This window comes from Psychrobacter sp. PSP (genome assembly GCF_024085615.1).
Lineage (GTDB): Bacteria > Pseudomonadota > Gammaproteobacteria > Pseudomonadales > Moraxellaceae > Psychrobacter > Psychrobacter pacificensis.
Map to the genome: position 1 here is coordinate 346,030 of NZ_JABLTF010000015.1, position 57,671 is coordinate 403,700.

Annotated in this window: 56 protein-coding genes and 1 pseudogene (2 of these 57 only partly in view); 27 read left to right on the top strand and 30 right to left on the bottom strand. The window is 44.1% G+C overall.

What is annotated here, in order from left to right; translation table 11 throughout:
- The 6 genes from HL061_RS05510 to HL061_RS05535 all read left to right on the top strand — a co-directional run.
- Positions 1-93, top strand: partial view of a roadblock/LC7 domain-containing protein gene (locus HL061_RS05510; RefSeq protein ID WP_071002172.1) — the end only. The gene continues 270 nt to the left of window position 1, outside the view; 93 of the gene's 363 nt are visible here — the last part of the coding sequence; its start codon lies beyond the left edge, outside the window; the stop codon is at positions 91-93.
- An 83-nt stretch (positions 94-176) separates the two neighbouring features.
- Positions 177-671 carry a PAS domain-containing protein gene (locus tag HL061_RS05515; RefSeq protein ID WP_071002173.1) on the top strand — a complete coding sequence of 165 codons (495 nt, stop codon included), beginning with the start codon at positions 177-179 and terminating at the stop codon, positions 669-671.
- Positions 672-674: 3 nt separating this feature from the next.
- The gene (locus HL061_RS05520; RefSeq protein WP_212564261.1) at positions 675-1,424 is read left to right on the top strand and encodes a PhnD/SsuA/transferrin family substrate-binding protein; all 750 of its coding nucleotides are present in this window, start codon (positions 675-677) and stop codon (positions 1,422-1,424) included.
- A gap of 99 nt (positions 1,425-1,523) precedes the next feature.
- Positions 1,524-2,153 (top strand): hypothetical protein, encoded by a 630-nt coding sequence (locus HL061_RS05525; RefSeq protein ID WP_212564260.1) that lies wholly within the window; start codon positions 1,524-1,526, stop codon positions 2,151-2,153.
- A 67-nt stretch (positions 2,154-2,220) separates the two neighbouring features.
- Positions 2,221-2,835: a hypothetical protein gene (locus HL061_RS05530; protein WP_186473855.1), complete on the top strand. Its 615-nt coding sequence runs from the start codon at positions 2,221-2,223 to the stop codon at positions 2,833-2,835.
- A 373-nt stretch (positions 2,836-3,208) separates the two neighbouring features.
- Positions 3,209-3,838, top strand: coding sequence for a histidine kinase (locus HL061_RS05535; RefSeq protein ID WP_212564259.1), 630 nt, complete (start codon positions 3,209-3,211; stop codon positions 3,836-3,838).
- A 53-nt stretch (positions 3,839-3,891) separates the two neighbouring features.
- Here the strand turns inward: HL061_RS05535 and HL061_RS05540 are convergent, their stop codons facing one another.
- The 8 genes from HL061_RS05540 to HL061_RS05575 all read right to left on the bottom strand — a co-directional run bounded on the left by HL061_RS05540 (position 3,892) and on the right by HL061_RS05575 (position 11,732).
- Positions 3,892-4,461 carry a GNAT family N-acetyltransferase gene (locus HL061_RS05540; protein ID WP_071002177.1) on the bottom strand — a complete coding sequence of 190 codons (570 nt, stop codon included), beginning with the start codon at positions 4,459-4,461 and terminating at the stop codon, positions 3,892-3,894.
- 16 nt (positions 4,462-4,477) lie between these two features.
- Positions 4,478-5,188 carry a nucleotidyltransferase family protein gene (locus tag HL061_RS05545; RefSeq protein WP_071002178.1) on the bottom strand — a complete coding sequence of 237 codons (711 nt, stop codon included), beginning with the start codon at positions 5,186-5,188 and terminating at the stop codon, positions 4,478-4,480.
- Entirely contained in the window at positions 5,185-6,477 is a 1,293-nt protein-coding gene (locus tag HL061_RS05550; protein WP_071002179.1) for an XdhC/CoxI family protein, read from the bottom strand. Before HL061_RS05550 ends, HL061_RS05545 begins: the two co-directional genes overlap by 4 nt.
- A gap of 124 nt (positions 6,478-6,601) precedes the next feature.
- Positions 6,602-9,025, bottom strand: a complete 2,424-nt coding sequence (locus HL061_RS05555; protein WP_252962606.1) for a xanthine dehydrogenase family protein molybdopterin-binding subunit — start codon at positions 9,023-9,025, stop codon at positions 6,602-6,604.
- A gap of 2 nt (positions 9,026-9,027) precedes the next feature.
- Positions 9,028-10,020, bottom strand: a complete 993-nt coding sequence (locus HL061_RS05560; RefSeq protein WP_240365993.1) for a xanthine dehydrogenase family protein subunit M — start codon at positions 10,018-10,020, stop codon at positions 9,028-9,030.
- Positions 10,017-10,673 (bottom strand): 2Fe-2S iron-sulfur cluster-binding protein, encoded by a 657-nt coding sequence (locus HL061_RS05565; RefSeq protein ID WP_252962607.1) that lies wholly within the window; start codon positions 10,671-10,673, stop codon positions 10,017-10,019. Before HL061_RS05565 ends, HL061_RS05560 begins: the two co-directional genes overlap by 4 nt.
- A 507-nt stretch (positions 10,674-11,180) precedes the next feature.
- Positions 11,181-11,324: a hypothetical protein gene (locus tag HL061_RS05570; protein WP_252962608.1), complete on the bottom strand. Its 144-nt coding sequence runs from the start codon at positions 11,322-11,324 to the stop codon at positions 11,181-11,183.
- A 57-nt stretch (positions 11,325-11,381) separates the two neighbouring features.
- Positions 11,382-11,732, bottom strand: a complete 351-nt coding sequence (locus HL061_RS05575) for a nitroreductase family protein (protein ID WP_335725903.1) — start codon at positions 11,730-11,732, stop codon at positions 11,382-11,384.
- Between the two features lie 460 nt (positions 11,733-12,192).
- Here HL061_RS05575 and HL061_RS05580 point away from each other — a divergent pair, with 460 nt between their 5' ends.
- On the top strand, positions 12,193-12,846 hold the full coding sequence (locus HL061_RS05580; RefSeq protein ID WP_071002183.1) for a DsbA family oxidoreductase: 654 nt from the start codon (positions 12,193-12,195) through the stop codon (positions 12,844-12,846).
- A 118-nt stretch (positions 12,847-12,964) separates the two neighbouring features.
- On the opposite strand, the gene HL061_RS05585 is transcribed toward HL061_RS05580, so the two are convergent.
- A complete protein-coding gene (locus HL061_RS05585) occupies positions 12,965-14,089 on the bottom strand; it encodes an S-(hydroxymethyl)glutathione dehydrogenase/class III alcohol dehydrogenase (RefSeq protein WP_071002184.1) in 1,125 nt (374 codons plus the stop codon).
- Between the two features lie 296 nt (positions 14,090-14,385).
- Between HL061_RS05585 and HL061_RS05590 the strand changes: the two genes are divergently transcribed.
- Both HL061_RS05590 and HL061_RS05595 read left to right on the top strand, forming a co-directional pair.
- Entirely contained in the window at positions 14,386-15,252 is an 867-nt protein-coding gene (locus HL061_RS05590) for a LysR family transcriptional regulator (protein ID WP_071002185.1), read from the top strand.
- Between the two features lie 110 nt (positions 15,253-15,362).
- Positions 15,363-15,560, top strand: a complete 198-nt coding sequence (locus HL061_RS05595; protein WP_227517188.1) for a DUF302 domain-containing protein — start codon at positions 15,363-15,365, stop codon at positions 15,558-15,560.
- 91 nt (positions 15,561-15,651) lie between these two features.
- Here HL061_RS05595 and HL061_RS05600 read toward each other — a convergent pair whose 3' ends face one another.
- The 8 genes from HL061_RS05600 to epmB all read right to left on the bottom strand — a co-directional run bounded on the left by HL061_RS05600 (position 15,652) and on the right by epmB (position 26,618).
- Positions 15,652-15,939 (bottom strand): DUF4031 domain-containing protein, encoded by a 288-nt coding sequence (locus tag HL061_RS05600; RefSeq protein WP_071002186.1) that lies wholly within the window; start codon positions 15,937-15,939, stop codon positions 15,652-15,654.
- Between the two features lie 111 nt (positions 15,940-16,050).
- Positions 16,051-18,282 carry a DUF3488 and transglutaminase-like domain-containing protein gene (locus tag HL061_RS05605; RefSeq protein ID WP_252962609.1) on the bottom strand — a complete coding sequence of 744 codons (2,232 nt, stop codon included), beginning with the start codon at positions 18,280-18,282 and terminating at the stop codon, positions 16,051-16,053.
- On the bottom strand, positions 18,279-19,250 hold the full coding sequence (locus HL061_RS05610; RefSeq protein ID WP_227517189.1) for a DUF58 domain-containing protein: 972 nt from the start codon (positions 19,248-19,250) through the stop codon (positions 18,279-18,281). The genes HL061_RS05605 and HL061_RS05610 overlap by 4 nt, the downstream gene beginning before the upstream one ends.
- Before the next feature lie 171 nt (positions 19,251-19,421).
- A complete protein-coding gene (locus HL061_RS05615) occupies positions 19,422-20,450 on the bottom strand; it encodes a MoxR family ATPase (RefSeq protein ID WP_071002189.1) in 1,029 nt (342 codons plus the stop codon).
- 48 nt (positions 20,451-20,498) lie between these two features.
- Complete coding sequence (locus HL061_RS05620; protein WP_252962610.1) at positions 20,499-20,957, bottom strand: c-type cytochrome; 459 nt, start codon at positions 20,955-20,957, stop codon at positions 20,499-20,501.
- A gap of 58 nt (positions 20,958-21,015) precedes the next feature.
- Positions 21,016-23,103 carry a GGDEF domain-containing phosphodiesterase gene (locus tag HL061_RS05625; RefSeq protein ID WP_252962611.1) on the bottom strand — a complete coding sequence of 696 codons (2,088 nt, stop codon included), beginning with the start codon at positions 23,101-23,103 and terminating at the stop codon, positions 21,016-21,018.
- Between the two features lie 476 nt (positions 23,104-23,579).
- Positions 23,580-25,319 carry a hypothetical protein gene (locus tag HL061_RS05630; RefSeq protein WP_071002192.1) on the bottom strand — a complete coding sequence of 580 codons (1,740 nt, stop codon included), beginning with the start codon at positions 25,317-25,319 and terminating at the stop codon, positions 23,580-23,582.
- Positions 25,320-25,610: 291 nt separating this feature from the next.
- A complete protein-coding gene (gene epmB / locus HL061_RS05635) occupies positions 25,611-26,618 on the bottom strand; it encodes an EF-P beta-lysylation protein EpmB (RefSeq protein ID WP_071002193.1) in 1,008 nt (335 codons plus the stop codon).
- A 162-nt stretch (positions 26,619-26,780) separates the two neighbouring features.
- Here epmB and efp point away from each other — a divergent pair, with 162 nt between their 5' ends.
- On the top strand, positions 26,781-27,353 hold the full coding sequence (efp, locus tag HL061_RS05640) for an elongation factor P (protein ID WP_058025610.1): 573 nt from the start codon (positions 26,781-26,783) through the stop codon (positions 27,351-27,353).
- 218 nt (positions 27,354-27,571) lie between these two features.
- Here efp and HL061_RS05645 read toward each other — a convergent pair whose 3' ends face one another.
- The 13 genes from HL061_RS05645 to HL061_RS05705 all read right to left on the bottom strand — a co-directional run bounded on the left by HL061_RS05645 (position 27,572) and on the right by HL061_RS05705 (position 42,619).
- Complete coding sequence (locus HL061_RS05645; RefSeq protein WP_227517190.1) at positions 27,572-29,350, bottom strand: GAF domain-containing hybrid sensor histidine kinase/response regulator; 1,779 nt, start codon at positions 29,348-29,350, stop codon at positions 27,572-27,574.
- 21 nt (positions 29,351-29,371) lie between these two features.
- On the bottom strand, positions 29,372-30,253 hold the full coding sequence (locus HL061_RS05650) for a tRNA threonylcarbamoyladenosine dehydratase (protein WP_071002195.1): 882 nt from the start codon (positions 30,251-30,253) through the stop codon (positions 29,372-29,374).
- A 69-nt stretch (positions 30,254-30,322) separates the two neighbouring features.
- Positions 30,323-31,309: a TatD family hydrolase gene (locus tag HL061_RS05655; protein ID WP_071002196.1), complete on the bottom strand. Its 987-nt coding sequence runs from the start codon at positions 31,307-31,309 to the stop codon at positions 30,323-30,325.
- 512 nt (positions 31,310-31,821) lie between these two features.
- Positions 31,822-34,080, bottom strand: a complete 2,259-nt coding sequence (gspD, locus tag HL061_RS05660; protein WP_252962612.1) for a type II secretion system secretin GspD — start codon at positions 34,078-34,080, stop codon at positions 31,822-31,824.
- A gap of 78 nt (positions 34,081-34,158) precedes the next feature.
- Positions 34,159-35,055: a type II secretion system protein N gene (locus HL061_RS05665; protein ID WP_071002198.1), complete on the bottom strand. Its 897-nt coding sequence runs from the start codon at positions 35,053-35,055 to the stop codon at positions 34,159-34,161.
- The gene (gspN, locus tag HL061_RS05670; protein ID WP_083328865.1) at positions 35,056-35,892 is read right to left on the bottom strand and encodes a type II secretion system protein N; all 837 of its coding nucleotides are present in this window, start codon (positions 35,890-35,892) and stop codon (positions 35,056-35,058) included.
- 242 nt (positions 35,893-36,134) lie between these two features.
- Complete coding sequence (locus tag HL061_RS05675) at positions 36,135-36,458, bottom strand: H-NS histone family protein (RefSeq protein WP_071002199.1); 324 nt, start codon at positions 36,456-36,458, stop codon at positions 36,135-36,137.
- A 454-nt stretch (positions 36,459-36,912) separates the two neighbouring features.
- On the bottom strand, positions 36,913-37,350 hold the full coding sequence (locus HL061_RS05680; RefSeq protein ID WP_071002200.1) for a BLUF domain-containing protein: 438 nt from the start codon (positions 37,348-37,350) through the stop codon (positions 36,913-36,915).
- A 57-nt stretch (positions 37,351-37,407) separates the two neighbouring features.
- Positions 37,408-37,926, bottom strand: coding sequence for a BLUF domain-containing protein (locus HL061_RS05685; RefSeq protein WP_071002201.1), 519 nt, complete (start codon positions 37,924-37,926; stop codon positions 37,408-37,410).
- Between the two features lie 75 nt (positions 37,927-38,001).
- Positions 38,002-38,676: a hypothetical protein gene (locus tag HL061_RS05690; RefSeq protein WP_071002202.1), complete on the bottom strand. Its 675-nt coding sequence runs from the start codon at positions 38,674-38,676 to the stop codon at positions 38,002-38,004.
- Between the two features lie 315 nt (positions 38,677-38,991).
- Positions 38,992-39,918 (bottom strand): IS30 family transposase, encoded by a 927-nt coding sequence (locus HL061_RS05695; protein WP_025643743.1) that lies wholly within the window; start codon positions 39,916-39,918, stop codon positions 38,992-38,994.
- 635 nt (positions 39,919-40,553) lie between these two features.
- Entirely contained in the window at positions 40,554-41,168 is a 615-nt protein-coding gene (ssb, locus tag HL061_RS05700; protein ID WP_071002203.1) for a single-stranded DNA-binding protein, read from the bottom strand.
- An 86-nt stretch (positions 41,169-41,254) separates the two neighbouring features.
- Positions 41,255-42,619 (bottom strand): MFS transporter, encoded by a 1,365-nt coding sequence (locus HL061_RS05705; protein WP_071002204.1) that lies wholly within the window; start codon positions 42,617-42,619, stop codon positions 41,255-41,257.
- Between the two features lie 671 nt (positions 42,620-43,290).
- Between HL061_RS05705 and uvrA the strand changes: the two genes are divergently transcribed.
- The 17 genes and pseudogenes from uvrA to HL061_RS05790 all read left to right on the top strand — a co-directional run.
- A complete protein-coding gene (uvrA, locus tag HL061_RS05710) occupies positions 43,291-46,203 on the top strand; it encodes an excinuclease ABC subunit UvrA (RefSeq protein ID WP_071002205.1) in 2,913 nt (970 codons plus the stop codon).
- Positions 46,204-46,379: 176 nt separating this feature from the next.
- A complete protein-coding gene (locus tag HL061_RS05715; RefSeq protein WP_071002206.1) occupies positions 46,380-46,592 on the top strand; it encodes a hypothetical protein in 213 nt (70 codons plus the stop codon).
- Between the two features lie 109 nt (positions 46,593-46,701).
- A pseudogene (locus tag HL061_RS05720) lies at positions 46,702-46,809 on the top strand (IS5/IS1182 family transposase); the annotation flags it as partial.
- Positions 46,775-47,281, top strand: coding sequence for a hypothetical protein (locus HL061_RS05725; protein ID WP_071002209.1), 507 nt, complete (start codon positions 46,775-46,777; stop codon positions 47,279-47,281). The pseudogene HL061_RS05720 and the gene HL061_RS05725, both read left to right, overlap by 35 nt.
- A 222-nt stretch (positions 47,282-47,503) precedes the next feature.
- Positions 47,504-47,794, top strand: coding sequence for an AlpA family phage regulatory protein (locus HL061_RS05730; protein ID WP_227517191.1), 291 nt, complete (start codon positions 47,504-47,506; stop codon positions 47,792-47,794).
- 4 nt (positions 47,795-47,798) lie between these two features.
- Positions 47,799-48,086, top strand: a complete 288-nt coding sequence (locus HL061_RS05735) for a helix-turn-helix domain-containing protein (protein ID WP_197496749.1) — start codon at positions 47,799-47,801, stop codon at positions 48,084-48,086.
- Positions 48,087-48,362 carry a hypothetical protein gene (locus HL061_RS05740; RefSeq protein WP_071002211.1) on the top strand — a complete coding sequence of 92 codons (276 nt, stop codon included), beginning with the start codon at positions 48,087-48,089 and terminating at the stop codon, positions 48,360-48,362.
- The gene (locus HL061_RS05745) at positions 48,355-48,888 is read left to right on the top strand and encodes a hypothetical protein (protein WP_071002212.1); all 534 of its coding nucleotides are present in this window, start codon (positions 48,355-48,357) and stop codon (positions 48,886-48,888) included. Before HL061_RS05740 ends, HL061_RS05745 begins: the two co-directional genes overlap by 8 nt.
- A complete protein-coding gene (locus HL061_RS05750) occupies positions 48,881-49,270 on the top strand; it encodes a hypothetical protein (RefSeq protein WP_071002213.1) in 390 nt (129 codons plus the stop codon). The genes HL061_RS05745 and HL061_RS05750 overlap by 8 nt, the downstream gene beginning before the upstream one ends.
- 106 nt (positions 49,271-49,376) lie before the next feature.
- Complete coding sequence (locus HL061_RS05755) at positions 49,377-51,917, top strand: DUF927 domain-containing protein (RefSeq protein ID WP_071002214.1); 2,541 nt, start codon at positions 49,377-49,379, stop codon at positions 51,915-51,917.
- A 264-nt stretch (positions 51,918-52,181) separates the two neighbouring features.
- Positions 52,182-52,481, top strand: coding sequence for a helix-turn-helix domain-containing protein (locus tag HL061_RS05760; RefSeq protein WP_071002215.1), 300 nt, complete (start codon positions 52,182-52,184; stop codon positions 52,479-52,481).
- A gap of 97 nt (positions 52,482-52,578) precedes the next feature.
- Positions 52,579-55,809 (top strand): type ISP restriction/modification enzyme, encoded by a 3,231-nt coding sequence (locus tag HL061_RS05765; protein ID WP_252962613.1) that lies wholly within the window; start codon positions 52,579-52,581, stop codon positions 55,807-55,809.
- 160 nt (positions 55,810-55,969) lie between these two features.
- Positions 55,970-56,293 (top strand): type II toxin-antitoxin system RelE/ParE family toxin, encoded by a 324-nt coding sequence (locus tag HL061_RS05770; protein ID WP_212563837.1) that lies wholly within the window; start codon positions 55,970-55,972, stop codon positions 56,291-56,293.
- Positions 56,290-56,595 carry an addiction module antidote protein gene (locus HL061_RS05775; RefSeq protein WP_201592207.1) on the top strand — a complete coding sequence of 102 codons (306 nt, stop codon included), beginning with the start codon at positions 56,290-56,292 and terminating at the stop codon, positions 56,593-56,595. Before HL061_RS05770 ends, HL061_RS05775 begins: the two co-directional genes overlap by 4 nt.
- A 34-nt stretch (positions 56,596-56,629) precedes the next feature.
- Positions 56,630-56,848, top strand: coding sequence for a hypothetical protein (locus HL061_RS05780; RefSeq protein WP_212563838.1), 219 nt, complete (start codon positions 56,630-56,632; stop codon positions 56,846-56,848).
- Between the two features lie 205 nt (positions 56,849-57,053).
- Complete coding sequence (locus HL061_RS05785) at positions 57,054-57,320, top strand: hypothetical protein (RefSeq protein ID WP_252962614.1); 267 nt, start codon at positions 57,054-57,056, stop codon at positions 57,318-57,320.
- Positions 57,321-57,462: 142 nt separating this feature from the next.
- Positions 57,463-57,671 carry the 5' portion of a DUF1853 family protein gene (locus HL061_RS05790; RefSeq protein WP_186475042.1) on the top strand. Its footprint extends 760 nt past the window's final position, so the window shows 209 of its 969 coding nt (coding positions 1-209); its start codon is at positions 57,463-57,465; the stop codon falls past the right edge of the window.

Below are 57,671 nucleotides of genomic sequence, written 5' to 3' on the forward strand. Positions count from 1 at the left end.
GTACTCACTATCATGGCAAAACCCAATGCCAAGCTTGGTTTGATATTCTTGGACATCAAGCGCGCCTCAGAAGCCCTAGCAAAACTCATTTGATTGGTGGCTTTGGCTTTTTGACGAGTGCCCTATGTACTCGATTTTACTCATTATAAATATAACGACCAACGAAGGAGATGACCATGGGTTCTCCAATCCCTGATGCACACAAGCCTGACCTGCCTGCTGAGCAAATCACCCTGACCTATCATGATGGCACCTCTCGAACTGTCTATGATACAGGTGTAGAGCGTCCCTACCCAGATGGTAAGCTCATTGTCTCGCGTACCGATTTAGACGGTATTATCACTCACGTCAACGACGCCTTTGTTGAGATTAGTGGCTACCACGTCGATGAGCTCATCGGTCAACAGCACTATATTCTGCGTCATCCTGATATGCCAAAAGCGGCTTATCAAGACTTGTGGGACACAGCAAAAGCTGGAAAGAAGTGGCATGGCTATGTCAAAAATTTATGCAAAGACGGCAGTCACTACTGGGTATATGCCACGGTCGTGCCCAATGTTCGCCGCGGCGAAACTGTAGGATACACTTCAGTACGCCGTAAGCCATCACGCAGTAAAATCGAAGCGGCAATGGCTCAGTACGCCCAAATGAAACAAGATGAGGAAGGCTAAATCATGACGACACACAATATGTTAATCGCCCCTGATTTTTCGCCTGAGCGCTTTGCTGGCTGGCACATGTTCAATACGCTGATTCAAAAACGTGCCAACCTAAACATGCACCTCAATATCCCAGCCTCACATGCTGAGCAAGAGACCTTGATTGAGGCAGGTGTTATTCAAATTATCTACGCCAACCCTTTTGATGCCGCTGCCCTCATCCGTGAGCAAGGCTACCGTGCAGTTGCTCGTCCCATTGGCAAATCTGATGAGATGGTCATTGCCGCGGCGGCCAATAGCGACATCAATCACTTAGAAGATATCCATAAAGGCGCAACCGTTGCGATGGCAGACAATCGAGACGTCAAGCTGATCGGTTTGCGTTTGCTCGAAGCTGTCGATATAGAAGAATCTGACCTCAACTGGGATATCACTGAGACCTATCAAGCAGCTGCTCGCAAAGTCATCAAAGGCGATGCCCAAGCGGCGTTTTTCTTGGCGGAGATCTTTCACAGCTTCTCACGCTTGACCAAAGCTCAGCTCTCAGTATTGATTGAAAGTGATCTGGCAGACATAAGCCACGTCCTTCTCATCAAAGACGACTTTCCAGATGCGCAAATTTTTATAGAAGCCATCCTGGATTTGCATAGCGATGATGATGGAAAAGAAGCCTTAACTGAGCTTGGTATGCCTGAAGGGTTTGAGGCAATGAGTGAAGAGGATGCTGAATTTATGATTGATTTGATGCAGACATTGCTGGATTGATGACTCATTGACACTCATATTATCAGAGGTTGTTTTGCTGAATGAGCTCATAGCCTGAGGCACTGGTTGTCGTCACGGCTATGACACAAGGAGACCATTATGTCTGACTCAGACCTGATCAAAGAAAACGAGAAAGTGGCGCACCGAGTCTTTCGGTTTTATTCACGCAAAGTGTTTTTGGCACCCAACAACCGTCACTTTCATGAGCAGCGCATCAACGCCGCCTTATTACTCACCGAAAAAGAACCCCTACAGGGCGCGGTAGCAGATTTTTTCTATGGGTGCTGGTTTGACATTCCATACGATGTCAATAATTTGTTTACGCGTATCAAAGACCGTTTGACCCCTGAGGCCAAGCAAGGGTTTCGCGATTGTATTGATAAAAAAAGCTATATTCAGCGCAACAGTATGCTCGCCACTCGCTGGAGCGTTTTGGTATCACCGTCGCTCAATGAGCAAAAACAACGCTTGCGTATCAGTAGTGATGACGCCAGAGAGATCGCAAGAGACATCACCGCTGAGCTGCTGCAAGCACGTGCTAGCCAAGACTGGGGCACGCTTGAGCAAATTGAAAATGAGTTTTTTGCCTATTGTACTGTGCGTAATGATCGTCTGGCATTTTCCTTAGTATGGTTTAGCTTGGGCAAAAGTGATTGGCAATTTGATCAACGCTGGGATAACTGCCAACAGCATTTGGATCAGACCATCAAGCCTACCACGCCACCATAAACTGTCATGCGTTTATAACTTAACTTCTATCACTTTTTACCACTTTTTCATCGCTAAGGTAGCCGCTATGTCTTCTTATTTGAATGCCGATAAGACCTATCTAACATTAACGCCTGCTGGTATTTTTGAGGCGTTTTCACAGAATGAGCCGACTGACGAGCAGTTGGCGCTACAAGATTTATTGTCTTATGGGCAGACACTACTCGCCGCTGATTGGTTACAGCGTTATTCTGATATATGGCTACAAAGCTTTATAGAACACGGCTGGATCGAAAAACTGTCTTTGCTTTTGCCAGCGCCCAATCTACCATTGGATCAGTTTTTGCCTTACGTAGTCGCGAGCTTATCTGGCAAACGCCGTGCCGCGATTGGCTCTGATGAAGGGTTTTGTCTGGCTCGGATTGGTTATAGTCAAGAAGAAGCGGACATGCTCAGTGTTGCCGCCGCTGACTTTTCCGGCTTTATGCTGCGCCAAAAGCAGCGCGGCTGGGCAGTAGAAAGCCAAGCGATCTCGTTTTTTCAGCAAGTTGACTTGCTCATACCTGAAACCAGCTTTGTGTTTTTATGGATCGATGGCGCAGGTTATGTACTCATCATCGATGGCGAACCCTTAACCAACAGTCGCGCCTTTGTAGAGCTGGTCTGGGCGCTCAAGACCTCTGGACTCAAATTTCTAAATTGATTCAGCAGCACACGCCAGCCTTAATCCTCTCTTGTATGGGCTTGTCAAAATAAACGACAAGCCTATCATGCCAGCATAAAAGCCATTCAACATCTCTCATACGCTTCTTTTACCGTCCGCTTTCACCAGCCCTTTTATCCAGCAATAACAATACCTTCAGAATTAACAATAACTTGTCATCATTTAGGTCATACTCTTTTTGCACCTTTAAGAGTACTGTTTTGACAACATGTGTTTTTGTCAAATAACAACCTCTACCAAATCACAGTCAATACTATATCCAAGATGCACGCCCACCTTTGTATGCCCTACCTCACCGAAAGCGGCAATCTTTGCCAACCTTTGCACTTTTGCTTGTTTTTTAGGACAGTTTATGACTTCGCTGACCACTGTGCGCGTGCACTATCAAACGATCGAAATTGGCAACACCGACGTTTGCACCCTGCGTGACAATCAGCAATTTAGCGATCCTGATGATGAGGCATTAAACTTGGGCATTTGCTCTGCTTCTTGGCCGATGTTTGAGGTGATATGGCCATCAAGCTTGGTGCTGGCCAATCACATGCTTGATTACGATATTAAGGACAAACGAATTTTGGAGGTGGGCTGCGGCATGGCGCTATCGAGTCTATTGCTCAATCATAGACAAGCAGACATCACAGCGACCGACTATCATCCGACCGTTGAGTATTTCCTTGATAGAAATACCACGCTAAATAATAACAGAGGCATCAATTTTGAGCGTTTAGACTGGTCAGAGGATAACAGCCATCTTGGTAGGTTTGATATCATTATCGGCAGTGACTTGCTCTACGTAGACCAACATATTGGGATATTGGCTGGGTTTATCGAACGTCATGCGCTGCCAACCTGTGAAGTCATCGTCGTTGACCCTGGACGCGGGCGTAAAAACAAGCTAACCAATAAGATGATTGAGTTTGGCTTTAGCAGTCAGCACGTCAAACCTCAAAACACCGCTTATCTAGCGTTGCCGTTTGTTTAAGGGGGCATATTTTGACGCTTTCAAGATCGGCCGTATGATATAAATAGAGTCCGTTATACTATAAGGGCTTGCCACTGCTGACGCGTGATTTTATATAGAACATGCTCAGCCAGTCGATGATCAGCATCGAGCATCGGATGAGAGAAGTTGTCCTGCGTATCAGTCATACCAAGACGCTGCATAAGCTTTTGCGAGCGCTGATTGATGACCGCCGTAAATGACACCACGTCCTCAAGTGCCAGCTCGGTAAACGCAAAATCCAGCGCTGCACGCGCCGCCTCGGTGGCATAGCCTAGCCCCCAATAATCCTTGTGCAAACGCCAACCAATCTCGACAGCAGGGGCAAAGGGCATATCAGCATGCGCGTTATTTAACCCAACCATACCGATAAAGTCATCACTTTTATCTGCGCCATCTTTACGAGCCACCACCCAAAATCCCCAGCCATGCTCTTCAATTAATTTTTGACACTTATTGGCAATGGTATTACTCAATGCAGGGGTTAATAGTTTAGGAAAATATGCCATCACTTTAGGATCAGCATTCATCTCGGCAAACCGCGCACGATCACTTGCTTGCCACTGTCTTAGGTAGAGACGCTTGGTTGCTATCATGCTTGTCATGTCAGTCGCTTACTATTCATATTCGTTCAGAGTGCTGATCAAGCCAGCCTTTTTTTTGAGCAAACGCTAGCTGTGCTGGTGTATCGATATCATAACTGAGCTGCTTATTGATCACTGTATGTATTTGGCTTGGCGGTAATGCTCTGATTAAATGACGCAAGCCTTTATCACCTGTCAATTCAGTTTGCCATTGTCTGAGTAAACCTGTATCAATCACTAGCGGTAAGCCGATGATATTTTTTTGCTCTGTAGCGCTTAATTCATCTGAATACGTCCAGCTATGATAACTGCTGGCTACCACAGACTGTTCACCAGCCAGCAAAGCCATTAAATGCGACTGATCTAATAGAACCTGATCAACCCCTATGATAAGCACGCGCTCGATTGACGAATTTCCAAGACTCGCAATACTCTCAATACCCAAACGCAAACTGTCCGCCATACCAGTTTCAGGTTTTGGGTTTACTACCGCTTGAACCGCTGGATATTGCACAGCCAACTCTGTAACTACACTAGCAACTGCAGGATGCTTATCAGGAATCACAACGATAACGGCTTGCGGATTGGTGCTCACTGCCGATCGGATCATGTGCACGATTAATAGCTCGCCATTCTTAACGAGCAGCTGCTTAGGTTGGCCAAGGCGCTGACTGAGGCCACTTGCCAATATGATGACCGCATGATTTTGCACCTGTCTGTCCTTGTCTTCTAAGACGATACTACTCATACGGTACTCGGCACAATATCAGCATCCGTATTACCAACGCTTGCTTCTGAATTCGAGACCCTACTGTAGGAGCCTTCTACTGATGCAGTTTGATCGTGCATGACTGCATTTATCTGTGCCATGATACCCAGTGCGAGTGCCTCTGGACCATCTCCTCCTAGCTTATAGCCAATCGGATAATGCAGTTTTTGAACGCCAGTATCCAAGATAGCAGGATGATCCATGTTAGCGCTTATCTCATTGATTAAGCGTTCGGTACGATAGCGCGGCCCTAACTGTCCTAAGTATCTATAGTTTTGCGCATGTGCTAGCAATATCGCCAAGCGAGCGCGGTCTTGGGTCAGACTATGTGACATAAGAGCGACCGCTGCGTTATTACTCAGCTTTAGCAGGGTATCACTATCCTCTAAAGATAATGACATCACTGCATCTGCCTGAGGAAAGCGCATACGAGTCGCATATTGCGCGCGACTGTCTATGACCGTGACATGCCAATCTTGTAGCTTGGCCATGGTCACCAATGGCATCACATCATTACCTGCCCCGCAAACGAGCAGGCGCACTTGTGGTTGCAGGCGTTGTACGAGCCACTCGGTGGTTGCCTCGTCCGTTTTTATGGTCACGTATTCAGTATTGCTCTCAGACAGCTCGTACTCTGCTAACTTTTCTACAATATCGGCAATTATATTCGAAGGGTTTATTATCTCTTGTTCTAGTGAATTTTCCGAATTGTGATATTCGTCTAGATTGATACGCAGGCCAACTTGCAACTCGGTATTCTGACAACCGTTGTTGCGAATCAAAGTAGCGACCATAACTGGCTGCTGATGACGTCGCACCTGACGAACTGACTCTAAAAATGGTGCGGCTGTTGCCAGACGCTCAAACAGCACATGCACACGTCCATTACAGCCAAGCCCAAAATTCAACTCATCAAAGTCCATGTCATCTAGGCCATCCAAGTCGTCTAGATCGTCTGTATCGCCAGCTTCTTTGTTGATCGCTACCTGCGCTTGACCATTATCAGCGTACTCAATGTCATCACCTGTCTGATAAACCTGCACATTGGCACCGTCACGCGTGAGCCAAAAGGCACGTTTGATGATGTGAGGCTCCAAGCAGCCACCGCTGATCATTCCGACCGAACGACCATCTTCACAGATGAGCATCATGGCACCAGCGCGGCGATACGCTGAGCCTTCTGTATGAACGACAGTGGCCAATACAGCATCAACACCTTGCTGCTGAGCCTCGCTTGCCAGCTTCAGAATGTCAGCGACTTGATTCATAATGCCTCTTATTTAATAATTGTTTTTTGTTAGTGAATTTTTTGCTAGTAATAAAATATACTACCGACTCAGTTACAAAAACCCGCTCAGTAAGCGGGTTCTTGTCATACATAAGCTGATAAAACTACTCTGGCATCTCATAAAGCAGCTTGTCGAGGGTAATCGGGAAGTCATAAACACGCACACCGACCGCATTATAGATAGCATTGGCAATCGCGGCAGCAGCACCTGAAATAGCCGTCTCACCGATACCTTTGATGTGCATTGGATTGGTATAAGGATCATCTTCTTCTACCAATATGACATCTAACTGCGGTACGTCCGCATTAACTGGCACATGATACTCGGCAAGGTCATGGTTACAGAGACGACCGTCACGTTTGTCATGAATCACTTGTTCCATCAACGCTGAGCCAATACCGAACACCATACCGCCATAGCATTGCGACGTTGCAGTTTTGTGGTTCAAAATACGACCAGCGGCAAATGCACCTGTCATACGTCTCACCCGAATCTCACCAGTGACTTTATGAACCGCCACTTCAGCGAAGTTCGCACCAAAAGAGGCTTGGCGATGGCTCTTACCGTTCTTACCCGGTTTTATCTGGCCTTTGGCAGTGATTTTTTGCTCGTCATAGTCAGCGACCACATCCGCAAGCGCATAAGACTCTGTATTATCAAAATCATACTTTTGTGATGCTGACTGTCCTGATAGTGAAAGCCCTGTGGTTTGCGATAGCTTATCAATAGTGCTGTCAGCAAATGATTGGCCGCTCTTTTTGGCAGCTTCCATTGCCGTTAAAGCATGCTCGCCTGTTTTCTTGATTTGACCATTGTCTAACTGAATGTTGTCAGGATACAGACCAACTTTTTCTGCTAGCATTTCACGCAGCTGCTCACAAGCAAGATAGACACCACTACCCCCACTCGCAGCACCCCAACTGCCACCTGAGCCTGATGCTGGTGGCGATGCAGTGTCACCTAGTTTCATCTCAACATGGTCGATAGGCAGTCCTAACAGGTCTGCCGCTACCTGAGAAAACACCGTATAAGACCCTGTACCGATGTCTGTCATGTCTGTCTCGATAACTGCTTTGATACCAAGTGCTTTTGACTCATCTACCTGTAGGGTTGCACGTGCTTCAGATGGCTGTAGTTGGTTACCACGGGCAGCAGCCGCCATGCCTGTACCTATCCACCAGTCACCTTCTAATTGACTGGCAGGCTTGGCGTTTCGCTCACTCCAACCAAAATGCTCAGCACCTTGTTCCATACAGGCAATCAATTGGCGCGTCGAGAAAGGAATATCTTTACTCGGATCTTGCTCTGGCTCATTACGACGGCGTAGTTCAACCGGATCAATATCCAACTGTGTGGCAAGCTCATCCATGGCACATTCAAGCGCGATCATACCTACCGCTTCGCCAGGCGCACGCATAGAACCTGACAACACTTGGTTCATGTCTACCATCTCATAATTCACACGGCGGTTTTTGCCCCTATATAGATGGTGCGTAGATAGAGCAGTTGGCTCAAAGAAAGCCTCACCTGGCAAATTACTAGAGATCGTATCGTGTATCAATGTATCGATCACGCCGTCATTGTTCGCGCCGATTGCGATACGCTGACGCGTGTTTGAGCGTCTGACCGTTGTTTCCATCACTTGTGAACGCGTCATAGTGATTAATACAGGACGACCCAGATCTTTCGCAGCAATCGCCGCTGCAATAGATTCAGGAGCAATACCGAGCTTACTACCGAACCCACCACCGACATAGTGTGCGATCAGTTGTACTTGATCTTCATTTAGGTCCAGAGCATCCATGACTTGCTGTTTGCAAGAAGCGAGCATCTGATTGGAAGTATACAGAACGAGCTTATCGCCTTCCCAATGAGCCAACGTTGCATGGGGCTCCATTGGAGAGTTGCTTTGACTTGGGGTATGATAAAAGCGATCAACGGTCACTGCCGCATCAGCTAAGCCTTGGTCTGGATCGCCTTGGACATTATTTTTATCAGAGCCTTTTTTTTCATCTACCGCATGGGCGTTAGAGAGCTCTTGAGTAAAGTTCAGTGCCGCTTGGTCAGTCTCATCCTTATAAGTCACTTTCAGCGCTTTAGCGCCTTCTCTTGCCGCCTCAAAAGTCTCAGCAACCACGACAGCAATAGGCTGACCATGATAAAAAATCTCGCTAACCCCTTGCTTGGGTGCTTTAGTTTTTGTCCCTTGTTGAGAGTTACGCAAAAAGTGCTCAGGATCGGTCACGACTTTAATAATATTAGGAATGCCTTTTAGAGAGTCACTATCGATACTCTCAACTTGACCTTTCGCAATGGTCGCGCCTACCAATACACCATAGGCTTGATTGTCCAAGTGTATTTCGGCACTGTATTTCGCTTGACCGCTAACCTTTAGGGAACCATCAACACGGTTGATTGGCTTACCAACTAGCTTGCTTGCTGTTGTGCTAAATAGCGTTTCAACAGGCTCATCCATGGTCAGTTTTTTGGTTGGTTCTGACTGGGTGATTGATTCTAATAGTGCCATGATTATGCTCCCTCGCCCGCTAATGCGCGCTGAATAACTTGTTTTAGTAGGCGACGCGTCAATGGTATTTTAAAGTCGTTCTGACCATTACCTTTGGCATCCTGCAATAATAGATCAGCGGCCTGCGTGATAACGTCGCTATTGCCATCGGTATCCGTTAATAGTGCCTCAACCTCTTCATTACGCCATGGCTTGGTACCGATGCCGCCGAACGCCAATCGTACTGTCTTTAGGTTGCCATTGTCGTCAGCATCGACGACTGCGGCACAAGATACCAGTGCAAAGGCGTAAGAAGCGCGATCGCGCACTTTGTCATAGGTATGCATGCCCTTAATAGGGGCAGGTAATACAACATGAGTAATCAGCTCGCCTGCTTCTAGCACATTTTCGATATGCGGCGTGTCTTTCGGCAAACAATAAAAATCTTTGACATCGATAGCGCGAGTCGAGCCATCTGCTTTAACTGTCTCTATCGTGGCATCCAGTAAGCGCATTGCCACTGCCATATCGGATGGGTGCTGAGCAATACATGAATCACTGGTACCTAAGACAGCTAGGGTACGGTTCTCCCCGTTGATAGCAGGACATCCTGTGCCCGGTTCACGTTTATTACAAGCGCTGTCTGTTTGATAAAAATAATAGCAACGAGTACGCTGCAAAAAGTTGCCGCCCGTTGTCGCTCTGTTACGTAGCTGACCAGTCGCTCCTGCCAAGATAGCTCGGGACAATACCGGATAGTTTGCAATCACCTCAGGATGCGCGGCCAAATCGCTATTGGTCACAAGCGTACCAATACGTAAACCACCATCGGCAGTCGTTTCCACTTGCTCTAATTCTAAACGAGTGATATCGACCAGTTTGATTGGGGTTTCGATCTCTAGTTTCATGAGATCTAATAAGTTAGTACCACCTGCAATAAAAGAAGCGTCTTTGCTGCTAGCAGAGGTTGCGGCTTGCTTAGGTGCATCAGCGCGGCTATATTCAAAACGTTTCATGAGTGGTCTCCTGCCTTGCCTGTTATTGTTTTGTTATTCGCTGATGCTTTATGGAACTGAGTCTCGCTTGACGGCGGTGACCAAATACCTGTTACGCTTGAGTTTTGCGCAGCGTTGTCAACTGTTTTAGAAGTAGACGCTGATGCTTCATTCTCAAGCACTTGTGAGATGGCTTTGATGATATTGGGATAAGCGGAGCAGCGACAGACATTACCACTCATGCGCTCAGCGATTTCTTGTACTAGAAGGCTATCAGGATGTTGTAAGTCTGTGCTCACATGGCTTGGCCAATTTTGTTTTACTTCTTCTATTAAGGCAGTCGCTGAACAAATTTGACCTGGGGTGCAATATCCGCACTGAAAGGCATCGTTATCTTTAAAGGCTTGTTGCAGCGCCGATAGTGAGTCCGGCATACCGATGCCTTCGATGGTCGTAATCTCATCACCATCATGCATGATAGCAAGTGTGAGACAAGAGTTGACTCGGCGACCATTGATGAGCATGGTACAAGCGCCGCATTGGCCGTGGTCGCAGCCTTTTTTGGGTCCAGTAATTTGTAAATGTTGACGACAGACGTCGAGCAGTGTCGTACGGGCGTCAAGATTCTCGAGCTGATAATCCTGCTTATTAATTGTTAACGTCAAGGTAGACATGCTGGCTTCTCGCTGGCAGATGAATATAATGGGTGAAAAAAGCGCCTTATAGCTACATAGCTACATAGCTACATAGCTACATAGCTACATAGCTACGGCGGCAATAAATCCATTATTGCGTACCAAAAAACTTGTTTTGTTTTTATTTTGTAGTTATTACAGTGTAGTTTTTAATCTGAGACAGTACCTGAAAGTGTGTACTACCAATCGCTTTAATCTAACTGATAATCATTTACCTCAATTAGCCTAACCATCCGCTGCTAGCTAGTATTAATTGGTTTTAATTTATCAGCACTCAAATTCAGGCCATATGATTTAGCAATATATTATGCGAAGTGGGCAATCTATTTTTTAGAAAAAGGTAGTATATTAAATAGTCTTCAATAAAGAAAAGCCCCACAAACGAAAGCTTATAGGACTATTATGAGGCTACTTTAGAATAATCATTTCAAATCAAACACCTAAAACTAGGCTTTAGTGATGATTGTTTTTTCGTCAAATCGAGACTTAGGCATCAGCATTAAAATCATCTTCACTACGATAGCCAAGCGATATCACGGCAACAGCGGTATAGCCCTTACTACGTAACTCAAACTCTTCATCAAGTGCTTTTAAATCTGCGCCTTCCATCGGCACAGTATCAATACTCAAAGTAGCAGCGCCTAGGAGCAACAAAGCGCCCATATTGAGATACAACTGCTCTATCAACTAATGCGCCTCGTCTTTTTGCTCGTAACGACGAATGTCCAAGAATATTTTGCGCGTTTGATGCATTTGCTCTTTGAGTTTTGGTTCTGCAAAGCGACCATCGGCATCTTCTTTGTCGAGCAAGCCTTCTAAAAACTCGTCATCGGCATAGACACGACTACAGAATACAATGACATGCGAGGCATCTTTTACTTTGGCATCATTGAATTCATACATGCCCTCAGTGCCTTTTGCAATTCGAGCTTTACCCGCTTCATCATCAGCAATCACAAAATGCCAAGGTTGAATATTGGTGCTCGACGGACTGAGACGTAAGATATTTTTTAGACTCTGAAAGTCTTCTGCTGATATTTTTTGTTGGTGTCAAAGTCTTTGGTGCTGTAACGCCATTTCATTGCTTCAGTAATATTTTTCATATATGACACCATAGTGAGTGTTAAGTTCTTATTGTTTATTGAATTATTATTAGCGTTATTTATAAATAATCATCGCTAATTTCAATGGAGCAACTTTAAATAAAACCTGTTTTGTGACCACGGCAGATTGGTTAAGTAGTCATGGGTTTTGTTATCAGTGCGTCAGTTGTTAGACCGTTTTTGCAAAAATTTCGGCTATCCTACTGATAATAGTTACAATTGAGCTACCTAAGTGATAACGCAGACTGTGCAGACTACATTGTAATCGCTCCCTCATTCTCTTAATATTGACTGAGTGATATTATCCAAAGCTGATTCAACCAAGTCGCTTTGGCTGATATGTCTAGCTATAAAATACCGTCATAAAAAATAAACAATAATGCCTGCGAGGATATATGAGCACATCAGAAAAACCACTCCGAATAGACATCGTCTCAGACGTTGTATGCCCTTGGTGCGTCATCGGCTATCGCCAACTGGCAGCAGCACTTGAGCAAACCAATACCGCACACACCATTCATTGGCATCCGTTTGAGTTAAACCCCAATATGCCAAGCGAGGGACAAAACTTGCGTGAGCACATTATCGAAAAGTATGGCTCGACTAAAGAAGAGTCAGATGCTAGCCGAGTCAGAATGACTGAAGCTGGACAGGAAGTTGGCTTTGAATTTAATTTCAATGATGACACTCGCATGCACAATACATTTAATCTGCATCAGCTGCTGCATTTTGCAGACCAGCAAGGATATATGCATGAGTTAAAACAAGCGTTATTTGCGGCACATTTTACCGATAACAGAAACATCTCCGATATCAATGTGCTTGCTGACATTGCAGCTGAGACTGGACTGGATCGTAGTGAGGCACTGGCAGTGCTAGAGGGTCAGTTCTTTGCAAAAGAAGTGCGAGCAGAAGAACAGCATTGGCAGCAGCAAGGCATTCAAAGTGTGCCGGCGATTATCTTCAACGAGCGTCATTTGGTCAGCGGTGCGCAAGGGGTTGAAAATTACGTCAGCATATTAGAACAATTGGCGAATATGACTAACTAAACCGTCTGTTATTGTAAAAAATAAAATAAAAAAAGCTGCTTTAAAATTGAAGCAGCTTTTTTATTGTAGCGTCATCAGGTTAAAACTGTGATTTTGATATTACTGTCAGTAACGACGCTTAGAAATTGACAACCGTACGAATGCTCTCGCCTTTGTGCATTAAGTCAAACGCTTCGTTCACGTCTTCTATTGGCATCGTGTGGGTGATAAAGTCTTGTAAAGGAATCTCACCTGCCAGATAGCGCTCGACATAACCTGGTAGCTCCGTACGGCCTTTTACACCACCAAATGCTGAACCTTTCCAGACGCGACCCGTCACTAACTGGAATGGACGAGTTGAGATTTCTTGTCCAGCACCAGCGACACCGATGATGACTGACTCGCCCCAACCTTTGTGGCAGCACTCTAGCGCTGAACGCATGACGTCAACGTTACCGATACATTCAAACGAATAATCCACACCGCCATCGGTTAGCTCAACAATAACTTCTTGAATCGGTTTGTCGTAGTCTTTTGGATTGATGCAATCGGTTGCACCTAGTTTTTTAGCCAACTCAAACTTGCTCTCGTTAATATCAATCACAATGATACGTTGGGCTTTTGCCATCGCAGCGCCAATCACTGCTGACAGGCCGATACCGCCTAGACCAAAGATGGCAACGGTAGCGCCCTCTTCGACTTTAGCCGTATTCATGACCGCACCCATGCCTGTGGTAACACCGCAACCAAGCAAACAAACTTCTTCTAGTGGGGCCTCTTTATTGACTTTAGCCAAAGAAATCTCTGGTAAAACCGTGTACTCAGAAAACGTTGAGCAACCCATATAGTGATAGATAGGCTCGCCGTCTTTGTAAAAACGTGTCGTGCCATCTGGCATCAAGCCTTTACCTTGCGTCTCGCGTACTGCTGAGCAAAGATTGGTTTTGCCTGAGCGGCACATTTTACAAACGCCGCACTCTGCCGTGTATAACGGAATGACATGATCACCGACCTGAACGCTGGTTACGCCTTCGCCGACTTGCTCAACGATACCGCCACCTTCATGACCCAAAATCGCTGGGAATACGCCTTCTGGGTCTTCACCAGATAAGGTAAACGCATCTGTGTGACAGACACCACTGGCCACGATTTTTACCAGTACTTCGCCTTTACGTGGTAGCATGACGTCTACTTCTTCGATAGACAATGGCTGCTTTGGGCCCCAAGCGACGGCGGCTTTTGATTTGATAAATTTATCTGACATAGGAATCTCTCTTTTTGATTGTTATTGATGGACTGTAACGTAGCGTAAACTTAAAACGTCATTCACGCCCAATCATTATTTTTGTTCAATAAGGCTATCTGCTCGTTTTAATCGTCACGATTTCTGTGACTAAAACAGATAAAGACAGACTGAGCTTATCTTGCCTGCCCTATATAGGCAAGCATCGATGACAGTAAAACACCGTCTATTTACATTGATACTAACCATTATATTTATTTCTGAGAAGATAACAATATGCTATATTTGCAAATATCTTTTACATATTGGTAATAATCATGCGCTGGGAAGGGATTAGTGAGTTTGTCTGTGTGGCAGAGTACGGGAGCTTTACGCGCGCTGCAAAAGCGCTTGGTATCTCGACTGCGCAAGTCAGCCGTCAGATTAGTGCGTTAGAGCAGCGACTGAAGATCAAGCTGCTATATCGTACAACGCGTAAAGTCTCACTCACCGAAGAGGGCCGCGTGTTTTATCAGCATTGCCGCAGTGTGCTCGATGGTTTGAACGCGGCTGAGCAAGCGGTGAGCAATTTGCAATCAAAACCTCAAGGCAGAATCAAACTGACTGCGCCTGTGACTTATGGCGAGCAACAATTGCTGCCCTTAATCAATGATTTTATGGTGCAATATCGGGACATTGAGGTAACCGCTTTTTTGAGTAACCAAAAAATTGATTTAATCGAGGGTGGCTACGATTTGGCCATTCGTATTGGTAAGTTGCGCGACTCTACGATGATGGCAAAAAAGCTTAGCCTGCGCACCAATTTTGTCTGTGCGACACCAGCTTATCTCAATCAATACGGGGTACCGCGCACGCTTGACGATCTCAGCCAGCACAACTGCTTACTAGGTACACGCGACTATTGGCATTTTGTCGAAAAAGGCATAGAAAAAAACCTGCGCGTCTCTGGTTCCATACAGTACAACAGCGGCTATAGTCTGGTTGATGCGGCGCTAAAAGGGCTGGGTATCGTACAACTGCCCGATTACTACGTACAAAAACATCTGGCATCGGGTGCGTTGGTGAGCGTACTCGACAACTATAGAGAACCCAAAGAAAGCATTTGGGCCATCTACCCACACAACCGTCAACTATCGCCAAAAATCAGACTACTGGTCGACTATTTGGCAGAGCGCTTGGTGTAACGATCGATTGGAATATATTGCCATCCCCTGCCTGATGACGCACAATGGATATTCGCCATGACTCACTAATGAATCGCTCAAGGATATCGCCATAATTAAGATCGTCTCTGATGAATTGCGAGCAAACCGTCGCCATTGATTTACCACAAAAAATCCTCATTAGCGAAGATGCCAATAAAAAGGTATGGCTCTCATACAACAATCCTGAATATCTAAAAACACGCCATAATATCAAAGGTTGCGATACCGTTATTGATAATGTCTCAAAAGCGCTCAACGCAATCAGCACGGCGGCAGTTGCCAAATAATACCAAACGAGAAAAGTATCATCTAAGCAAAAAAAAGGTGGGTGAGCAAAATCTCTACCCACCTTTTTCTTTGTGTAACTTATAAGCTGCATCAGTCACTATCAGATAACGACATTTCAGACTGCAACTCTACTTTTAACTTCTTGGCACATTCAATAATTTTTTTCCTGTCGGCAGGCAGCGCCCCATTCTCAAGGGCTGTTTCGCGCATTTGCACGGTAATATCATAATGCGGGTAGCTTGCGGTGCGGTGGAATAAACGTGGATCTACCTCAATCAATGCTGCAAAATCATGCAGCTCTTGCAAACTATCCGCAAGCATATGACACCATTTATAGCCTTTGAATTTTATCTGCACAAAATCTACATATACCGCCATGAGACACTCTCTTACTTATCTTCTCAAAACAACCTTTACTGATATTTGCTACATATCCATGCGTCAGCATCTTTAATCTCACTCAAATTATCAACGCCATCCATTAAAACGTTACAATAATTCGCGCACATTCTTTTTCAGCTGCTTAAGTAGTTTTTGATATTCACTATGGTTAGTATCCAAGTTACTCAGGCGCCCATAACGTAACTGACGGTAGTTTTGCTTAATTTCAATCAGTTTTGTCTGAATCGCTATCGGGTTTTCACTGTCTGTTAAATGACTTGCATGACGGCGAGTATCGTCATTTAGGCGACTATCGATAGCAGATGCTAAGCGTTCTAGCCAAGCTAACTGTCCTTCATGATCCTCTCGAGCCAATAATTTATCGCGCTTGCCGACATGTTTCGAGAGCTGGGCAAGCGGCAAATCTGCTGGGTGCCAGCGTTTGCGCCGGCGGCGCCAAATGATGAATACTAAGGTAGTCATAACGATAATAGCACTGGCCGCCAACCAAATCACTTGCTGCATAATGGAGCTGATGTTGAACCATTTTAGGAGCGAATCTGCTTGTTTGTCTTGGTCATAACCGACCACATCTTTTTGCCAGTAATAGCTGGCTTGGTCAGACAAGCGACGTAGTGTTTGTAGCATTTGATACTGCTGATAGCTGATTTGCGCGCTGGCACCACTGCCAAACATGGCTGCGCCTTGCTGCTGGGTCATCGCATTCATACCCTGCTCAACCCGCTCAGGCGCCACAAACGACGTGGGATCGACGCGTACCCAGCCTTGGCCTTCGAGCCAAACTTCAGTCCATGCATGCGCATCTTTTTGACGCACTTCCCAAACATCACCACCTTGACTCAGCTCACCACCTTGATAGCCTGCTACTACCCGCGCTGGAATACCAGCTGCGCGCATCATAAAAGTAAAGCTTGAAGAGTAATGCTCACAAAATCCTGCTTTGGTCTGAAACAAAAACTCATCGATACGATCAGTATTGAGTCGTGGCGGTGACAACGTATAGCGAAACTCTGTTTGATTGATCCAGCGCTCGATAGCAGCCATGTAGCGCACGGGATCTGAGCCTGATTGTACAAATAACTGCTGAGCAAGCGCGCGTGCTTGCGGATTACCCTCTGCTGGTAGTGCCAGATTTAGGCGTCTTGATGCCTCTGTCAGCACAGTATCAATACGCATCGGCGCAAACTGCAATACATCATAACGCAGCTGCTGCGTAACAGGCTGATCTTTTGATAATGTAAAGTTGGAAGTAATGTTGATATCTGGCTGCTGAGAAAAAGAATAATCGAGCCCGAATAACCAGTTCTGCTGAGTAGGTTCTAGGATAATTTGATAGCGAGTAGGTGCGGCTTGCACTTGCTCAGGAACGGTAGCAAAGGCATTTTGAATCCATGTAGGGGCTTGCGATCTAGTCGGCCATTGGCTTACCTGATTGCTTGGTCGCCAGGTAACTCCGTCAAAATCACTAAACACGAGTCCGCGCCAATATAGTTGCTGTTGCGGTGGACGCTCATCGCCAAACTCTACGCGAAAAGCCAGCTGAGTTGACTGGCCTAAATTGGCAAAATCACCGGGTGACATACTATCGGACACACCTGTGGTCGCTTGCTGAGCTGATAGTTGTACAGACCACAGTGGCGGCAGTCTTGGGAAAAATAGAAACAGCACCACCAACAATGGCAGTGCCCCAATCCCTAACACCCCTAAAGTACGCAGGCGTCCATCACCGTCATCATTACTATCGTCGTTTAGGGCAATAAACGCCAGCAGGACAATAACAGCGCCCAGTACCACCTCTAAAGTTGTCAGCAACCCTTGATCCATTAAAAACAATGCAGCAAGTACAAATAACGATAGATTCAATACCACATAAGCATCGCGCCGCTTGTACAGCTCCCAAAGCTTACTAGCGAGACATAGCACCAAAAATGCCACGCCCATGTCCAGCCCAAATGCTGTGTTATACGTTAGCCACAGACCTACTAGGCCTAATAAAAAACCCAGCATCTGCATGCTTTGATAGACACGTTTTAAATGCGAGAGTTTTTTTAGCCGACTCTTGAGACGCGGTAGTTGGGCAATAATACTAATCGCCGCAAACCCGATTAACCATATTGGCAAGTGAGCAGCATGTGGCAACACGACTGCTATTTGAGCAATTAGCACCCAGTAGTAAGCTGGTAGAGCCAGTAGTCGCCGATACCATTTATTATCAGCTGCTATGCCACTTTTCGCTTGTATATTTTGACCGAGTGCTAACTGCTCAAATCTTGCCGTTTTTGTGGCATCGGTTGCAGAAAACTGTTTGGGTTCATTCATGGTGCTTTCGCCAGCCTTAGCAAGCACGCTTGCGCAAAAGTCTCGCCATCACCCACCGCTGCGCTAGTAGGCGTATCATTGGGTAAACGCATTTGAAAGGGCACGTCTAATTGACCCAATGTCAACGCCCCATGAGCCAATTGCGCAAGCTTCTGTTCATGATGAGCACCTGGCATATCTGCATAATCAAGCGTTTGCTCATGACCGACAGGGTCTGCAAAGTGCTTGGTAAACATGCCTTGACCCCGTGCCACATGGCCCCAAGAGACACGGGCCAGCGACTCCCCTTCGACATAATTATCCAGTCGCTCAAAGTCGTCTTGCCCTTGTCGATATTGTCCGCCAATTGGCAGATCCTCCGAGCTTGCAACTGAATACTGCACCTGCCAGTCAAATGCTTCAGGTTTGGGATACACCCAAGTCTTACGCGCAAAATAGACATAAGACCAAGCACGCATAATACCCAAAGGATAAACGGTTTTAATTATTAGTCGTGGCAGCTCAAGAGGACCGCGATTGTAGGTTTGAACAGGTAAGCGAATAGTTTGCTCACTTTGTAGACTCGTCACGAGTATGGAGCTTTGCCGATTCGTGCCACTTTTATCCTTCTTGTCAGCTACTTGCTCAAACTCAAATAATAACTGCCGCCGTGGCTGACGGCTCTCACTTTTGAGTTGCAGTGTCACCCAAGCAGGAGTACCGGCCTCTGTCATAGTCACTTCTAGCAGACGCATTTGCAGACCCGATATGTGCGCAAAAGTCACATGAAAACTAATCAACCAAACGCTGACCAGATAAAAGCACAAGCCAAGTACCAAGTTATTGCCATAATTGATACCCGCGATAAAGGTAATCACTAATAGCACAGCAAATAGCATACCCTCACGACTAAAAAAAATATAGACGTTGCGTAGATTGAGCGTCGCGCTATCATTTTTGGGTGCGCGCGAGGCAAACCAACGGCTCATTGCTGACCTGATTGACGCGGTTAAGGCTTTTGGTAAAAAGCTCATGACTACCCTATTCTTACCATGTAATTGACTCTAGTCGCTAGTCCTCAGACTAACGGACTCGATGATATAGCCATGTATTATTAAACCTGCTCGTACTTCAATATAGATAACTAAAAATATAGACAGCTAAACGATGACAGGCACGTCTGCTAAAATGCGTTGGGCGATGGTCTGCGGTGCTTGCCCACCTACCACTTGTGCAGGGGCAAAACGCTGCCCGAGACGATGATCAGCCACGGCAGCGAAGACCGCTTGGATATCTTCAGGCGTCACCTCCATATGCCCCGACACATAAGCATAAGCCTGTGCAGCACGCTGTAGCGATAGCACGCCACGTGGTGATAACCCATGATACTCTTGGCTTGCTCGAGTCTTTGCAACGAGTCTTTGTAGATAATCCAATACCACGTCCGCCACATAAACTTGTTTTACGCCTTGTTGTGCCAATAGCACAGCCTCAGTATCAAGCACCGTATCTAGATCCTTTAATAGCTCACGGCGATCTTGACCTTTTAGTAGTTCACGCTCTGCCATAGGTGATGGATAGCCCAATGACAGACACAGCAAGAACCTATCTAACTGTGATTCAGGTAACGGATAGACGCCAGCTTGTTGCAGTGGGTTTTGGGTTGCAATAACAAAGAACGGCTGCGGCAAAGAATAAGTTTGTCCATCTTGCGTCACTTGTCGCTCTTCCATTGCTTCAAGGAGTGCGCTTTGCGTCTTGGGGCTGGAGCGGTTGATTTCGTCAGCAAGTAGCAGTTGAGTAAAAATAGGACCGGGACGAAATTCAAAACGCAGTTTACTTTGGTCATAGATACTCATGCCTAAGATATCGGCAGGGAGCATGTCATTGGTGAACTGCACTCGGCTAAAACTCAGGCCTAACAGCTTAGCCAAACCTTGAGCCAGAGTTGTCTTACCCATACCAGGTAAATCTTGTAGCAATAAATGCCCACCTGCTAGTATGCCACTGAGTGCCAATTTAACTGCTTGCGGTTTGTCCAATACAATTTGGTTCAATTGCGCCATCAATTGTGCAATTTTCTGCTGATTGCGTTGCAAATCGGTGCCACTGGGAGCGGATTGACCAAGCGTTTTGGATATTTTTTGATATGTAGGTGATGGTGCTCTATCGTTAGGGGCATGGGTCATAGTAAATTATCGGCTCATTTTTTGGGTCATAACGATCAACCAGTAAGGTCAGTTCGCATCCTCTACGACGATCGGCGCATCAGCGCGGAGGGTTGATAAATACGCAATAACATCCGCGCGCTCTTTAGCATCTGGCATAGGGTCTGATAGCATCTTTGAATCTGGCATGGCTTTTTGTGCATCCGCGATATAGGGATCGAGTGTTTTGGCGTCCCATACCCATCCTGACTCTGTGAGCCCTTCGCTATAAGTGTAATCTTTTAGCTCAGCAGCTGGTGCGCCGTATATATTCATTAATTGCGGGCCCTTTTTATTGAGACCAGCGTTGAGCTGGTGGCATTGACTGCAAGCATCTTGATAAATTAACGAGCCATTATCTGCATCTCCATTGACATATAGTGGTAGTGTCACAGGGTCGCGATGATCAGGCGGGGTATGCTCACAAGCAGTGAGCAATAAAACAGCGGCAAAAAGACTGCTTATTTGATATTTACTAATAATAGACATTTTGGCAATCTTTGGTTGGTGAGCATTAGCGATAAAGATTTTGTAGCATCGCAATATGTTAACTGGCGATCTTTAGCGTTTTGCTAGGCTTTTCTAAATAGTATCCTTGCAGATAGCGCGCCCCCACACTCCATGCGACTGACATAGTCGCTGCATCTTCAATATACGGCATTAGCACATCAACATTTACCTCATTGATGCGCATGATAAGTGATTTAACCGTGTCTAAGTTATCTGCTGAATTGATATCTTGTACATAGTTACGCGCCAAACGCACGATATCCGGCTGCACTAAATTGGCAATTTCGATAGATTTGGCAGAAGAACCAAAATTAGTAATGCCCATTTGACAGTTGACTTCGTTAAGGGCCGAAAACTGAGATTTTGCCACAGTTAAATGATCCGAGATGTCTTTTTCGTTAAATTGCAACGTTAAGACACCAGCAGCGCCGCCTACTGCCTTGATCAGTTGGCTTGCCACATTGGGCAGTTTCTTGTCAATTAATGAGGCACTGGTTAGCTGCACCAATAGTCTGGCTTCAGGATGCTCTTTACGGACATCATTGATTTTTTTGCACGCATTAATGAGTACCCAGCGATCTATCTTTTCAAGTAGCTTGTGTTTTCTGGCCACAGCCATAAACTGATCAGGAGTCAATACCGTGTTATCGGCATCGGCCAATGGCAGACGTAGATACACTTCAAAAAAGTCACTACGATCTTGATTGATATCATATATTGGTTGAAATGACAGCTCAAATCGACTGTTTGTAATAGCATCAATCAGAGACTCAGCAAGCGCATGATCATCACTATTGGCATGCTCACTCGGATCATATAGATGATAAGTACCACCATGGTTAGAGGTTTCGACCATGATCTGGCTAATAGCATCCATAGCACGCTCTATTATTATAGCGGGCTCTGCGGTATTTTTTTCGATTTTGACGATTGCGATACTTACCGTGGTACTCGTCGTACGCTTATCTACCTCAATGAGCATCTCACTGATACGCGAACCTATGTTCTCAGCCAGCTCTTCGAGCTCTGAGGTAGTTTTGTTTTTGACAAGTATCATAAATGCGGTATCACTAAAGCGGCTGACATGTCCATCCGATACCAGTTCATCTAGTGCATAGGCAACCTGTTTGACAGTCGTATCTACTCCTTGCAGACCGAGGCTACTTCTTATTTTTCCAATGTTATCGAGCTGTACATAGAGCAATGCTGCTGTCAGCACGCCTTGAGTTGCTTGCTGGTGCACTATCGCCATTTGCTCCTCAAAGCCGTGGCGATTATTCACACCTGTCAGGTTATCTTTACGCTCTGCTTCAGCCAAGCGTTTGGCAACCTCTGCGCTGTTGCTAGCATTTTGTTGTATGATAATCTGAGTAACGGGTTCGCCATCTAAAGTCGCAGATGCCAACTGTAATTTTGCCTCAAAAGTACTGCCATCCGTGCGCACGCTTTCAAAGTTAAACTCGACTTCGTCACGGCTACCTTTATCGAACTGACGTAGAAATTGCTTGAAGTCCTTGACACTATCGCCACCTGAAATCAAATCAATCACAGGTACCCCTATGACATCATTCATTGACCGAAAGCCAAACAGTTGAAGATAGGGATCATTGGCAAAGATATGGATACCTTCATCGATATAGGCAACTGCACTTTTCGAGTTTTTAATCAGCACATTGGCACGTTGCTCTGCTTCTGATAGGACATGGCGTAGTTTCTTGAGCTCACGGCGACTACGCAAGCTGTCATGCTGTAAGCAGATAGCCATAACGATAGCCATCTCTTGATCAGCCTTGAGTGCTTTGACCATGGTTCCGCTCATCACCGCAGGCAACCCCTCATCATTACACGCGGTCGATATTGCCTCATCCTTCATCAAATAAATCATCGGCAAATCAATGCTCTGCTCTTGAATGATGCCAACCACATCCGTAAAGCTCATATCATAAGCACTAACGAATACCAGCACATCCCACGACTGGCGCAGTACTTTTAGTAGCTCTTCTTTATCATCCAAAAATCCTAAATTCACGCTGTCATAATAATCACTCAGTAGATGTACAAGACGCTCAGCATAGAGCTGATCATCGTTAATCACTAATAGATTTAAGGTGGACTGAATGCGCATAGGTGGCCTTTTAATCTTATGGTTGTATCTTTATCTCTTATTTTTGACACCTTATACTGTTTCCAAAAATTAATCTGGCTTAGAAAACATTATAGAGAGTAGGCTCAGTAAGTATTGTGATAGTAGCTGAGTTTTAGTTGGCGTAATATATTCTAGCGCCCGAGGCATCTTATAAATTAGAGTAACAATATCGCTCATTATAGACAATAATTTGATTGACTGCAGGTTAACTTATGACCTTGTTTGTTTAATATCATTATCAAAAAAAACATCAGCCTTTTTTCTTATACGGTGCAACCCCTCTTTCTTTCAATATAGTAGAACCTCAATAAAATTGATACAGCATAGGAAACGCGCTCGATTAAACGCTACTTTTCTTGCTTGCTGTGACTGCGTCTCCAGAGGCTGCGAAAAATAGCGTTTAATCTTGCTATACCATTTTTATAATGGTTTCACTATAAATACATAAATAGACATTATTTTGCTATTTCGTATTGACTAAACCCTTCAGTTATCATCAATCTACGACCCAAACGTAGATAGGTTTGTTTACTGCTGATACGCATGATGACTCTATCATCAGGCTGAAAGTAAGACGAAGGTACAATCAGCGAACTCATGGTTTGCAGCTGCTCATCCTTACCCAGAATCAGCGCTGGCACAAAACAATGCTTCTGTGGGTCCCTCCCTTCCAAGCGCAACCCGCATGCCACAATCTGATGACCAAGCAATTGCCATTCAACCTCTTTGTCTTTGGTATCAAAATGTCGCCAGCGCACCACCCCTATTGACCGATCAGGCTGCTCTGTCACATCAGGTTGACAGAGTAAGAACAAACTCATGATATGTAATGATGGCGGTGTGGTTGCAACAAGCTCGCCATCTATCATATCCATATCAAGAGCCTCCTCTTCAACATGCTCTTCATTCAAGACATCTACTGTTGGCACCAATCGCAGTGTACGAAATAATGACAAACTGTCATGGCTGTCAAACACCTCTATGTCTAATACGCTATTACTGTTTTGCTCTGCATTAACCGTGTCATAACGAGGGCGCTCATCTATGGATAACTCATCTATTGCTATCAAGCTAGCAAAGCTGCTTGAGTCACCAACATGGTGATGGATACTGTTAAAACCAGCGATTAAACTCGCACGGTGTTTGAGACTATATTTAGTAGGCAGCGTGAGCTGTGGTTGTAGATAACGATAACTGACTGTCATTGATATTGTATTCAACAGACCGTGTCCTATCCCCACATTACTGCTCTCAGTGGATAGCTGCCTACGTGAATTAAAATACTGCACCATAGGAGTCAGCTCTAAAAACAAACAGTCATAGCGATCTTCATAGGGATTTATCTCAGAGTTGGGCGTTAGATACGTTGGTGGTTTATCACTCTGTAAATCTACGAACACGCGTGTTTCCGTCGTTGGTTCTATTGTCGCAACAATATAATAAGACCATTCAGGCAATAAACGTTGTACCAATAGAACATTAGGACGACGCATGGCACATACATTCAATAAACTATGCAAACATATTTGGCAATAAAGCTGATGAATACTATTTGTGTAGGGTGTCACTGTTTCTCGATTCAACTCGAGATGAGACACACGCTGTTGATAAGCGAGGTGGTACAACTGATTAATTCTGAACCAGAGATAATCTGATGGCTTGCGATAGCAAAGTGCCTCTTCACACAATAGCTTGTGGTACCTCAGTAACGACTGATAAATGGCAACCGTAAGCGTATTGGCGCGCTTTTTATTGGTATTAAAATAGCGTGGAAAACCTTTCTTTAAAATATTTTTTGGCGGACTGTTTGATATTAATTCTTGACGACGTACAACCTTGTCATAAGCCAAAATAATTAAATAATGCAAGGATTTTACTTGAGCCACATAACCCAACTGCACCTCACTCAGCGCGCCTGTTTCATAAATATACTGCTGTCGTAACGTGGCAATCAACCGATCTGAAGCATCGCTCACAGCCGTCATCAGTTTAAGGCATTGAAGCTCATCTATATTGGCCTCGCATAATACGGAGAGAACTTTTTCTAAGTGCTCAGCTTGCTGCTCTTGGGTTTGTGAAGATAGCGTTGTCAATAGTTTGAGCAAATGATGCTCTTGGCCGCTCACTGATTGGTTTGGCGTTGTTAGTGGCTCTTTGGAAGAAAGGGCTTCTTGAAACTTAGATAAAGTTATCATCAGTATTCCTACTCACTGTTGGTCACTCTGAGTAAGTTGACAAGAGGCAAGTATGCAACCACACAAAGTAGAGCAATATCAGGTAAAAAGCATGCAAACTGTGTATTGTTTTAAAGAGACTATGGGTATGAACGATAGACGTTTTATTGTTAGACAATATATTTTAGGCGTTCTATCAATATAATGTCTGATACCGTGACCCCCTTCTTATAAAAAATCAGTCACTGACCAATTTTTATCAACAATCGTCTCTTTTTAACAGGTTTTTTCTGCACCCCTATATTGCCTGCATTAAATATGTTTGTAAATATCAATCGGCACCTTAAATGGCCTATTCGGCAGTTCTCTGACCAACTTGGGTACCAAATATCCCGGTAATGCTGCCAATAACGACCAGTAAAGCTCAATTGACGACCGCTCGTCATTATCAAAGTGTGCGGCACCAGCCACCTTATCTAAAACATATAGATAATACGGTAGTACGCCACAAGCAAACAAACGCTGGCTTAATTCTGTCTGAGCATCGATATTATCGTTAACATCTTTTAATAGTACTGCTTGATTTAGCATCGTCACGCCAGCTGCGCGAGCACGTTGAAGGTACTCTGCTGTCAGATCATCAATCTCGTTGGCATGATTACAATGAATGACCATCACGATACGGCAACGACTTTGAGACAGTCTGTCTAATAGTGCGTCATCCAATCGGGCTGGAATAACCAGCGGTAGACGAGTATGCAGTCGAATTGTCGTCAGCTGCGGAATAGATTCCAAAGTATCTAACCATGCAAACAGACGTCTATTGGTCACATTTAAAGGATCACCCCCGCTCAAAATCACTTCATTGATTTCAGGATGCGCGCTGATATAGTTGATGATATTTTCTTTTGCATCAGCAGTTGGCATATTGGCGCTATAGTCGAAATGCTGACGGAAACAGTAGCGACAATGAATCGCGCACGCCCCAGTAATCGTCAGTAATACTCTTGATTGGTACTTGTGCAGCATTCCTTTGACAGGGTTTTGGCTGTTTTCGCTTAAAGGATCTGCTACATAGCCTGTGACGTTGATTTGCTCTTGTTGGTCTGGCAGTATTTGTCTTAATAGCGGATCATCACGGTCGCCCACAGTCATTTTTGCCACAAAGCCGCGCGGCACACGCAGCTCAAAATGCTTCGGCACATAGACCTCTGCACGTAGTGAGTCGAGTTTTAGGAGACTGAGCAACTCGTCAACAGAGGTAATGGCTTCCGATAATTGCGTTTGCCAGTTTTTTTGTGTGATTAAATGGTTTATCATGACAGCCTACTACCTGTGCCCAAAATCGGATATTATACGCCCTTAGTGTCTACCCTATCAAAGTATATCGCTAATACGTAAGCACTTGGCTTGGCAGCAACTTTTGGTACAGTCAGCCTCATATCTATCTACTACCATATCTACAACCCCTAGGAGTCTCTTGTGGCAAGTTTTTCTACTAATGAATTTAAAGCTGGTCTAAAAGTCATGCTGGATGGCAACCCTTGTGCCATTCTTGAAAACGAATTTGTCAAACCCGGTAAAGGTCAAGCCTTTAACCGCGTTAAGCTGCGTAATCTTCGTAGTGGTAAAGTACTGGAGCAAACATTCAAATCAGGCGACAGCTTAGAAGCGGCTGATGTGATGGATACGGAAATGAACTATCTATACAATGATGGTGAGTTTTGGCACTTTATGCACCCTGAAAGCTTTGAGCAAATTCAAGCTGACAAAAACGCGATGGGCGACGCGATACAGTGGTTAAAAGAGAACAGCAATGCTCTATGCACCATTACTTTGTTCAATGGCACACCTTTATCAGTAACGCCGCCTAACTTTGTTGAATTACAAATCACAGAAACCGATCCTGGTGTACGCGGTGACACCTCAGGTGGCGGCGGCAAGCCGGCTAAGCTAGAAACTGGTGCCGTGGTACGTGTACCGCTATTTGTACAGCAAGGTGAAATCGTCCGTGTTGATACGCGTACGGGTGACTACCAAACTCGTGTAAACTAATAGCGCAATAAGCATGATTGATCGCTGAGATTGTTGTGTTGATCACTAATAAAAAAGCTTAACCGCTATATAAACGGTTAAGCTTTTTTGTGTTTACAGCGGCTGTATTCATTGTCGCATAGTCGCCTTTAACGTTTGGTAGCGCCTAGTATTTAGTTAGTCGCGCCTAATATTTAATAGTCATTGTCATGGCAATTATCATGATAACGACCTGTGACTTACTCCTCTTCTGATAGCTGCTTTTGTATCAACCAATATTGTACTAAAGCATTTAGCTGCTCCTTTTTAAAAGGTTTGGTGCAATAATCTTGCATACCCACTTTTAAGTACTTTTCGCGCTCTCCATCCATGGCATTGGCAGTCAAAGCGATAATAGGTGGTAGGTCTTGAGGGTCATAAAGCTCATGCAGCTTAATAGTGGCCTGTACACCATCCAAAATCGGCATGTGATGATCCATCAAGATGACATCATAACGTTTGGGAAACAAGGCAAAAGCTTCAATCGCTTGTTGACCATCAGTCACATGAGTGACGGTATGACCGCTATTGGTCAATGCCTTTCTGGCAATAATGGCATTGACGGTATCATCTTCTACCAATAAGATATGACCTGCACGCTCGTGGCTAGGCTCTGCCATTGTGAGATCATGAGAGTCTTGCCATGTTTCGTATTTCTCTTCATCAATAGTCGGTAGCGGCAATAACACTCGAAATGTAGTACCAACGCCTACGGTACTATCGACACAAATATACCCACCCATCAGATCGACAAGAGATTTGCAGACGGAGAGCCCAAGACCTGTACCACCATAAAGGCGATGCGTGAATTTATTGGCTTGATCATAAGCATCAAATATTGCCTCTAATGACTCAGCTTTTATACCGACACCTGTATCTGTGACCTCAATACATAAGGTCATATTTTTATCCGCCTTACGTTCTAACGTCTCCTGCCTCATGCTATTTTTGTCAATATTTTCGCGATAGCAATTATTCATATGCTTGACATCAATACTCACTCTCCCGCCTTCACGGGTAAACTTAATCGCGTTATTCACAAGATTTGCGATGATTTGTTTGAGGCGTACTGGATCCCCTTTCACATAAGGTGATAATGACTCGGTATAATGATAATCTAGCGTCAAACCTCGTTGACGTGCCTTAATAGAAAATAGGCTGACCACTTCATTACATAATGTAGATAAATTGAGTGGGATAGAATCGATAGTCATTTTTCCAGACTCAACTTTCGATAAGTCCAAAATCCCATTAATAATCACCATCAAATGCTCATTAGAGACTTTGATGTTATCTACATACTCTCGCTGTTCAGCGCTAAGCTCGGTGTCACCTAGCATCTCTACCATACCAATGATACCGTTCATTGGTGTTCGTATTTCGTGACTCATATTGGCCAAAAAGTTAGATTTCATCTCATTGGCGTGTTTGGCATCACGTTCTTTATCCTGTAGCTTCAACGCATCTGCTGCCATCATCGCAAACTGCGCCAATACCTCTTTTTGTTGGTCACTAAAGCTATGGTTGGGCTTGGTATCCATCAGGCATAATGAACCTAACCGGTAACTTTTATTGCCCTCATGCAAAATGATCGGTGCACCCGCATAAAACCGCAAATGAGACAAGCCAGTAACTAATGGGTTCTGACGAAAGCGACTGTCCTCCAATGCATCTGGCACCACAAAGACTTCGTTAGATAAAACCGTATAATTACAAAAGGCTACTTCACGTGTTGTGGTACGTACACTCTCAGTCTCACTGTTGAATTTGCAGGCTGTTTTTAAATATTGCGTTTCCTCATCCATAAAAGTGATCGTTACCACCGGCACATCAAAAAACAGCTTTACGAGTGCAACGAGTCGATCAAATGCAGGCTCCTCATCTTCATTGAGTACCTGATATTTTTTCAACTTGTTGATACGCTCTACTTCATCTACCGCTACTGGGTAGCTGCTTTTAGGTGAGTTAGATATAGACAAGATCGACTCCATTAAATAATATCAGACGCTCGATTGGTGACTCGTCTGCTTTATCAATAATTGTAACGCTTCATTGACCATAATCATTGCGACCACCGATGTGACGACCACTGCCGACCCATAACCACCACATTGTAATCCGCCTGCTTGGCAGCTCTTATCCACATGTGGTGGCTCGGTAGAATAAACACATTTGATACCGAACTTCTCTTTTAGCGCGCTATTGATGCCTTTTTCGTGGCGCAGCTTGTTACGCAATTTGGCAAGCAATGGATCTTGATAGCTATCACGCAAGTCGCTCACTCTTATTTGACTTGGATCTATCTTACCACCTGCACCACCTGCACAGACCAGCTTTAATTTATTAAAACGGCAATGTAGGGCAATCGCCAGCTTGGCATTCATATCATCCACGCAATCTAAAATTACAGTAGGCCTACCTTGATCGGCAGCTGCTTTCGCTTCGTGGCGACTCGGCAGTAGCGCTGCGACGTTTTCGACGGTCAAGAAATCATCAACGAGATTTAAGGTGACTTGAGGGTTGATCTCCTTAATACGTGCCGCCATTGCCTCAATTTTGCTTTGACCAAACGTACTGTCTAACGCCGGTAGCTGCCGATTGACATTAGAGGCCACCAAAACGTCCAAATCAATCAAGGTAATCATACCGACTGCCGTACGTGCCAGCGCTTCTGCCGCCCAAGAACCAACACCGCCTACCCCAATGATATAAACATGCGACGCTGCAAACGTATTGACAGCTGATGTGCCATAAAGCGTACGCGTACCTTGGAAGCGGCGGTCATACTGCTCATTTTTTTCATCTACGCTAGCTTGTACATTATCATATTCGGTAGTGACTGGCTCTACGACTGGGTGCTCAATTTGTCTGGTTTCATTCATAGCTTTTTAAATACTCTTTTTAAATATTTTGACTGTGCTTACTTCATCTTTTAAGTATAAGTTTAATAATTATGTTGGGTAGGCCCAGTTTACTTTTAGAGCATCGCAGCTATTTTGCCATAACTGCTTAGCAAGTTTATCCTGTGAGACACCCAATAATTCACTTAAACTCGACAATACCCAAGGCAAATTAGCAGGAATATTCCTATCATGTGCGTGGGCTGCCTCCCATTCATTGTCTAGGCTTTGTCCAACGGCTGAATGCTGACTATTTGAATTTTGACACATAATCGGCGTCATATCCGGACAGTCTGTCTCAATCACCAAGCACTCAATACCATATGTATCCACAGCGGCCTGAATAGCACGGCGCAGTTTTTTGGCGTTCGGATTGGTCACCTGACCTGTAACACCCAGCTTAAACCCTAGTTTCACAAATGCCTTGGCTTCTTGTTCACCACCACTAAAACTATGCGCAATACCGCCCAATGTATGAGCATCGTATTCATGCGCTTTTAATATAGCAAGCGCTTCGGCATGCGCCTTACGAATATGAAGCATCACTGGCAACTGATAGGTCACAGCGATATCTAGCTGCGCCTTAAAGAACCGCTTTTGTTTATCAAAAACATCAGGCTCTTTCATTGCGTCAGTAAAGGTATCCAAGCCAATTTCACCAATGGCTAATGGTCGACAGGCAGCAACCATTTGTGCCAATTCTGTCAAATGAGCATCAGTATGCTGCTCGATATAAAAAGGATGTAAGCCTAGCGCAATATGGGTACAGAAATCAGACTCGTTATGCTCGCCAGTGTCTATGCCAAAACGCTTTGATAACTTATCGATCAACTGCTTAGTGTCATACATACGCTCAAAATGCTGATAAAGATAACCAACCAGCACAAGATGACGTATACCTTGATGGTAAGCTTTTTGCACCTGTTGCTCTCGATCATTATCAAATACTGGCGCATCAAAATGTGTATGGGTATCAATGAGCGGATAACAATTGCTCAAGGCTTGATTTACCCTATTTGATGACTCAGGACCAGACATAAATACACTCCAAAAACAACGTGTTTAGCAAAATACCTTATCAACCATCATATTATACACATGGTTGTAGTAACAGCCTATTCAAGCGATGCCGCGTTCACTATAAAGCGCTATGCGCCCCTACTGGGTATCCTTATCCCCGTGATGAGCATTCTTATTTTTTAAATTTGCGATATTAGTGTCAGTCACCTTATCGGATTTTCGACTACTACGCCGAGGAATAATCAATAAGGCGGTGGCCACAGCACCCAAGACCAGCCAACTTTTACCCCTTTTATGATTTGCCATGATTGTCTCTACCTATTGATACAGCACCAATTTTATGGATATAAATGTGCATACCTATTTTTATCTCACTAAAGTTTAGTATACGTAAAATACGACGGTCGCTCTGTTTAGCTGTGTTACGAATACGCAAGCCAATGTATGATGTAATTTTTGTTTATTACATCGTACATTGGCTTGTGCTGATTTAATATATCAGTTGTTTAAAGTGGTGGTTAATAGCTGCTTTAACGATTGAGAGGATATGTCGTTATACCATCGTTGGGACTATCTACCTTAGTGAAACCTTGAGGGGTTGACCGCGGGGTTTGATCGCGCTTAGGAATAAGGGGGTTGAGCGGCATCAATTCATAGTCTGCATCGACATTACCATCCCAGCCCTGTGTTCCGCTCAACGGGAGCTGTTTGATCGTACCATTTTTATCGATGACCAATTGCAGTACACGCATCTGGTTAAATTTACGCTCGGTCACACTGGCAACCGCGCCACCATCACGTAAGATGGTTGGTTGTAAAAATATAATCAAGTTACTCTTTTGAGTACTGTCATTGTCAGAGCGGAACAACCTGCCAATCACTGGTACATTTCCTAAGCCCGGAACTTTTTGCTGGCGTGTGGTGCTATTGTCACGCATCAAACCACCTAGGGCAATGGTCTGCTGATCATCGGCTAAAATCGTTGTATTAATGAGACTTTTATTGGTAGTCAAACCACTAGCATTGCCAGTAGTACCTGGTACGACGGAAGATACTTCTTGTGAGACCTCCAAACGTACGGTGCCATTATCACCAATATGAGGGATAACGTTAAGATTGATACCAATATCTTGACGATCAATGGTCTGAAAAGGGTTGTTTGAGTTGTTACCACTGGTAGTATAAGAACCTGTGACAAAAGGTACGTTTTGACCAACCAAGATACTGGCCTTTTCATTATCCAATGTCAAAATAGACGGCATGGACAATAGATTGGCACTGGTAGAAGAGTCGAGTGCCTGCAAAATGGCACCATAAAATTCCGTATTACCCTGACTGTCTTTTCGGCTATCGCCAATCCCAACCAAAGCACCAACGATAGAGCTGGCAGCGGAGCTAATACCTGCGGCGCCCGCAGCAGCACTACCACCCAATGCGGCAGCGGCCAAGGTGGTCGCACTAGCACCGACATTATTGAAGTTGACGACACCATAGCCACTATTGGCATTACCAAGCGCCCACTGAACGCCTAGCTGGGTTGCATCATCACCTGAGACTTCAACGATAGCAGCTTGAATTAAGACTTGTGCGCGGCGACTGTCCAATTGATTGACCGCATCTTCAATCTCAAACATCAGTTCAGGATCTGCATTGACGATGACGGCATTTTGTGTCTCGTCAGCGATGATACTAAAGGGTTTTCCACCAACGCCTGTACCGCTTCCACTTGTATTGCTAGTAGGCACAACTGATGTACTACTGCTACTGCCAATACTCTCACTCGCCGCACTGTTAATGGTTGCCCCTGTACTGCTTGCATCATTTAAAGAAGCGGACTCTAACGTTGAGGTGGCTCCAGCGCTATTAATCGATTGATTGGCCAAAAGGCCTCGTAGCATATCAGCAATATGACTGGCGCTGGCATACTTTAGGCGAAAGACACGTAAACCGCTCAGTCTTCTTGTCGGTGTGGTATCTAGTTGATTAACCATCTCCTGAACTTTGGCAATCATCTCAGGGCTGCCTTTGACCAGCAATCGATCACTTGATGAATCAGCGATCACTTTGAGTTGATTATTACCACCTTGTGCTTGTCCGCTACCAGCGCTTGCCACCAAGGCACTGATTAGCTCCATCATACGTTCGGCATCGACGTGGCGTAGTGGTATCACTTGCAGACTATCATTAATATTGCTATCCAAGTCACGGATAAGGGCCGTGAGTTGGTTCAGGCTATCCGCGCGATCTGATAGCACCAGCGCGTTCACACCAGGCACAGCGGCGGCATGTGCAGACTGCGGCATTAAAGGTCTTATAACGCCCAATACTTCTGCTGCTTGAGTATTCGTCAAATAAATCACTCGGGTTGCAAGCGACTCACCGACACTATTGCCGCGCAAATCAACGGCGACACCAGACTGCTTGGCGACATTATCTGGCACCAGTTTGATTGTCGTACCTGCCTCTATCGCTGCAATCCCATTGACCTGCATGACACTTAAGAACAGCTGATAAATCTCATCACGCGATAAGGCTTTGTTTGAGATGACCGTCACATTGCCATTGATACGAGGATCAAGGACAAAGTTTTGATCAGTGATGGTTGCCACCTCATTAATAAAAGCTTTGATATCGGCATCTTGTAGGTTTACCTTCCAGCTCTCAGCACTCGCTAGGCCCATGCTAGCAGCCCATAAGGGTACCGCTAGGCAAAGAGGACGACACAGGCGCATCAAACGCGGCAGGATACGGTGTAACGGTGTGGCTGAAAATTGATGAAAACTTACCATATTGATAATTACCTACAGTGATATTGCGTCATATGTACTGAGTGTTTAACGAGCACTCTTTGCTAAAAGTCCGTCTTATTAGAACTGCTGGCGGATAGTAATAACTTGCTCACCACGTTGAACCTCGATTTGTGCTTCGCCTGCTTGCTGTACTTGCTGCAATACGCTTGCATCCTGAGCAGGATTATTGCCCACGTTTTGTCCGTTTACTGTCAACACTTTGTCGCCTGGCTCCAGTCCGAGTCGATTGCGCAACTTCGATGGCATCGCTGCGGTGACTTGATAGCTTTCACCTGAGGCCATCACCCCCATTCTACTCAAATAACTGGCAGGATTTTCTTGCAGCGCGGTGACCGCCTCTTCAATCGCCGTTTGCGGACTGCTTTCACCATTCGTCTCTGTCGGTTCAGGCGGCGTATCTTGTAGTGTCTGAGGCGCAGTCGGTAACATACTATTGTCTGGCAGACGCTGATTACTGACGCCGCCTGCCAGCATATCACTTTGATCTAGCGACATAGCATCTGGCATGCTAATCACTGTTTCTTTATCATTGGCATCCGCGATAATAACCGAATTCCAGTCAACAGCGACAAGAATATAGTCGCTGTCTTTTAGTCCATCACCAATTCGGTAATTTTTCACCTCACCATTAATGTTAAGCAACGCTGAAGACATGCTCTCCGGTATAGCGAGTAGTACGCCTTTAAGCTCAACATTGGGTGGTGGCTGGACTGCCGCTGCAATAGGGTCAGGGTCCGCAAATATCGCAAACAAACCACTATAGTCATTGGCAGACTTTGTATTGTTTTGCAAAGGGGCTAGCGGCAATGCTGGTGCTAAGGGCGCTGCTAATAGTAACCACAAAAGACGCGCCGCTGTCCAACATAGCCAAGCAATTGCCAGTAGCAACAACCACCCTGAAAAACGATTGAGAGTATTTACGACAGGCTTTAAGCTGGCAGCAATATTTGACATTTAGGGCGCCCCCAGACCAGCTAGCAGCGGCTGGCGCAAACTAACGACTGGTGTATCCTGCGGTGCTTGCCCTTTATATTCAGGCATGTTTTCTAGTAAGCGCTGAGTCAGACTGACATCTAGCATGTTATCCCCGTCTATATACAGATCGCCTAAGCGCTTATCTTGATTATTCAATAGATTGATATGCAGCAGATTTTTATTGTTCTTTTGCTCAGCACTCAGCTCAGCTCGCAATGCAGGCATAGTGATATAAAAAACCTTACCACCACTCGGATAACCGACTTCACCGCCAACCCAGGTCAACTGACCATCAGCTTCACTAAATCCCGCCGCATTTTTAGCAGACTCATTCTCAGCGGATTCCGATGATGCATTGTCGCTAGACTGACGCTTTAACGAAACGCCATTGACTTGAATGGGTGTGTTAGGCAGTTGCCAATCAACCACACTTGCCAAAGTCTCAGGAGCAATCTTTCCGCTCATATCATCAACTTGCCATGAGTTTAAACCCAGCTTTACCTGTCCGTTCAACCTCGTTTGCTCTGAGTTGATAGTCACATCGGCACCAAGCTTGCCTGTGAGCAGTTGCCATGGCTGCCATGACCATTTGGCCATCCCTGTGAGCGGTGTCGATGATAGAGGAATTTGCCAAATGGCAGAGCCCTGCCATACATTGCCAGACACATGCTGCACATAAGGCGTATTGGGTGCATACTTTTGGATTAGCCATGCCGCTGGCATTTGCAATAGGGCAAATAAGGCAAACAATACAAATCCGATCAGCCACCAAAGCTTGCGGGGACGCTTATGAGACAACTCAGATACTTGGGCCACGGTTGCACAACTCTTATATAAGACAAAAACGTCATTATCATAACAAACAATGACCTATAGATGACAGAAAAAAAGCCAGTATCTTTTTACCAAAATATTGGCAATAAAGATACTGGCTTTTTTATTTTGCAAAGCCTCAGTGCTTATGACTAAATGATTGTAAATAAACCATTATCCATAAGACTGATAAGCTCCGTCCCGTACTGTGTTACGACTCGAAACTATCTAATTGGATAGCCTAATTAGATAGCAAAATCTTCAAGGCCACGACCTGCTGCTAGTGCTTCAACCAACCACGTTGGTTTACGTCCACGACCAGTCCAAGTTTCTTCCTTGTTATCAGTATTGCGATACTTAATACTGCGTTTTTTCTCTAGTTTTTCACCAGCTTTTAAGATCTCTTCAATCGTAGCGTTGCTGTCTTCTGCAATTTGCTCAAACTGAATATAAGCATCATACAAACGCTGATGCTGTTTTTTGGCAATAAGCTGCTGGGCATTTTCGCTGATGGCACGTAGTTCATCTACGTTTAAGTTATCTAAATCAATTGCGTTATTTTTACTCATAGTAAGTCCAACTGTCGGATAAAAAATATCACCTCAATAGAGACATTGTGCCTATTGGGATACCTGAATGATGACTCATTCATTATTCAAAAATTAATAGTTTTTAAGGGTTAATTTGATTTTTGATTAATCAAAGATTATTCATAATTATTTTAATAAACATGAATAATAAAAATATTGCTGGCAAACACAAGCATTCATTATACCTTATATAGCAAATGGCTATCGACAATAATTACTTATCGAAACTTAGCTCAACAAATTTCTATTTTCTATAGTGTTTCTTAAATGCGGTATTCCCTGAATATTAGTACTTTTTCATTTTTTAATAAAATAATATTCATTAATACACTATATTAATAAATCTGATTTATTAGCATCTGATAACTAGGCGCTGTAGCAAAAGCATATGAGCTTGCGAACGAATGCTTGTCTAAACCCTAACGACTTTTATTTAGCCTTTTTGTGCATTCAGCTCATTCATCAACCCATGAGCAGATTCAGCATTTAGCAGGTAAGGGTTAAAACCAATAGTCGTAGAGTACTTTAAATAGATTGCGGCGTTCTCTTCGGTCGGAGACGCATAGTTCATTGACCATTTCGCCCACTCCCTATGCTTTAGCTCACGTGTGTCAATAATCTGTAGGTCGTGATGACGCTCATCGGAAATGAGACTGTATAGCAATCGATTAATTTGCGCTCTTGGGCCTTCTATCGTCTGCAAAAAATAATCTTTATTGAACGTTAGCATCCCAGTGATACTATTAGCAGCGTTATTTATCTGTGCTTGCTGTAATATTTCATTGAAATCGGTCGCTGATACATTTGGGTTTGCGCGGCTGGCATAGGTCATGCTCACTAAGATATGGGCATCTGCGTGTGTTGATGTCATGTTTGTTCTCTTATACAAATATTATGAAAGCGGATCGCATTTATAGACATTACTCAATTAACCAAGGGCATACCACGGTTTTTTCTTTTGAGAGGCACGCTGCTCTTCTTGCTCTTGAAGCTCTGATAAGGTGTCAATCAACATCATAATCTGATTGGTGCTCATCAAATAAGGATTGAATTCGTTACCTGTCGAAAACTTCAGTGCAAGCCCCTTGTTCTCATCGCTTGGAATCAAATACTTCATTGACCATTTGTTCCAATGACGCTGCTCAACCTCACAGCATTCTATGACTTGCAGGGAATGATGACGCTCATCTTGCACAAGCTTTCTAAGCAAGCCATTGATAACCGGCCTAGCCCCTTCGATACTTTGTAAAAAGTAGTTATGGTTAAACACCAACGCACCAGTGATACCATTGCGCTCGTTATTTTGCTGAGCTTGCTCAAGGATACGAGTTACCTCACCGTTGAGGTTATCGTTGTTATAACGACTGATATAAGTCAGACGCAAAATGATATGCTCACCCTGCCGCATTTTTAGACTATTTGACTCTGAGAGATCGACTGACTCCATAATTTTTTCCAATTAATTTGCTAGATTTATAAAAAAGGCGGTGCAGGTATTGCTAATCACTCATCAATGGCCGTACTAACGTGACTGTTGAATTTTTTTGATAAATTTGCTCATACCACGTGCTAGATTCGCGTTACTGCTCTTTTGTACTTCTTGTGCCAACAGTAATAATTGCGCGCTGTCCTCACACTGCTCTAGACTCAGTAAATAGCCCCAAGCTTCTGCAGGTAGTGCATTTTTTTCAATGTAGGTCGCCAAGTCAGATTTAAGGGTTCCATAGTTGGCACCAGCAACTTTTGCCTTAAACATAATACCGATAGACTTTTTGCCAGTCTCTGCAATTTTGCTTGGCGGTTTGCTATTAAAAGTACGATCGAACTCTATCTCAGTACTGATATCAAATGAGTTGTCTGTAGATTGAGGTTGCTTAGCGACTGGTACTTGAGGAACAGTAGGTGCTTCGTTTACAGTAGATACCTGAGGCGCTGTTTGGATTTGCGAACTAGCGTTAGCAGCACCAATCAGTTCAATACACTCAAGCTCTAAAAGTAATTCAAATAAAGGCCCAACACCGCCAAAATCAGCAAACATTTTGCTATTATCAAGCGTATCAAGGTAGTTTTGATACGTGCGCTTGCCATCAATCATAATCAGCAATGTTCTCGCTTCTCGCGGCAATATACCGAGACTTTGAGATTTTATTTCTGCTCTACCTAAATCGCTTTTGCGAAACACGTCACCGTAGTTCATGCTTTATACTCAGTATTGACAGCAAGATAGGCATCTTACCGATAAGACGCCGACCCAGTTAATTTTTGTTCTTTTCAGCCATGAATGGCCAAACTCTGATAGATTTGAATTTATTGTTAACTGATGCTTTACATGCAACCTTGGCGCTTAAAATCAGCTATACTATTTAATTAAATAGAGTATATCAATGTCATTAATAGACTGTTAGCACTAATTGAATTGGATAGCACAAACGGTTTATATAAGGTATGGAAGGTAGTTTTTATAAATTTCAATATAAAAATTGAAACTTAGATTAACACACCAAGTGCAACGCTAATTAATATTATAGAACGCCTGCATAGGCGTTTTAAACCCTAATCGTTTTCTTGGTCTGTTGTTTAGTTTGTTCTCAATGTCCTGTATTTCATTATCAGAGACTTGTCTAAAGTCACAACCCTTAGGCAAGTACTCTCTGATAAGGCCATTGGTATTCTCGTTGGTTCCTCGCTGCCATGACGCATAAGCATCGGCAAAGAAGAAAGGGCTAAAGAGCTTTTGTTTCACCTTCTTATGCTGAGCAAACTCTTTACCATTGTCAGAGGTAATGGTCTTAACCTGCAACCTCACTGGCGCTAAGAGTTCTATCATTGCCTCTGATACTTGCTGTGCTGTTTTATGACCCACACGCTTCATCTTCAGCAGCCCCGTTTTACGTTCAACGAGCGTGACAATCGCTTGCTTGTGATGCTGACCGATAACGGTATCCGCTTCCCAATCTCCAATACGTGAGCGTTCTTCAACAATACAAGGGCGCTCATGAATCGAGACTCTGTCATTGATACGGCCTCGAGTCTCAGCGGTTAGACGCTGCCGGTATGGTTTTCCTTTACGTCTGAGACACTGCCACAATGTACCGCCCTGCCTCTTATCACGCCAAATATAGCGATAAATGCTCATATGACTGATACCAGCATGAACGCCAGATATTTGCTCAGGACTCCAGTTCTCTTTAAGCTTGTCTGTCACCCATGCCCAGAGGTCAGTCACAATAGTTGTGGCGTTGTTAGCCCGTCTGTCACAAGCCTTGTTATTAGCATGCTTTGCTCGGTAACCTCGTAGGCTTTTATTACGCCTAAGCTCTCTTGATATGGTACTGGGACTTCTGTTTAACACCCTCGCTATAAAATTAATACTATGTTTTGCCCCTTTAAGGGCATAAATCTGGTATCGTTCACCTAGGCTTAGATGTGTATAGCTCATGGTTGCAATCTCACTTTGGTCGGTGGATAAAAACTTTGATGCTAGCGCATCTAGGTCTTTTTTTCACCTTGCATTTGGTATTGCACTTCATGTGTTAATCTAAGAAAATAAAAATAATGGCAACAACGCTTTTAAAAAATAACGGTTATAGTCAATCCTAAATAAAACAGATACATTATATATCAAGGTGGAACTGGTCTAAATTTTCCTCGCGTGCTGTGCCTACGCAGACAGAGGCTGCGAAAAATTTATCCCAGTCCCACTGTATCGTTTTTATACTGAATTCACTATATATACAACAGTGAATAACCACACTTCCTTGATAAACCACTCAATAGTAATCGCATATATTTCCAGCCTTTAATAGCAGAATGAAAAATAAACATAAGTTTTGTTTTTTATTAGCAAAATAACAATAAGCAAGTCTATTATTTGATACTTAATCTCTGATATCGCGTGAATATAAACATATAGGTAATTTTCTAATAATTTATTCATAAAAACTAAAAAACCCCGCTATTAACGGGATTTTTAATTCAAAGATACTTGTTCAAATCTTTATCTTTTAAACAAAAAAAGAGCCTATAAATATAGGCTCTAATGACTTTTCTCTACACTATCAGGTTATTGTATTCCTAAAACGGGATATCATCGTCTACAGGGCCATCTGACATTGCCGTAGGCTTAGATTGCGCGGGTTGATTAAACTGATTTTGCGGCGCAGGTGCATTTTGGTTATTAAAGCTGTTCTGACCGCCACTCGGTTGGTTATTGTAGCCGCCTCGCTGTGCTGGCTGGCCACCTGCTTGCTGACCGAAATTATTTTGGTTGCTTTGACCGCCTTGGTTGCCGTAACTGTTTGAGTTCTGGCCACCTTGATTGTTACTAAAGCCTCCATTATCGCTTTGGCCACCACTCATACCATCAAGCATCTGCATTTGCTCAGCTCGAATCTCCGTAATATAACGATCTTGACCGTTCTGGTCTTGGTACTTACGCGTACGCAAGCTACCTTCAATATAGACCTTGCTGCCTTTACGCAGATACTGTGCAGCGATTTCACCCAAACGATTAAACAGTGAGATACGATGCCACTCTGTCGCTTCTCTTTTTTCACCGCTTTGTTTATCCGTCCACTGCTCAGATGTCGCAACCGAGATATTAGTCACGCTACCGCCATTATTGAACTGGCGTGCCTCAGGATCTGCTCCAAGGTTACCGATGATGATAACTTTATTAACTCCGCGCATGATACCGTCCTTTTACTTATGAATAATTATTCGATAGAAAAAATGATTCCTATCAATGATATGATTTTACTTTAACCAATTTTTGTTTAAATATCTAGTGGGCTTTGTGCCAGATGCGACAGTGCTTGTCGCGAATCATCCGTCAGTTGGGTCTTGTCTAATTTTAAATAAGCGACTTGCTCCTTTGCCATAACGACCAGTTCATCCACGCCATCGACTGCTAGCATCTGCCGAGACCAATCTTGGATATTGATGTTTTTAGGAATGGTTACTGTCGTGCTCGACAGATAAGGTGGCTGGGCAATGGGTGTAATCAGCAGCAATGCGATGCCCATGACAAGTGACAACAGCCCCCATGCCAGCAAGTTAGACTGATTCAATAGCAGCCCGCCCATCGCGCCACCAACGAACGCACCTAAAAACTGGCTCGATGAATTAAGCCCCATCGCGGTTGCTTTATTGGCGACTGGTGCACGCTTAGATATCCAAGATGGAATCGTCGCCTCAAGCAAATTAAAACCCATAAAGTACAGTAGCAATCCAAAAATAATACCAACACCAACCTGACTACCAAAAGCAAGAAATGCCAAGGCTGCAGTCATTAAGGCGATAGCAGCTAGAAAGACTTGGCGCATTTTACGCTTCTTTTCAGCGATGATAATAAAGGGAATGGCGACGGCAAAGCCGACAAACAATAGCGGCAAGTAGACCAAGCCTTGCTGACGTACCGATAGACCCATCACCTCTGTGAGCTGATGCGGCAAGATTACAAATATCGCTGTCATGGTCAAATGCAGCGCAAAAATTCCAAAGTGCAAACGGTTTAAGTCGCCGATTTTGAGCACAGTAGCGAGTTGCTCACCGATCGATTTGTTATCCAGATTGTGCTTGAGCACGCGCATTGGCGTGGGTACGACAAAAAGTAGCAGCATCGCTAAAATAGCAAATGCTGCCGTCAGCCAAAACAATCCTGAGATACCAAGCGAGCCTACTAATAACGGCCCAAAGGCAAAGGCCAACATAATAGAGGTGGCAATGGTCAAGCCCATCGTCGCCATTGCCTTGGTGCGCATCTCCTCGCGGGTGACGTCGGCAAGCAATGCCATGAGCACCGCAGAAACCGCACCGCTTCCTGCCAGCGCGCGCCCGATGATGACCTGATAAATATCCGTCGCATTTGCTGCAATCATGCCGCCGACTGCAAACAGTATCAATCCCAAAAATATAATCGGTTTACGTGGGAATTTATCAGCGGCAAGGCTCATCGGTATCTGAAAGATCGCTTGTCCTAGTCCATAAATACCAACTGCCAGACCAATCAAAAACGGCGTCGCGTGTGCATAATTGTCACCATAAACAGAAAACACCGGCACAATCATAAACAAGCCAATCATACGCAAGGCAAAGATGCCACCGACTCCGAGGATTGCCCGTTTCTCTACGCTATTCATACTTGCCTCACTGATTGATCATTGCTGTTTTTTCACTGCTGGTACTTGTACTGCACCATGATTTATCACTACTGGTTTATCAAGACACTGGCCTATAAATCAAGCCCTCTAGTATAAGACATTCGCCGTTTGGTTGCCGAGACTTTTGTCTTACTGACGCCCCCGCCTATAGCGCATCAACCCAAGCCATTCATACTACGCAATTATTTTGTTACCAACTGCGTCAGATGCGCAATCACACCTTGAATAATGCGGTCGCCATAACAATAAAGTAAGGCATTATAAACATTATTATTCATTAGCTCGAACGACAGTTCAAACGACAAACTCCTCTGTAAAATGACATTTTTGGTCAAAACCATAACAAACGATGCCTGTTACTTATCAGGGATTTGATTTAGATTTGCTTAGTCGAACAGAAATCAATCGCATCAAAGACTGCAAAATAAGCAAACAGTAAATTGGCATGTATAGCCCTTACTTCACGAACGTATGAACACTTTATAAAAGCACTATTTATAACCATATTTTTTATAACAGAGCTATTTATAACGACATTATAAATTTAGAAATCATTCGCGTTTTTAACCCATAATTTTACTGATCTGTATTTACCTTTTCATTTGAGATATTTCCCAATACTCTTTTAGCAAATAGGAAACCCATAAACGATGGCACATGACCATATCGCAATACGCGGCGCACGTACTCATAATTTAAAAAACATTGATTTAGACATTCCACGAGATAAATTCGTGGTAATCACTGGTTTATCCGGTTCTGGTAAATCGTCCTTGGCTTTTGATACGCTATATGCTGAAGGGCAACGTCGCTATGTCGAGAGTTTGTCAGCATATGCGCGCCAGTTCTTATCGCAGATGGAAAAGCCGGAAGTCGATAGCATCGAAGGCTTGTCACCGGCAATTGCTATTGAGCAAAAATCGACCAACCATAATCCACGCTCAACGGTCGGTACGATCACTGAGATTTATGATTACCTGCGTCTATTATACGCGCGTATCGGTACGCCTTATTGCCCAGAGCATGGCGAACCTATGGTGGCGCAGTCGGTGACCGAGATGGTTGATCAGGTTATGGCACTCCCCGATGAGACCAAGCTTATGATTCTTGCGCCAGTAGTGCGTGAGCGTAAAGGAGAGCATACAGTGCTGCTTGAGCAATTGATCGGTCAAGGGTTTGTACGCGTACGCGTCGATGGTCATGTCTATGATACTGACGAGCTACCGACACTCGATAAAAAGAAAAAACACACCATCGAAGTGGTGGTTGATCGCTTTAAAGTACGTGATGACTTGGGCAACCGTGTCGCTGAGAGCTTGGAGACCGCGCTACGTTTGGGACAAGGTCTAGTGACGCTGCACTTTATGGATGGTAACCCTACTGAGGGCGGCTCTGATAATCAAGTGATGTCTGCCAAGCACAGCTGTCCGATTTGTGATCGCGCTGTACCTGAGCTTGAGCCGCGCATGTTTAGTTTTAACAACCCCTACGGTGCTTGCCCAACTTGTGATGGACTCGGTAAGCGTCAGTATTTCGCTGCTGAAAAGCTCATTACTCATGTTGATAAGACGCTCAATCAAGGCGCGATTAACGGTTGGGATAAGCGCCACTCGTACTATTTTGGGCTGCTAACTACCGTTTGTAAGCATTTTAAAATCGATATGGATACACCGTGGACGGAGCTGCCCAAAAAGCAGCAAGAGCTGATCATGCACGGCTCAGGTAAAGAAAAGCTCACCTTTAACTTTACCGATGAGCGCGGACGTAAAACCAATAAAACCGTTCCTTTTGAAGGCGTACTACCCTATCTTGAGCGCCGTTATGCCAAAACGCAAAGTAACCTCGTCCGCGATGAGCTGGCTAAATACTTAGCTGATACCACGTGTAATGTCTGTGATGGCGCGCGTCTGAACGAGATTTCGCGCAATGTGCGTGTCGATGAACAAACCATCGCTGACATCGTCAAGCTCTCTATTGGCGACGCGGCGGACTATTATAAGACTCTAAAGATTGACGGTCATAAAGGTGAAGTGGCAGAGAAGATCTTTAAAGAGATTAACGAGCGCTTAAACTTCCTCGTTAGCGTTGGCCTCGATTATCTAACCCTAGCACGCTCTGCCGAAACCCTATCCGGCGGTGAAGCGCAGCGTATTCGTTTGGCCAGTCAAATTGGTGCCGGTCTGATGGGCGTCATGTATGTCCTTGATGAGCCGTCCATTGGCTTGCATCAGCGTGATAACGACCGCTTGCTTAAAACTTTAACACGCTTGCGTGATTTAGGTAATACCGTACTGGTCGTTGAGCACGATGAAGATGCGATTCGTCAAGCGGATCACGTCATCGATATCGGTATTGGGGCTGGCGTACACGGTGGTCATATCATCGCCGAGGGCACGGTGGATGAAGTGATGGCAACGCCAGACTCGCTCACCGGACAATATATGTCGGGCGAAAAACGCATTGAGATACCAAAAGTGCGGCATAAAGCCAAAACCGTAGAGGTCGAGGTTAAAGGTAAAGCGAAAGCCAAAACAAAAAAGGTACCGATGACTATCGAGCTCAAAGGCGCCTCAGGCAACAACCTAAAAGACGTCGATCTGAGCCTGCCCGTTGGGGTGATGACTTGTGTCACGGGTGTATCGGGTTCTGGTAAATCAACGCTGATTAACCGTACGCTTATGCCTATCGCCGCCACACAATTAAACAATGCCTCAACGCTAATCGCGGATAAGCATGACAGCATTAGCGGTCTTGAGCATTTGGATAAAATGGTCGATATCGATCAAAGCCCAATTGGTCGTACCCCGCGCTCCAATCCTGCGACTTATACTGGCGTCTTCACTCCCGTGCGTGAGATGTTCGCCCAGACACCAGAAGCCCGCGCACGTGGTTATAAAGCTGGGCGCTTTAGCTTCAACGTCAAAGGCGGACGCTGTGAGATGTGCCAAGGCGATGGTCTCATCAAAGTTGAGATGCATTTTTTACCGGATATGTATGTGCCGTGTGACACCTGTGAAGGCAAGCGTTATAACCGCGAGACCTTAGAGATTCACTATAAAGGCAAAACCATCGCTGACGTGCTCGAGATGACGGTAGAGGACGCCACTGAGTTCTTCTCGGCGATTCCAGCGATCTATCGTCGCCTGCAAGCGTTGATGGATGTGGGGCTGAGCTACATTCGCTTGGGTCAGTCTGCATCGACACTATCTGGCGGTGAAGCGCAGCGGGTGAAACTGGCACGCGAGCTTGCCAAACGCGACACGGGACAGACGCTTTATATCTTGGATGAGCCAACCACAGGTTTGCATTTCCATGATATCGATAAGCTGCTCAACATCTTGCATGCGCTACGCGATAAAGGTAACACCATCGTGGTCATTGAGCATAACTTGGATGTTATCAAAACCGCGGATTGGGTGATTGATCTTGGCCCTGAAGGCGGTAAAGGCGGCGGTATGATCATCGCTGAGGGTACGCCAGAAGAGGTCGCAGAGGTCGAAGGCTCACACACGGGTGAGTTTTTAAAGCCGATGCTTAAGCAAGCGATGAAAGAAGTGAGTTAGTAGAACTTAGGTAATAATTGATGAAAAGGCTACTCTTTAGGGGGTGGCTTTTTTTGTTTTTATATGGATTGAAAGTATTTATAGAAAACACTATAATCTTTCGAGCTAAAAAAATACTCAGAGCAAACTCTTAGGAGACGATGAGTTATCATAATTAATTAGTAGGATAACTAATAATGACTCAAGACACTACGCAACTAATAATTAAAGATGATAACGCATATAAATTGGCACAAGCTCTATATAATACCGTAACTGGAAAAACTGAAAGCTTATCAAGGAGTTACTCTGATAATTACGAGGTGAATAATGAATCTATAGTTCAACTATATAATAAAATGGTTCAAACTTATGCTCAATGGGAAGTAATAGACCTCTTGCAAAAGTAGCAGAGGGAATTAAAATAAGAAGAACATTCATCGTTGTCTAAGAACCATGCCAAACATAGATAAGCTACTCAAACAAAGTGACGCTGGTTTTAAACGCTACACTGGCATAATCAAGTTGTTTAAAATCGTGGCTCATAAATATCGCAACCGTCGTCAGCGCTATGATCTTAGAATGAAGCTGTTTGCTGGTATCATTAATTCCGAGCTTAAATTATGACTTTTGCAAGAGGTCTATTAAATTTACAAGCTATAAGGAAGCAGAAGAATGGCAGAATGAATTTTATAAATTCTTAGCGGACAATAGAGCTTTGGAAATGTTTTTGAGATTGAAGGATTTGGCTGAAGTTTTTATAAGTCGCATAAAGACTCTTGATAATATAAATGTTGACTTAGGTTTTGACTTCTATAAGATGCAGAAAGAGTTGAGCTTTAGAAATAATAAACTAGCATTCATTGATTCTAGTCAAGCGAATATAGCACCTGAACTAATAGTTGCTCACTATGTCTGGAACTATATTTATTTAGAAGATAACGATTTAAACCAAAACCTATCTCATTCATCAAAAGTTCCTCTAGTCTTGAAGCATTTTAAAGATTTGCCTAAAGACCAAAGGTTTATAGACAGAATTACAGCTATTACCACACCTAGAGAGCAGAAAAACTATAACTGGAGTGGTTTTTTTAAATAGCAATTTGCTTGCCTATTATCCCATACTGATAAGATGACACCTCAACGTGTCACCCTAATTTAAAATTGGCTTCAAACCTTTATCGTTTGGAGGTGACACCACTTACCGACACCATTTTATTGAGGTGACACCCTTTTCTGACACCTATGCTTACCCCCTAACATAGACCATGTAAGCCGTAGCGTCCGTTACGGCTCAATACACTACATGGAGCTATACACAATGACACACCCAACCCAAGACACCCCAGTAATTCCTTTTACTGACAACACCCCTCACGACACCGAACCAACCAGCGCAAACAGTCCAGCTATGCAACTGCCTACTACTGGCATGGGCAGAGCTAAGGACATTTTGCCGTTCCTACCTTTTAGCAAAACCACCTTGTTTGAATGGTCAAAAGATGGACGTTTCCCAGCTGGCAGAAAGCTATCACCAACTATGACAGCATGGAGCTATGCAGACGTTCACGAATGGCTTAACTCTCACACCTCAACCACTAGCGAGATATAGAGCCATGATGACCACAGCCACCAGTAACGCCCCAGTGACCGACCAGCCAGCACCTAAGACACAGATTGACACTGTTAGAGAGCACCTGATGACAGGGGCAACTATCACCACATGGGACGCATACCGCCTTTATCAAATCACATGCCTAGCACAGCGCATACATGACCTAAGAACCGCAGGGCTAACCATTCAAAGCGAAATAGTTACGCACAATGACAAGCGTTTTTCTGTCTATTGGCTTGATGAGCAGACTTTGCTTGAAAGCGAACTATCTAACAGTGAGGTGAACTAAGTGAGCCAATCAAACGACATATTAGAACCGCGCCTAGTGGCAGTAGATAGCTATTATCTGTCTGTCATTAATGACCGCATACAAGACCTATCAAACGATGCTGAGAGCCTAGCAATGGCGCTTAGTGCGATCAGTACCGATGATGATACCAGTAAGGGCGTAATAGTCGCTGTAAGGTCTGCCCTACTCGCTAATAGTGAGCTGGCAACCATTTTAAGCGAACAGATGGACGGGCTTATCTTACTGCCTGAGCTGGAGGTAACAGATCATGAGTGATAACCATACCAAACCCAATCTAAAAGCCCAACACGGGGCGCACAATCGCAAACAGACGGGTAAACGTGGCTTACTGCTAAGATTTACTATCTTTATGGCATGGGTGGCAGGTATTGGCTTGCTACTCTCACTGGTAGCTTGCCAGCAAGTACAACCAAAACAGATTGCAACCGATGATAGCAGCGGTTACTATATAGGCCTCTCAAAATCTACAAGCGGACAAGCCAGCCGTGGCATTTTGGCTTTTTTTGTGCCTGATAATAGCGCAGCCTCTCAAGCTGTTACTATACAATCTAGCACAGCCTCACAAGCGCACACATGCGCCACAAGGGGGCAAACCATCATATCTAAGGTGAACACCTCACCGACCGACTATGACGGGTTGACGCTGCAAAATAAAACAGCCGTAAGGCGAATATGCGGGGCGGTTTCTTGTAGAACCGAGAGTAAGACCCGTCACCCTATACTTTTACCGTATAGCGTGGCATACACTCAAAAACTACAAGGAGTTATCCATCATGGGTAAATCAATCAGCACGACTTCAAACACTACAACACTAGCTAATCAAGCCCCTGAGGGCTTAGATGACGGCTTGTCTATTGCCCAAATTAACCAGCGTAAAGTTATCGACTTAACTAGTCCTAACGATACCGATGTCATTATCATATCGTCACATGATTTATCAAACCTTGCTTGTGATATTAGCGGTGCAGCTGGCGCTCTACATGATGTTGGTCAGTTACTGGCACTTATTCACTATGACAAGATACAGGCTCATACAGCCGAAGCATTAGCGCGTTTAGCACATGATGCTACTTGCACATGGGCAGAGATACTGCACACGCAATTAGACACCCTCAACGAATCCCTAGTGATGAATGGCCATAGCAAGGTAGGTGCAGAATGAAAACCTACCCACCAAAGCAGAGCCGTAAGCACGCCAAGCGCAAAAGCTACTACAAGAAATATAGAGCCGAGCGCAAGCCGAACCACACGCAGGCAAGGGGGAACAGATGACCACCACACCAACAAACAGCCAAGAAAAAGCCCATGCGGACAACATGGGCGCTCATACTCTCTTACAAGATTGCAAGCCAGCTACAGAGGAACAGCTGGCAAACGATCCGTTTTTAATCAAACTTAATGACATGCTAGAACCTGAACGGCTGCTATTCGTTACAGGTAATACTACTATATATTATGGTGAACAAATTGGCAAAACCGAACCAACAGCCAACACTATAGGCTTAGCATTGACCGATAAACAAGGCGATATTGTAGGCGCGGTATTCTACACACCAAACAGCAAAGCAAAGCCCATTGTCATTGATCCTACAGGTTATGGCGCTATCGTCATTGGTGAGCCAAACAAAGCCCATGAGGTCATAGCTTTTAATGACCTTGATAGCGGTATTGATGTTTACAGCTACCTGATGAGCAGTGATAAAACAATCATTGTCAGCCCTCACAAAACAAAGCAATGCCTTAAAAAGATGGTGCAGCACTGGAGCAGCGGTTCACTTGTTACCGTACCTATGACGCTTGATGACAAGGGCTTAATAAACCTATTAGCAGGTGTAAAGGCTCAAGCATTGGTTACTGTGGCTCATATCGTCACTATGCTGCAGCATGACAGCTACAAAGCGATACTAGCAGCTGATGACACCCAGCTAATCAACTTACAAGATACTGCCTATTATCCTGAATGGCGCGATGATCCCCAGCTGAATGAACCGATGATCTATAGTGATGGGCGTTTTGAGCTATATCACGATGGATTGTTTTTCGTAAAGTATAACGATGATGACCCAGCAAACATTACCTTTAAGTCTAAGGCGTTTGTTTGTTCACCTATAGAAGTTATCGCTAAGACACGGGACACAGGCAGCACTACATGGGGGCGGTTACTGCAATGGCGCGATGATGACAGCGTATTGCATACGTGGTCAATGCCGTTATCGCTACTGCAAGGTGATGCAAGGGAATACCGCAAGGAGCTTGCCAGTCAAGGACTAAACATTACCACCAACCCCAAACAGCGCAGCTACTTAGACACCTATATTCAAAAATACCCTATTCACAAACGGGCGTTATGCGTGGATAAGTTAGGCTGGCACGATAAGCAATATATATTACCTGACAGAGCCATAGGCAGCGATGGTAAGCAGCTTATTGTCTATCAGTCTGCAAACAGTATCAACAGCACCCTAACCCAGCAAGGAGAGCTAGCACAGTGGCGCGATAACTTATGCAAGCCACTAGCAGAGCAAAGCCGTTTTGTGTTCTCTATTGCTTGCGCGTTCGCAGGTCAATTACTGGAGCTATTAGAGTATGACGGGGGCGGTTTTCACCTTTTAGGATCATCAAGCATGGGTAAGTCATTATCGCTCAAGGTGGCTGCTAGTGTATGGGGCAATCCTGACAGGTACGTTAAGACATGGCGCAGCACTGATAACGCTCTAGAAGGCACAGCAAGCGAGCACAACGACAGTTTTTTACCACTTGATGAGATCAGCGAATGTGATCCCAAAATAGTAGGCAAAACCGTTTATATGCTGGCTAATGGTCAAGGTAAAGGACGTAGTACCACCACGGGACACAATCGTATAGCCAAAACATGGCGCATTATCTTTTTGTCTAATGGTGAGGAGTCGCTACAAAACTTCATGGCGCAAGCAGGACAAAAAACCAATGTAGGTATCGAGGTTCGAGTAGCGCATATTGATGCTGATGCTGGCAAAGGGTTAAAAACCTTTGATAGTTTGGTACTGGCAGAAACAAGCGAAGCACAAGCCGATAGGATTAAAGAGCTATCACACGCTTACTATGGATCAGCTGGCATTGCATGGCTAGAACATATCACCAGTGACAAGGCAGCGACCACCGCCACCGCTAAGCAGCTTGTAGATGACTTCATGAGTCAGTACAGCGACCTGACAGCACAGGCGCATAGAGTTGCTAAACGGTTCGCTATCGTGAGCGCAGCTGGAGAACTGGCAACACAGGCAGGTATAACGGGCTGGCAAGTAGGACAAGCAACTACAGCTGTAATGATTTGCTTAGATAACTGGCTCGATAACTACGGGCGTGATGGTGAGCATGAGCAGCGCCAAATCATAGAGCATATTAAGGCATTTATTGAACAGCACGGATCAAGCCGTTTTCAGCCTTGCCATATTCACACGTACCAAGACTTTGAAACTAAGATAACAAACCGTGCTGGCTATCATAACTACGACACAGGGGAATATTATTTCTCTACCAGTACCTTTGATGAAGTCTGTTCACCATTTAACAAAAGCAAAGTCTTACAAGTGTTAGATGAAGCAGGATTTTTAAATGTGACTGAGAGTAATCGTAAAACGTGCAAAGTGCCTTTACCATTCAAAAAGAACCGCCAGCGTGTTTATGCGGTCAAAGGTGAGATATTAAGTTGTGAAACTACAAAAAGCACTGGGACAGCTGGGACAACCCATACACAGCAAGGGTTAGAGCCTGTCCCAAGCGTTAAAACACCATTGGGACAGCTGGGACAAAATAGCGCAATCTGTTAATCTGTCCCAAGTGTCCCAAAGGCTAAAAAAGGGCTGGGACAGCTGAAAGCCAGTAAGTACGGGCGCTGTCCCGTTGTCCCAAGTGTCCCAAGCAAAAAAGTAGATGCAGGCAAAAATAATATAAGGTAGGCGTTAGCGTCTGCCTTTTTTTATGGCTGATACTTTCATTTTTATAGTAGTAGGCTAAAGCCAATAGCTCAAAACCCGACAAAATATAACTGTATTGTTGTATTATGAGGGAATATAAAAACCGAGGTTTAATCTATGACACATTTTAGCGCACTAAATGACTATGTAGCAGACTTGCCAGCCGATAGACAACAAGCGATCAATAATAAATCTAAGATATTAAGCCAGTCTATTGAGCTTGCCAAAATACGCAAAAGCAAACAGCTAAAGCAGACTGAGCTTGCCGTCATTATGGGTGTGTCACAAGCCAGCATATCAAAGGTAGAAAGCGGTAAAGACATTCAGCTATCGACTTTGCAAAACTATGTTAGAGCGTTAGGTGGTGAGGTAAGCATTATCGCTAAGATGCCAAACAGTGACGTTATATTGATATAGCACCCGCGCCCTATAGGCGAACCCTCACAACTTTCATACCTTATTTTAAATTTTATAATCCAGCCCATTTATTCATCAATACCACTTAGGGATATCTATGTCAGATAGCAATCATCAATACGTTAGCGATTACGTCAATAAAGTAGCCTCAAGAGTTAAGTTAGGTCATAGCTCAGAACATACTTTCCGTAAAGATTTAGAGGATTTGATAAACAACCTAGTGTCTGATGTGATGGTCACCAATGAACCAAGCCAAGTAACGGACTGCGGTAACCCTGATTTTTTAATAAGTAAAAAAGAGATTCCGATTGGCTTTATCGAAGCTAAAGACGTAGGCAAGGATTTAAGCTCTAAACTTTATAAAGAACAGTTTGATAGATATAAAGCAGCCTTAGACAACCTGATTATTACGGACTATCTACGCTTTGAGTTTTATGTCAATGGCGAGCGCGTTCATCAGGTCTGTGTCGGTGAGTTGATCGCTGGCACGGTGAAGACACACGACAGTGAGTTTAAGCGCTTAGCTGAGCTATTGCGTGATTTCTGCGTGTATGTCGGACAAACGATTAAATCTGCTCAACGTCTTGCAGTCTTGATGGCGGGTAAAGCGCGATTACTTGAACATACGCTTTATCAGGCACTAATCAGCGATGAACATTCAGACGATAATTCAGACCTACGTGCCCAGTTTGAAACTTTTAAGGGCGTACTTATACATGACTTAACCCCAGCAGACTTTGCTGATATTTACGCGCAAACACTCGCCTATGGTATGTTTGCCGCACGTTTGCATGATGACACCCTAGATACTTTTAGTCGTCAAGAGGCAGCTGAGCTTATCCCTAAAACCAATCCATTTTTAAGAAAGCTGTTCTCTCATGTGGCTGGTATTGATATTGACCCACGTATCAAGACTACGGTAGATAACCTTGCTGATGTATTTCGCGCCACCGATGTAGCAGCTATCCTCAAAAACTTCGGTAAGACTACTCAAACACAAGACCCTATCATTCACTTCTACGAGACTTTCCTTGCAGAGTACAACCCTAAACTTCGTAAGCAGCGCGGTGTATGGTACACCCCTGAGCCAGTGGTTAAGTTTATTGTCCGCGCTGTAGATGATATTTTGAAGTCTGAATTCGATTTAGCAGACGGTATAGCAGATACCAGTAAGATAGAAATAGAAAAACAGACACAAACCCCTGATAGTCGTACTAAGACGGGCTATAAGATGGTTAAAGAGTTGGTACATAAGGTGCAAATTCTTGATCCAGCGACTGGTACAGGGACATTCCTTGCCGCCATTATTCAGCATATATTTCACAGTCAGTTTGAAAATATGGGCGGCATTTGGAGCAGCTACGTTGAGCAAGACCTATTGCCACGCTTGCACGGTTTTGAGCTATTGATGGCAAGCTATGCAATGGCGCACTTAAAGCTTGATATGCTACTTGCTGATACAGGCTATGAGCCGATCAAACCTAAACGTATGCAAGTCTATCTGACTAACTCACTAGAAGAACATAACCCCGATACAGGAACGCTATTTGCTGGCTGGCTGTCTGCTGAGGCAAACGAGGCTAACGCCATTAAGCGTGATGCACCAGTGATGGTAGTAATCGGTAATCCACCTTATGCGGTGAGTAGCACGAATAAAGGGGATTGGATTCAAGACTTAATAGCAGATTATAAAAAAGATTTGAATGAGCGTAATATTCAGCCACTATCAGATGACTATATTAAATTCATTAGATATGGTCAGCACTATATTGAAAAAAACGGTGAGGGTATTTTAGCGTTTATTACTAACAACAGCTTTGTTGATGGTGTTATTCATCGGCAGATGCGTAAAAGTTTGCTAGAGAGTTTTGATAAGGTTTACATTCTTGATTTACATGGCAATTCTCGTAAACAGGAAACTGCGCCAGACGGTGGTAAAGATGAAAACGTTTTTGATATTATGGCAGGTGTTTCCATTAATATCTTTATAAAAACGAACAAGAAAAAAGCAAGTGAATTAGGCAAGGTTTTTGTACATAGCTTGTTTGGTACAAGGAAGTCTAAGTATGAATTTTTAGAACAGCACAATTTAAACAAAGTATTTTGGGATGAATTAAAGCCTAGCTTACCAAATTTTGAGTTTATTAGAATTGATTATAGTAATAAGGTGAAATACGATGCTTATTTTTCACTAAACGAAATTTTTCAGGCTAGTAATACTGGTATAGAAACTGGTAGAGACGCACTATTTATAGACTGGAATAATGAGAAGCTAGGGGACAAAATAAAAAGAGTTTTGGATAATAAACATGAACCTAGTGTTCTAAACGAATATAAGATAAAGAATACTAGCAGTTTTAAGTTATTAGATAATCTAGTCGTAAGTGAGTTTTCAGAAGAATATTTTAAGAATATTCTGTATCGTCCTTTTGACATGAGAGCAACATATTATGATACCTCGCTACAGAGAAGACCAAGCTGGAACACTATTAAACACTTAAACGAAGATAATATTTCGCTTATCACTTGCCGCCAGCAAAGCACATTTGACTTTCAACATATATTTTTATCTAAAGCTATTATTGAGAGATGTACTGTTTCTCTACAAACAAAGGAAACTGGATATATCTTCCCACTTTACCTATACCCTGAACAAGACACCCAAACCAATCTATTAGAATCAAAAGATGAAGACAAGCCAGCCCGAACACCAAACCTTGACACCGAAATCGTGACAGACATTGCCAAAGCGATTGGATTAACCTTTACCAATGAAAAGGAAGATACGGCTGGCACGTTTGCGCCGATAGATATTCTTGATTATATCTATGCCGTATTGCACAGCCCGACATATCGTGAGACTTATAAAGAGTTCTTAAAAATCGACTTCCCACGCGTGCCCTATCCCAGCGATGCCGATGCTTTTTGGCAGTTGGTGACGCTAGGTGGAGAGCTACGTCAAATTCACTTATTAGAGTCACCAAAGATTGCCGCACAAACTAAAGCGCTTGGTATAGGTTATCCCGTAGGAGGTGATAATGCCGTTACTCGTAAAATGACCAAAAACAGCGTTGGCTTTGAGCCTGACGAAGTAGATAGCAGCATTGGTAAAGTTTGGCTTAACGATACTCAGTATTTTACCAATGTACCGCTAATCGCATGGGAGTTCTATATCGGTGGATATCAGCCCGCGCAAAAGTGGCTTAAAGATCGTCAAGGTCGAACGCTAGATCATAGCGATATCAAGCACTATATGAATATCATCGCAGCGCTTAGCCTAACCAATGAGCTGATGCAGCAGATTGATGACATCAACGTGGTGGGTTAAGTCCGCACAATCACATTAAGACAAAACAATAAAAGGTAGGCGTTAAACGTCTGCCTTTTTGTTTTGCCTACACTTCTATATATGCCACATACAATCGTAACTTGTTATCTATTATCCAAAAGTTTACAATTAATTATAAGTATTCTTATAATTTACCCCTATGATTGATATTAACCAAACCGAACAATTTAGACGCTGGTTGCACAAGCTCAAAGACCCGTTAGGCAAAGTAGGCATACTGGCACGTATCAAGCGAGCGCAAGGCGGCAATTTTGGTGACCATAAGCCATTAGCCAATACAAACGGTATCTATGAGATGCGAATATTCAAAGGCAATGGTTACCGTGTCTATTATGCCAAGCAAGGCGATACCCTCTATCTATTATTGATAGGAGGCAGTAAAGACAGCCAAGCAAGCGACATTGATAAGGCTTGCACCCTATGGCAGCAGGTTAAGGAACAAGAAAAGGAGCACCCCCAATGACCGATATTAAGATCAGCCGTTTTGACGTAGCAGAGTACCTAACAGATGAAACCCTTATTAATGCTTACTTGAATGAAGCATTGAGCGATGGCACACCTAGTGACTTTATCCAAGCATTAAACGATGTTGCACGCGCAAAGGGCATGAATGAGCTGGCAGAAAAGACAGGCATAAGACGTGAAAGTCTTTATAAAACCCTACAGTCCGAAAAGCCCCGCTTTGACACCATGCTAAAAATTATTGATGGTATGGGCTTGCAAGTCACTCTGACTCCTAAAGCCGAACCTTTTTTAGAGGCTTAATGTTTAATGATTGTTATTCTGAGAGGTGAACGTTATGCGTTTGCCTTTTTTATGGGCTGCACAAAACCTAATAAAACCTGATATTCAAAACCTAATGAGCAGATGCCCCAAAATGGAAGCAAAAAGCGAGGAAGCAAGGAAAATAGGAAGCAAAACAGCGAATTTTCTATTATTCCTATTCATCGCCAAGTCAGGACAGCAAACGGCTAAGAGTGGAAGCAAATATTTTTTAGGAAGCAAAAAATTGGAATAATTCCCAACGGGCTAAATAGTACAGATGCAATAAAACGCATTAAAAACGCACGCATTTAAGTGCCATTACCGAGCGCGTGCAGTGATTAATTCAACCCCATGCAAACAAAAAGCAACCCCCTAAACTTTTAATTTCGCGGTCGTAAAAATATGCAGATGGCTGCGGTCACCGCTTGCAAAGTCCTGAACAATGACACCGCCCTATCATGTTGAGAAATGTTGAAACGGTAAACAGTAAAAATAATTACAAAATAATATTGAGTGAAGCAGCAAACAGCCAAAAAAGGGCATTATTAAAAACGATTGTTGGTATTATTGTTGGTATCGTTGATATTAAAAATAATAAAACCTATATATTAAAAGGCATACAGCCTTTACTTTACTTCCTGCCGTTCCGACCAAACATAGCAGTAAAGAGAAAAGCCAATCATTGTTTTCAATGGTTGGCTTTTTTTTGTGCTAAATTTTACTGATATCAGTATTCATATCCATCACATTAATATCATGTTTTGAAGCCAAAAAGCTTAGCACTGCCATCGCCGATACTCGTATCCTATAGACTTTTATAGAGCGAGCCGTTAGGGTAAATGCCTCACCACAATGATGGTTTATCCTATGTCCGAGCCTATCAATAAACCCACACATAATCGCCTCATAGATGATGTACCTTGGGAGCGTTTCCGCCGGCCTTACGTGCGCGATTTGGCTTATGTACTGGCATGTCCCAATGTCTTGACCACGTGGCTAGACTTTGCACCGCATCAGAGCACACATACCGTTGCTGTGCATAGTGCACAATTTTGGCAGACACAGTTTGAAGCGTA

Coding starts and splice junctions, on each gene's coding strand:
- HL061_RS05515 (WP_071002173.1), top strand. CDS start 177: ATGGGTTCTCCAATCCCTGATGCACACAAGCCTGACCTGCCTGCTGAG.
- HL061_RS05520 (WP_212564261.1), top strand. CDS start 675: ATGACGACACACAATATGTTAATCGCCCCTGATTTTTCGCCTGAGCGC.
- HL061_RS05525 (WP_212564260.1), top strand. CDS start 1,524: ATGTCTGACTCAGACCTGATCAAAGAAAACGAGAAAGTGGCGCACCGA.
- HL061_RS05530 (WP_186473855.1), top strand. CDS start 2,221: ATGTCTTCTTATTTGAATGCCGATAAGACCTATCTAACATTAACGCCT.
- HL061_RS05535 (WP_212564259.1), top strand. CDS start 3,209: ATGACTTCGCTGACCACTGTGCGCGTGCACTATCAAACGATCGAAATT.
- HL061_RS05540 (WP_071002177.1), bottom strand. CDS start 4,461: ATGACAAGCATGATAGCAACCAAGCGTCTCTACCTAAGACAGTGGCAA.
- HL061_RS05545 (WP_071002178.1), bottom strand. CDS start 5,188: ATGAGTAGTATCGTCTTAGAAGACAAGGACAGACAGGTGCAAAATCAT.
- HL061_RS05550 (WP_071002179.1), bottom strand. CDS start 6,477: ATGAATCAAGTCGCTGACATTCTGAAGCTGGCAAGCGAGGCTCAGCAG.
- HL061_RS05555 (WP_252962606.1), bottom strand. CDS start 9,025: ATGGCACTATTAGAATCAATCACCCAGTCAGAACCAACCAAAAAACTG.
- HL061_RS05560 (WP_240365993.1), bottom strand. CDS start 10,020: ATGAAACGTTTTGAATATAGCCGCGCTGATGCACCTAAGCAAGCCGCA.
- HL061_RS05565 (WP_252962607.1), bottom strand. CDS start 10,673: ATGTCTACCTTGACGTTAACAATTAATAAGCAGGATTATCAGCTCGAG.
- HL061_RS05580 (WP_071002183.1), top strand. CDS start 12,193: ATGAGCACATCAGAAAAACCACTCCGAATAGACATCGTCTCAGACGTT.
- HL061_RS05585 (WP_071002184.1), bottom strand. CDS start 14,089: ATGTCAGATAAATTTATCAAATCAAAAGCCGCCGTCGCTTGGGGCCCA.
- HL061_RS05590 (WP_071002185.1), top strand. CDS start 14,386: ATGCGCTGGGAAGGGATTAGTGAGTTTGTCTGTGTGGCAGAGTACGGG.
- HL061_RS05595 (WP_227517188.1), top strand. CDS start 15,363: ATGAATTGCGAGCAAACCGTCGCCATTGATTTACCACAAAAAATCCTC.
- HL061_RS05600 (WP_071002186.1), bottom strand. CDS start 15,939: ATGGCGGTATATGTAGATTTTGTGCAGATAAAATTCAAAGGCTATAAA.
- HL061_RS05605 (WP_252962609.1), bottom strand. CDS start 18,282: ATGAATGAACCCAAACAGTTTTCTGCAACCGATGCCACAAAAACGGCA.
- HL061_RS05610 (WP_227517189.1), bottom strand. CDS start 19,250: ATGAGCCGTTGGTTTGCCTCGCGCGCACCCAAAAATGATAGCGCGACG.
- HL061_RS05615 (WP_071002189.1), bottom strand. CDS start 20,450: ATGACCCATGCCCCTAACGATAGAGCACCATCACCTACATATCAAAAA.
- HL061_RS05620 (WP_252962610.1), bottom strand. CDS start 20,957: ATGTCTATTATTAGTAAATATCAAATAAGCAGTCTTTTTGCCGCTGTT.
- HL061_RS05625 (WP_252962611.1), bottom strand. CDS start 23,103: ATGCGCATTCAGTCCACCTTAAATCTATTAGTGATTAACGATGATCAG.
- HL061_RS05630 (WP_071002192.1), bottom strand. CDS start 25,319: ATGATAACTTTATCTAAGTTTCAAGAAGCCCTTTCTTCCAAAGAGCCA.
- epmB (WP_071002193.1), bottom strand. CDS start 26,618: ATGATAAACCATTTAATCACACAAAAAAACTGGCAAACGCAATTATCG.
- HL061_RS05650 (WP_071002195.1), bottom strand. CDS start 30,253: ATGAATGAAACCAGACAAATTGAGCACCCAGTCGTAGAGCCAGTCACT.
- HL061_RS05655 (WP_071002196.1), bottom strand. CDS start 31,309: ATGTCTGGTCCTGAGTCATCAAATAGGGTAAATCAAGCCTTGAGCAAT.
- gspD (WP_252962612.1), bottom strand. CDS start 34,080: ATGGTAAGTTTTCATCAATTTTCAGCCACACCGTTACACCGTATCCTG.
- HL061_RS05665 (WP_071002198.1), bottom strand. CDS start 35,055: ATGTCAAATATTGCTGCCAGCTTAAAGCCTGTCGTAAATACTCTCAAT.
- HL061_RS05675 (WP_071002199.1), bottom strand. CDS start 36,458: ATGAGTAAAAATAACGCAATTGATTTAGATAACTTAAACGTAGATGAA.
- HL061_RS05680 (WP_071002200.1), bottom strand. CDS start 37,350: ATGACATCAACACACGCAGATGCCCATATCTTAGTGAGCATGACCTAT.
- HL061_RS05685 (WP_071002201.1), bottom strand. CDS start 37,926: ATGGAGTCAGTCGATCTCTCAGAGTCAAATAGTCTAAAAATGCGGCAG.
- HL061_RS05690 (WP_071002202.1), bottom strand. CDS start 38,676: ATGAACTACGGTGACGTGTTTCGCAAAAGCGATTTAGGTAGAGCAGAA.
- HL061_RS05695 (WP_025643743.1), bottom strand. CDS start 39,918: ATGAGCTATACACATCTAAGCCTAGGTGAACGATACCAGATTTATGCC.
- ssb (WP_071002203.1), bottom strand. CDS start 41,168: ATGCGCGGAGTTAATAAAGTTATCATCATCGGTAACCTTGGAGCAGAT.
- HL061_RS05705 (WP_071002204.1), bottom strand. CDS start 42,619: ATGAATAGCGTAGAGAAACGGGCAATCCTCGGAGTCGGTGGCATCTTT.
- uvrA (WP_071002205.1), top strand. CDS start 43,291: ATGGCACATGACCATATCGCAATACGCGGCGCACGTACTCATAATTTA.
- HL061_RS05715 (WP_071002206.1), top strand. CDS start 46,380: ATGACTCAAGACACTACGCAACTAATAATTAAAGATGATAACGCATAT.
- HL061_RS05730 (WP_227517191.1), top strand. CDS start 47,504: ATGACACACCCAACCCAAGACACCCCAGTAATTCCTTTTACTGACAAC.
- HL061_RS05735 (WP_197496749.1), top strand. CDS start 47,799: ATGATGACCACAGCCACCAGTAACGCCCCAGTGACCGACCAGCCAGCA.
- HL061_RS05745 (WP_071002212.1), top strand. CDS start 48,355: ATGAGTGATAACCATACCAAACCCAATCTAAAAGCCCAACACGGGGCG.
- HL061_RS05750 (WP_071002213.1), top strand. CDS start 48,881: ATGGGTAAATCAATCAGCACGACTTCAAACACTACAACACTAGCTAAT.
- HL061_RS05755 (WP_071002214.1), top strand. CDS start 49,377: ATGACCACCACACCAACAAACAGCCAAGAAAAAGCCCATGCGGACAAC.
- HL061_RS05760 (WP_071002215.1), top strand. CDS start 52,182: ATGACACATTTTAGCGCACTAAATGACTATGTAGCAGACTTGCCAGCC.
- HL061_RS05765 (WP_252962613.1), top strand. CDS start 52,579: ATGTCAGATAGCAATCATCAATACGTTAGCGATTACGTCAATAAAGTA.
- HL061_RS05770 (WP_212563837.1), top strand. CDS start 55,970: ATGATTGATATTAACCAAACCGAACAATTTAGACGCTGGTTGCACAAG.
- HL061_RS05775 (WP_201592207.1), top strand. CDS start 56,290: ATGACCGATATTAAGATCAGCCGTTTTGACGTAGCAGAGTACCTAACA.
- HL061_RS05780 (WP_212563838.1), top strand. CDS start 56,630: ATGCGTTTGCCTTTTTTATGGGCTGCACAAAACCTAATAAAACCTGAT.
- HL061_RS05785 (WP_252962614.1), top strand. CDS start 57,054: ATGTTGAGAAATGTTGAAACGGTAAACAGTAAAAATAATTACAAAATA.